Raw genomic sequence first — 55800 nt, forward strand, 5'->3', positions numbered from 1 at the left:
CCGACAACTGCCGCATGCTCTATGGCGATGCCCAGCCCATGGCCGGGGAGATCATCCAGCACTTGAAGACAATGGGATAAAACATTCTCAAAATAGTTTAAAAGTAACAAACAAAGTACAATTCTATAATTCAGCCCACCGGAACCCCGTTCATGAAACGTATCGACGACCTGCTGATCTGGGTCTCAATTGCAACCTGCCTGGCACTCTGGTTGTGGTCGCTCATGGCGGGGCCGGTGACGGCTCATGCTTTTCTTGCGTTGGCCATTCTGCTGCTGACCACCACCGCACTATCCCTCCGCGAGCGGCGCAACTGGCAAACACGCCAAAAAGCGCACTTCCAGGACCTGAACAATGTCATGTCGGAATATCAAGTCCTTTCCGACGAAGCCATGGCCCACGCCGAGCTGCAATTCACGTCGCTGGAAACGGAAATGCGCGAAGCCAGGGAAGTCATCCGCGCTTCCGTGAACCGGATTTCCGGAAGCCTGACGGGCCTTGAATCGCAGTCGTCCAATCAACGGCAGGTACTGCGTTCGCTGATCGAGCAGATGCTGGAGGTCACCGACTCCGGCGCCCGGGATCACGAGGAAGTCAGCCTGCAGCGCTTCTTCGACGAAACCAACACCCTGATCACCGAATTCACCAGCAAGATGACGCACCTGAAGGAGACCAGCCAGGGCATCGCCAGCAGCTTCGACCAGATGCAGGCGCAGGTTACCCGGATTTCCGGCTCGCTCAACGACATCGCCGGCATTACCAAGCAGACCGACCTGCTGGCCCTCAACGCCGCAATCGAAGCCGCCCGTGCCGGCGAGGCCGGCCGCGGGTTTGCCGTGGTCGCCGACGAAGTCCGCAACCTGGCGGCGCGAACCGGCGAATTCAACGTCGACATTCGCAACGGGCTGAGCGAAATTCTCGACTCGCTGCGCGAGGTCGGCAACCGGATCAGCGACACGGCGAACATCGACATGAGCATTGCCGACAAATCGCGTGCCATGCTCAACGAACTGGGCGGCGAATTGCTGGAACTGACCGCCAAGGCACGCGAGCATTCGGCGCACATCACCGCGGTGACCGAACAGATGCACGGCCTCACCCAGGAAGGCGTGATGGCCATGCAGTTCGAGGATATCGTCAGCCAGATGATGGAACGCGTCGGCCAGCGCACGACAAACGTCGGCGAATACATGCACGCCTTCCTGGCCTTGCACCAGGACAACGAAAGCGATGGCCTGCAGCGCTTCCGAAAGCGCAGCCAGAAGCTGGTCGAACTGCTGGTCAATTCGCACGTCAAGAGCGATGCCCTGCGCTCGAGCAGCTCGGCCAGCAACGCCAAATCGAACAACGACGGGGAAATCGAGCTGTTCTGACCGTCCGGGCCAGCGCCACGCCGGCCCGCTGCTATCCGGAAGTCAAAGCCCGCGCAGGAACTCCGCCACGGCCCGTGCCTCGTCAACACTCAGGCGCTTGGCGATATCCTGCATCTGGGCGTTGTCGTTGGTCCGCTTGCGCTCCTCGAAGAGGCTCAGCTGGGTTTCGATGTACAGCGTGTGCTGCCCGGCGATACGGGGCAATTTGTCCGAACCGGCACCGTTCTCGCCGTGGCAATCGCGGCACGGCACCAGACCGTTGTCCGGGTTGCCCTGCCTATATAGCCGCTCGCCCACCGCCCGCATCTCGCCATAGGCCGACTTGCCGCGGCTCGGCTGCTGGTTGCTGAAGAAATGCGCCGCCGCCCGCATGTCGTCGTCGCTCATATCGGAGACCACCTTGCGCATGTCGTTGCTGTCGCGCTCACCCGACTTGAAGTTGCGCAACTGCTTAAGCAGGTAGGCCTCGTTCTGCCCGGCCAGCTTGGGATAGAGCGGGCTGGAACTGTCGCCGGTCGCACCGTGGCAGAGAAAACACTTGCCCATGACCTGCTCCTCGCCGCGCTGCATCAGCACCGGGTCCTCGGCTGCCTGCGCCGGCAGGACGCAAGCGGCCAGCAGCCAGGCCAGGAGGCGCATCAGGACTTGCCCGTGCTGCCGAAACCGCCCTCGCCGCGATGGCTGGCATCGAAATCGTCGACGATGTTGAAGCCCACCTGCAGCACCGGCACGACGATCAGCTGCGCAATGCGGTCGAGCGGATTGAGGGTGAATGCGGCATGGCCGCGATTCCACACCGAGACCATCAACTCGCCCTGGTAGTCGCTGTCGATCAGGCCAACCAGGTTGCCGAGCACGATGCCGTGCTTGTGGCCCAGGCCGGAGCGCGGCAGGATCATCGCGGCCAGGCCCGGATCGGCCAGGTGAATCGCCATGCCGGTCGGCACCAGCGTCGTCTGGCCCGGTTCGACATGCAGCGGCGCCGCGATGCAGGCGCGCAGATCGAGGCCGGCCGAGCCCGGGGTCGCGTAGTGCGGCGGGTTGTCGCGCAGGCGGTTGTCGAGAATCTTGACGTCGATACGGTGCATTACATTTTTCCTGTTAACAATTGGGCGACATGCGCCACCAGTTGGCGGGCAAGCACGGATTTGGGAGCCGGCGTCAGCGGGTGGGTACCGTGGTCGTCGAACAGCACCAGCCGGTTGTCGTCGCCGCCGAAGCCGTCCTGGATCAGGTTGCCGGCGATCAGCGGGATATTCTTCTTGCGCCGCTTGGTCTGCGCATACTCTTCCAGATTGCGGCTTTCCGCGGCGAAACCGACGCAGAACGGGCCGTTCTTCAGAGCGGCGACTTCGGCCAGGATATCCGGATTCTCGACCAGTTCGATCGGCGGAATGCCGCCGGTGTCCTTCTTCAGCTTGTGCTCGGCCGCGTTGGCCACGCGGTAGTCGGCCACCGCCGCGACGCCGATGAAGACATCCGCCCCGGCGGCGCGTTCCATCACCGCGGCATGCATGTCGAGGGCGCTCCTGACATTGATCCGTTCGACACCCTGCGGCGCCGCCAGGCCGACCGGCCCGGAGACCAGCGTCACGTCGGCGCCGGCCTGCCGCGCGGCACGGGCCAAGGCATAGCCCATGCGGCCGGACGACAGGTTGGTGATGCCGCGCACCGGATCGATGGCTTCGAAGGTCGGCCCGGCGGTGATCAAGACCTTGCGCCCGGCCAATACCTTGGGCGCGAAGAAGGCGATCACCGCTTCGACGATTTCGTCCGGCTCGAGCATTCGGCCGGCACCGACCTCGCCGCAGGCCTGCTCGCCGCTGGCCGGACCGAGCATCTGCACGCCGTCGGCCTGAAGCTGAGTCACATTGCGTTGCGTCGCCGGGTTTTCCCACATCTGGCGGTTCATCGCCGGCGCCACCAGCAAGGGACAGTCGCGCGCCAGGACCATGGTGGCCAGCAGATCGTCGGCCATGCCGTGAACGATGCGGGCCAGGAAATCGGCCGACGCCGGGGCAACCACGATCAGATCGGCGGCACGCGACAGGTCGATATGCGCCATGGCATTCGGCATGCGCGCATCCCACTGGTCGAGATAGACCGGCTTGCCGGACAGTGCCTGGAAGGTGGTCGCCGTGACGAAATGCGTCGCCCCCTCGGTCATCGCCACCTGGACTTCGGCCCCATGCTTGCCCAGCAGGCGAACCAGTTCGGCCGCCTTGTAGGCGGCGATGCCGCCGGTCACGCCGAGGACGATGCGCTTACCCTGTAATTCCATTGTCTTACCATTAGAATTGGACTCCGCACATTCTACCCTTGGAAAGAAAATGGCGATCACCGACTGGCCGGAAGGCGAACGACCGCGCGAAAGACTGCTCGCCCACGGCCCGGCGGCGCTGTCCGATGCCGAACTGCTGGCCATCTATTTACGCGTCGGGGTGCGCGGCAAAAGCGCCGTCGATCTGGCGCGCGACCTGCTGAACCGTTTCGACGGCCGGCTCGGCATCCTGGTCGAAGCCTCGCTGGACGAACTGGCCAGCGTGTCCGGCATCGGCATGGCCAAGGCCGCCCAGCTGAAGGCCAGCTTCGAACTGGCCCGCCGCGCGCTGTCGCAGGAAATGGGCAACCGCGACAACTTCACATCGCCGGGCAAGGTCCGCGACTGGCTGCGCCTGAAGCTCGCCCACCGCCCGCAGGAAATCTTCATGGCCCTGTGGCTGGATGCCCAGAACCGCCTGCTCAAAGCCGAGGAATTGTTTGCCGGTTCGCTGACCCAGACTTCCGTCTACCCGAGGGAAGTCGTCAAGGCCGCGCTATTTCATAATGCAGCCGCCGTCATCCTGGCGCATAATCACCCCTCCGGTGTCGCCGAACCCTCCAGGGCCGACGAGATGCTCACCCGCTCGTTGAAAGACGCCCTGGCCATGGTCGATGTCAAAGTCCTCGACCATTTCATCGTCGCCGGAACCACCCCGCCGCTGTCGTTCGCCGAGCGCGGCCTGTTATGAAAATGCAGAAACCCCTTGATCCCATTCGGGACTTTTGGTTATACTCACGGGCTTTCTTCTAGCGAATTCTGGAGCACCATCATGGCGCGAGTCTGCCAAGTAACGGGTAAAGCCCCGATGGTTGGGAACAACGTATCCCACGCCAACAACAAAACGAAGCGCCGCTTCCTGCCGAACCTGCAGTATCGTCGTTTCTGGGTCGAAACTGAAAACCGCTTCGTGCGTCTGCGCGTTTCCAACGCCGGCCTGCGCATCATCGACAAGAAGGGCATCGAAGTCGTTCTGGCCGATCTGCGTGCCCGCGGCGAAGTCTGATTAAGGAAGGATACGAAAAATGGCTAAAGGCGGTCGCGAAAAGATCAAGCTGGAATCCACAGCTGGTACCGGACACTTCTATACCACCTCCAAGAACAAGCGCACGACGCCTGAAAAACTGGAGTTCATGAAGTACGATCCGAAGGCCCGTAAGCACGTTGCTTACAAGGAAGTGAAGCTGAAGTAATTCAGCCGACTCCGGCATTCGACAAACCCGCCTTTCGGCGGGTTTTGTTTTTTTCAGTTCCGGAACTTGCTCCGGAAGAGCAAAGCGGCATACACCACGATGCCGGCAAAAATCACCACCGACCAGTTGGCCATCGACAGGCCGAGGAACTCCCAGTCCCGGCTGGTGCAGAAACCAGTGGCCAGGAACAGGGACGGCATCTGCATGCCCAGCCAATCGACCAGGCTCTCGATGGCGTTCGGGTCGGTAAAGCTGCATTCCGGCGCCAGATGCGGATAAGCCTGCATCCAGGTCTGATAGGCCGCCACACCGAAACCCAGCCCCGCCAGGCCGACCGTCAGCGCCGACCAGAGCAGGCGCCCGGCTGGAAGCGCCCAACCGGCCAAGCCGATACAACCGATGACGATATAGAGCAGGCGCTGAAAAATGCAGAGGGGACATGGCGCCAGGCGCAACAGGTTCTGCAACTCCATTCCGACCGCGACCAGGCCAATACAACCGATCCCCAATGTCGCGAACCAAGCCCTGACGGGCACTTTTGACCAAATCATCCACAAGCTTCCCAATAGTTACCAGCGGACATTCTAAGCCAGGCCAAGGCGTATTCATCCCTCTTCGATAACGCGGACATTGCCCGGGCAGGCTGGACCAGGACCCGGCTGACCGTTAAGATTGGCGGATGAATACACGCATCCTCCTTGTCGAAGACGACGAACGGCTGGCAGAACTGACCGCCGAATACCTCACCAAGAACGACCTGCAGGTCGCCGTCGAGCCGCGCGGCGACGTCGCCGAAACGCGCATCCTGGCGGAACAGCCCGACCTGGTCATTCTCGACGTCATGCTCCCAGGCAAGGATGGTTTCGAAGTCTGTCGCGCCGTGCGCTCGCAGTACCGGGGCGTAATCCTGATGCTGACCGCCCGCGACGAGGACTTCGACCAGATTCTCGGCCTCGAGATGGGCGCCGACGACTACATCGCCAAACCGGTTCAGCCCCGCGTCCTGCTCGCCCGCATCAAGGCCCTGCTTCGCCGGCTGCCGGCGGCCGGCGAGACGCCCGCCGGCGAAGCCGACAACATGGTCTTCGGCCAGTTCCGGATCAGCCAGGCCACGCGCACCGCAACGCTGGCCGGCCAGTCGATCGACCTGACCACCGCCGAGTTCGACCTGCTGTGGCTGCTCGCCACGCACGCCGGCAACGTGCTGTCGCGCGACGACCTGCTGCAGGAACTGCGCGGGATCGGCTTCGACGGCCTGGACCGCTCCATCGATGCCCGCATCTCGCGGCTGCGCAAGAAGTTGAACGACGACCCGGAGAATCCGACCCGCATCAAGACCGTGCGCGGCAAGGGCTACCTGTTCAGCAAGCATGACTGGAACTGACACGCCGGCCGACGACAAGCCGGCCAAGGAACAAAACCAGGGGCTCGCCCGCTCGCTGTTCCGCGTCTCGCTGCCGCGCTGGCGGGGCAGCCGCTACAGCCTGTCGCGGCTGTTCTTCAATTTCTACCTGCTGGCCATGGGCTCCTTCGTGGCCATCGCCTTCACGGCCGATTTCGTCATCTCCACCGCCCAGCGCGGCATTACCGACGACTACGCCCGCCGCTTCATGCGCGGCACGATCACGCTGATCGAGGATGAGCTGTTCCGGCACCCCCGCCGCGAATGGCAAAAGAAGGTCGGCGAAATCGACGAGAAATTCTCCTACAACCTGGGCATCGTCGAACGCATCTCGCTCGACCGCACCCTGACGCCATTCCAGGTCAACAAGCTGGACGCCGGCGACATCGCCATCGACCACGACGGCGACATCATGTACCACCGCCTGGGAACATCCAGCCTCGTCCTGGTGGTCGGACCGCTCGCCTCCGGCCGGAACCCCGAACTGGCCGACCGCCTGCCGCTGGAACTTCGCCTCCGCCTCCTGACCTGGAGCCTGATCGGCGTCATTTTCGCGATCGCCCTGTGGTTCTGGATTCGCCCGGTCTGGCGCGATCTCGAAACCCTGCGCCAGACGGCCCGCGACCTGGGCGACGGCCATTTTGACGCCCGTTCGCCGGCCGCCAAGACCCAATTGTTCGCACCGCTCTCCGACACGATGAACAGCATGGCCGATCGCATTCGCCAGCTGCTGGCCACCCATAGGGAACTCTCCTGCGGCATCTCGCACGAACTGCGCACGCCCATCGCCCGCATGCGTTTTGCGCTGGAAATGCTCACCGAGACAGAGGAAAAGGAAGAGCGGGAACGCCTCTGGGCGATGATGGAGGCCGACCTCGACGAACTCGACCAGCTGATCGACACCAGCCTGACCTATGCCCGCTTCGAACGCGAGGCGCCGGAACCCCATTTCGCCAGCGTCAAGTTCAACGAGTGGCTGGCGGACGAAGTCGATTCCGTCCGCCTGCTCGGCCGCCAGCTTGAGGTTGCCGTGGATATCGCCGGACTACCCGACGACCTGCACGTCGACCTCGACCGCAAGGCCATGCCCTACGCCCTGCGCAACCTGCTGCGCAATGCCTTCAAATACGCCAGCAAGCGCATCTCGGTCAATGCCGAGCTGAGCGGCGACGAGATACGCATCCATGTCGACGACGACGGGATAGGCATCCCTCCCGAAGAACGCGAACACATCTTCTCCGCCTTCACGCGGCTTGATCGTTCGCGCGACCGCTCGACAGGGGGTTACGGCCTCGGCCTGGCCATTGCCCGCCGGGTACTCGAGTTGCATGGCGGGAACGCAACCGCCGATGCCTCGCCGCTTGGCGGCGCACGCTTCACGCTGAGCTGGAAAGCCCACCAGTAGGCCGTCTCCGGGCGGTTACAAAGCGTCACAGAAGATCAAAACCCGTTACCTCGACACAACGCTGGCGCAACAGACGACTGGCGCACGCCTCTCTAGAATGCGAGGCATGTCAGAAAACAAAGCCCGCCAAGAGGATGACGAGGAAATGATCAAAATGAATATCAAACAGTTTATCGAAGCGACCCGCCAGTACCTGTTCGCGCTGGTTCCCGCCCAACCCGCACTGGCCACGATTCCGCTCAAGAAAGCCCGTTGATGGCCTTTGCGGATCACCTGCCGATCAGCGAGTCGCTCGGCGTCTTCGTCGGTATCGCCGGTTACGACTGGCTCGCCGAAGGCCAGGCCGAACCGCTGAAGGCAGCCATCGCCGCCATCGCCGCCGGCGGCATCATCGCCATCGCCCGCGCGCTGCTGAAACACCGCAACAAACGCTGAACCGATTACCCTCCTCTCGAATACCCCCCGATTCGAGACCTCCCTGTTACCCCGCCTTCGTGGCGGGGTCTTTTTTTATCGGGTGCCGGCAGGCAATCAGAACTCCAGGCGCAGCGCCAGCCAATGGACGCGGTCGGCCAGGCGATTGATGGTCCGCCCCTGCTGCTGTTCGTTGATCATCTGCGAGACATAGGCGACCTCGCCACCCAGCTGTCCCAGGCGGAATCCCTTGGCCAGGCGCCAGTCGATCCGCTCGCTGGCATCGATCGGCACATTGTCGTTTCTCCGCCAGCGCATGGGAGATGCGCGGAAATACATGATCGACGCCGTGACATCGTAGGGCAGGCGCTGAACCAGCATCGCCGTCTGGGAATGCGTTGGCGCCGAATCACGCGTCTGGTTGATGATCTTCGGTCCGTTATTGAAGTCGTCCGCAACGCGGGATATGTCCGTGTAGTCCGCCGAAATGGTTACCAGCGCGTTGCCGTACATCAGCCGCGTCGCCTCGAAAGGACGCCAGTTCAATTGGTATTCGTAGCCCTGGATGCGAACATTGGCCAGATTGACCGCGCTGTCGGCCCGGCCGTTCGGATAGACCGCATAGTTGACGGCGTTCATCCGCAACGACTGAATCTCCCGGTCATCCGGGCTGCTGGCTGGCAGCGCCAGGGGCAGAATCTGAATGTAGTTGGGAATCCGTTCGCTGAATATCCGGACATCGGCCATTGCCCGATACTCCTTCAGCTCGGCCAGGTAGCCCAGTTCCAGCGTATCGATCTGCTCCGGCTTCACGCCTTGCGCATGAAAAAGAACGTCGGCGAGGCCGGTGTTGCCGACATCCCGCCTCTCCGAATGGCCCGAGGTCTCGTACAGACTGGGATTCCGATGCGCGCGCGAGGCGACCAGGCGCAAGGTATGCCCCGGCATGACGTGGAAGCTGGCGCTAATGCGCGGGTCGAACATCGCCCCGCTAATGCTGTCATGCTCGTAGCTCGCCCCCACGTTGAAAATCAGGGGATCGGCAGCCCGGTACTCCAGATTCCCGAAGACCCGATAGGCGAACCTGCTTTTCCAGCCATCCGAGCTGAATTGCTCGTAAGACTGCACGGCGGTGGACTTCAGGCCCGTGCCCCACATCATGCGCAAGTCCTTGCGCGGCGACAGCAGGTGCTCGAGTTCGAGTTCGTGCTGCTGCGAACGCCCGCCGGGATCGATCATCGGGAAGAAGGTTACCGACGCCGGCACCGCCAGATTGGTCGTGAAATTGATCCGTGTGCGGTACGGCGACTGCGCCCGGTCATCGCGATAACCGTAGCGCAGCTTGATCTCTTCAGTCGCCGACACGATGCGGCGCCACAGAATGCCGAAAGCCGCCGACGATTGCTCCATGTTGCGAACCGGATCGTTGGCATTGGCAGGACGCCCGAACTGTGACATGTCGCGGGCAAAGGTACCCGTCAGTTGCAGTTCATCCCGATCATTCAGCGGGATATCCGCCCGCAGGTCGAACAATTGCGACTGGCGGCTATCCGGAGAATAGGTCCATCTGCCGCTGTAGAAGCCGTACTGGAATCCGTCGTCCTGGAAGGAACGCGCGGTGAAGCGCAGGTTCGCCTCGCCGACACTGCCGCCCCAGCGCAAGATTTCGTCACGGATGCCGTTGTTGCCATGATTGGCCGACACCATCCAGCCCTTGGTCAGCGCCGGGTCCATGGTGATGATGTTGACCACCCCCATGAAGGCGTTCGAACCATAGGAAACGGTATTCGAGCCGCGAATGACCTCGATGCGCTCGATGTTCTCGAGGGCAACCGGCAACAGGTTCCAGTTAACACCCGACTTGAACAGCGGCGAATACTGCGAGCGCCCGTCGACCAGCACCTGCACGCGCGGCCCGTACTCCTCGCTGGAGAGCCCGTAGCTCAGCCCGTGATAGGCCACGATGGCGGAATCCTGATTGTGCGAGGTGACCTGGAACCCCGGCACCAGGCGCAGCAGATCCTCCACCGTGCGCATGCCGGACGCACGGATCATCTCCTGATCGATGACCGTGACCGACGCCGGTGTTTCGGACAGCTGCTGCGGCAGACGGCTGACCGACGCGACGACGGGCAGGCTGGAAAAGAAGACGTCTTCCTCCGCAGCCGCCGGACATGACGCCAACGCCCCGAGCAGCGCGGACAGGCATGCGGAACGAGAAAAGGGAAAGCGAGTCGTTGTATTCACGGCATCCATTCGACGGGCGGCCTGCAACATACCCCAAGAACTCGCAGGGTCGTTCTGCCTAATTATTGATTCAAAACCCTGAGACGGGAGGCGATTTTAACAAAAACTGACATCTGGCGACCTAGGGAAAAGACTAGGTAAGCCCTTGTTATGCCGAATTAATAAGGCGTACTTCGCGCTGCGGGAAGGGGATGGCGATGCCGTTTTCCTTGAACGCCCGCCAGATGGCGAAATTGACGTCGGACACGATATTGCCCTTGCCCTCTTCGGGGTCGCTGATCCAGAACCCGAGCTCGAGATTGATCGCGCTGTCGGCGAACTGGGTCAGGAAAACCTTGGGCGGCGGGTCGCTCAAAGCCCGCGGATGGGACTGTGCCGCCTCTGCCATCAGACGGCAGGCGAGGTCGAGGTCGCTGTCGTAGGCGACGCCGACGCTGGTCGCCAGACGGATGCGGGTATTGGAATAGGTCTGGTTCTGGACGATCGACCCGATCAGCGTTTCGTTGGGCACGATGAATTCGGTGCCGCCGGGATGCTTGAGCACCGTATAACGCGTGGTGATCTGCGTCACCTCGCCGCTGTCGCTGCCGACCTGGACGATATTGCCGATGCGGATGGAGCGGTCGAGCAGGATGATGAAGCCGGAAACGTAGTTGCTGGCGATCTTCTGCAGGCCGAAACCGAGGCCGACGCCGAGCGCCCCGGTGAATACCGACAGGGCGGTCATGTCGATGCCGACCAGCGCCAGGCTGGTCAGGATGGCGACCACCGTCAACACGGCCTTGGCGACGCGAACGCCGACGATACGCAGGTTCACATCCAGCGACTGGATGCGCATCAGCTTCGCCTCGATCAGGCCGGCGACCCAGAGCGCGAAGACGACCGTCAGGAAAACGGTGGCAATGCCGCGCAGGACGGTCCACAGGTCGATTTGCTGCTTGCCGACATGAAACTGCACGCTCTCCATCGCCTCGATGACGAAGGGTGCCAGATCGGTGATGTACAGCGCCAGCCACCCCCACACCGTGGCGGCGATGATGCGCTCCCAGGCCGTCAGCCAGGTGGCGCGCGGAAAGGCCTGGCGCAGCACGAAGATGACGCCGCGCACCAGGGCCATGGAGCCGAGCAGCGGCATTGCCAGCTTGAGCAGGTTGAGATGCATGAAGGAGCCGAGGGTGCTCAGCGCAACCCCGGTCAGCAGCATGCCGGTCAGCGGGAAAGCCAGGCGGGCGCCGACATCGGTCAGGCGTCCCTCGCCTTCCGTATGGCGGCTCCGCCACCAGCGCGCGATCAGCAATGCCGAACCGATGCAGGCGAGCAGTGTGACGACCTGCCAGACGAAGCTCGGGTCGCGGACATCGGCGAGCAGGTCGTTGATCAGGCGCAGCGCCTGGCTTTTTTCGCTCATGCCTTGCGCTCCAGTGCGGCGGCAAAGAAGCCGTCGGTATTGTGCTTGTGCGGCAACAGGCGCAGCAATTCACCCTCGTAGGCGATGCCCTGCTTGGCGAGCAGGCCGGAGGCCGGCAACAGGGAGAAATCGGGATGTTTTTCGAGGAAGGCCGCGACGATGGCATCGTTCTCGGCCGTCAGCAGGCTGCAGGTGGCATAGACCAGCCGGCCGCCCGGGCGCACCAGGGTCGCCGCCGCATCGAGAATCGAGGCCTGCTTGGCTGTCAGTTCGGCCACCGAGGTCTCGCTCTGCCGCCACTTCAAGTCCGGATTGCGGCGCAGGGTGCCGAGCCCCGAACAGGGGGCATCGACCAGCACGCGGTCGGCCTTGCCGGCCAGGCGCTTGATCTTCTGGTCGCGCTCGTGCTCGATGCGGCCCGGATGGACGTTGGACAGGCCCGAGCGGGCCAGGCGCGGCTTGAGGTTGGCCAGGCGCTTGTCGGACACATCGAAGGCGTAGAGCCGGCCGGTGTTGCGCATCAGGGCGCCGAGCAGCAGCGTCTTGCCGCCGGCGCCGGCGCAGAAATCGACCACCATCTCGCCGCGCTTCGGTTCCAGCAGGAAACCGAGTAGCTGGCTGCCCTCGTCCTGAACCTCGAAGGCGCCTTCCAGAAACAGCGGGTGCCTGGCCAGCGCCGGCTTGTCGCGCAGGCGAATGGCCAGCGGCGACAAGTCGCCCGGCAGCGCGGCAATGCCGTCGGTCGCCAGTTTTTCCAGCACCGTCTCGCGGTCCGCCTTCAGCGTATTGACGCGCAGGTCGAGCGGGGCCGACTGGTTGATGGCACGCGCCAGCGCCAACACCTCGTCGGCGCCGAACTGCGCGAACAGGCGCTCGTACAGCCAGTCGGGCAGGTCGCAACGCACGGCCGGCGGCAGGTCGGCCTCGGGCATCGCCTTGGCGGCGGCCAGCCATTCTTCCTCGTTGGCCTTGAGCACCGGCGCCAGTTCGCGCTGGCTCCAGCCGCGCACCAGGGCCAGCGTGGCGAGCAGGCGGCGGCGGTCGGAAAGCTGCCCGGCGCAACGCGCCTCGACACTCCGCCCGCGGCGCAGCACGGCAAAAACGGTTTCGGCCACGAAGGCCCGATCGGCATGGCCGAGCTGACGATGCTCCCGGAAATAGCGCGAAACCACGGCATCGGCCGGGTGATCGAAGCGCAGCAACTGGCCGAGAACGGCTTCGGCGTGGGCAAAAAGGGCTGGGGTGAAGCGGGCTTTCATGGCGTTCCTAATTCGGTGGCGATCTGTTCGAAAACGTCGCCTTTCTTGTCGGTAAAACGTATTTTAACCGGCAAACGATGATGATCGAGCGCCAGCCAGATTTCGGTGACGCTGTCGGTCATGGCGCGCAGGTGCAGGGTGCGGAAGCGGCCGGCCGGCGTCTCGACCTCCTCCTCGCCCAGCGAATCGAGGGCATAGCGCTCGTATTTCTTGCCGGTGACCACGCCGACCGAGGCGCCGGACTCCGGCTGACGAAGGTAGGCGAGGTGATAATTGAGCGACAGGATGTCCTGCGTGCCCGGCGCCACCGGCCGCACCTGGCCATCGCGCGACAGCTGGACCTGCGCGGCAGGCCAGTCGAAATCGGCGTTCTCGTTGGCATCCTTGCCGTTTTTCCTGGTCACGTAGCGCTCGGGCTGCAAGCCGCCGGCCACCAGCTTGCCGTGGCTTTCGTTCTCGAAGCGCAGCGTCTTGAACAGGGCCACCAGGCCGCTGGTTTCGGTCATGCCGTAGAGATGGTAATGGCCGTCCTCGGTGAATTCCCAGCGGTGCTCGGCGCGACCGACCGGGAAGCCTTGGCTGCCCATCAGGATGGCGAAGCGGATGACGCCGCTGGCCGGCAGCAGGGGCTTGACCGGCTCCGCCGGCGGGGTGGCCGGTTTCTCCGTCACCACGTCCGCCGGGAGCGGAACATCCGGCTTGGCGGGCGCCGGCGGAACGGCCGGCGCCGCCGGGCTCGGCCTGGCGCTGGCCAGCGGCACCGGCTTGCCCTTGGGCTTGGGCTTCGCTACCGGTTTCGGTGCGGCAGGCGGCGGCACCGAGGGCGGTGGCTGCAGTTCGGCGCGCAGGGCGACGGGTTCTTCCGTCGCGCCGCCGAACAGTTCGACATCGGTCCCGAACAGGGCGGCGGCATGGATACCCAGCGAAGCCGCCAGCGCCAGGACGATGGCGATCGGCATGGCTGCCTAGCGCAGCACCGGCGAGATGAAGGCGCCGCCGTCGGACAGATCGGCGGCGATGCGGACCCGGCCGCCGTCGAGGCTCAGCCGGCCCTCGGCAAACCAGCGCACGGCCTGCGGGTAGATCAGGTGCTCCTGGCGCAGGATGCGGGCCGACAGGGCGTCTTCGTCATCGCTGTCGAGCACCGGAACGGCCGCCTGGACGATGACCGGACCGTGATCGAGCGTCGGCGTCACGAAATGCACGGTGCAGCCGTGGATGCGTACCCCCTCTTCCAACGCCCGCCGGTGCGTGTGCAAACCGGGGAAGGACGGCAGCAGCGAGGGGTGGATGTTCATCAGCCGGCCCTCGTAATGGCGCACGAAACCTTCGCTGAGGATGCGCATGAAGCCGGCGAGGACGACCAGGTCCGGCGCGAAGCCGTCGATGCACTCGGCCAGGGCGGCGTCGAAGGCCTCGCGGCCGGCGAAGGCCTTGTGGTCGATGTAATGGGTGGCGATACCGGCCTTCGCCGCCGTCTCCAGCCCCTTGGCATCGAGCCGGTTGCTGATCACGGCAGCGATGTTGACAGGCAGATCGCCGGCGTCGCGGGCGGCGATCAAGGCCTCCATGTTGCTGCCGCGACCGGAAATCAGGATGACGATATTCTTCATTTCAAAAAACTCACCGGGAGGAAAATGGTGCTGACCGCGGTCTGGGTCAGCCGGGAAAGGCCGCGGCCGTTGCGGTCGGCGACGATCTTGGCCATGAAGTCGAGCAGGCCCATGACCCGCCCGAACTCGCGCTCGAAGGACAGGTTGCGGTTGGCCGGGTCGAGCTCGTTGGAAAGCAGGAACAACTCGCCGGCGGCGTTGCGGTCGCGGCCGAGTTTCCACACGGCGACGTCCATGTTGCGCGCCGAGTTGTAGAGCTTCGTTTCATTGAGGCTGTCGAGGATGTAGAACTCCTCCTTGTGCTCGTAGGCGGCGTCGACCATGGTCAGCAAGCCGAATACCAGCGCCGCGACGCGGTCGCCGGCATAGGCCTCGGTGAAGGCCAGCGACGCGGCCTGGCCCTCGCGCAAGCCGCCCAGCTCCGGCCAACGCTGGGTGTGGCGATGGCGCAGGCGATCCAGTGCCGCCTCGCGGCTGGGCTGGCCGGCTTTCCGCCACTCTTTCGGATTGCGCCTGTAGAGCTTGTCGGCAATCAGCATCAGGCTATCGACCACCTCGGCGCGATTGGTATCGGCAATGCGATCCACCTCGGTCTTGGCCAGGTATTTGACGTCGACCGTCGTGTCGGTACGACCGTCCTTGCCCAGCCGGGTCGAGCAGGCCGCCGCCAGGATCAGGGCCAGCAGGACGGCCAGGCCGCGCATCAGGCTTCCTTGCTCTTCAGATAGCCCCAGCCGATGGGGATCAGGGAGGAAACGATGATGCCGACAATGATCAACGACAGGTTGGCCTTGACCCACGGGATGTTGCCCAGCCAGTAACCAGCCATGCACAGCGACACCACCCAACCCAGCGCGCCGATCAGGTTGAACAGCGTGAAGCGGGCGTAGCTCATGGCGCCGATGCCGGCGACGAAAGGCGCGAAGGTCCGGAACAGCGGCAGGAAGCGGGAAATGATCAGGGTCTTGCCGCCGTGTTTTTCGTAAAAGGCGTGCGTCTTGACCAGCGCGTCGCGGTTGAAGAAGCGGGAGTTCTCCCAGTGGAAGACCTTGGGCCCGAGAAAGCGCCCGATCTGGTAATTGAGCGTATTGCCGAGCACCGCCGCGACGATGAGCACCGCCATCAGGGTGAACACGTCCATCCCGCCCTCGCCCAGGGCGGCCAGCGCGCCGGCCACGAAGAGCAGCGAATCGCCGGGCAGGAAGGGCGTCACGACAAAGCCGGTCTCGGCGAAGACGATGAAGAACAGGATGCCGTAGATCCACAGTCCGTACTGCTGAACCAGGACGGCCAGGTGCTTGTCGAGATGCAGGACGATGTCGATGAATTGAGTCAGGAATTCCATGCGGTCGGAACAATGATGGCGGGTGGCGCATTTTACCCCAAGCCACCCCGCCAACCGCGAAGCGGTGCCCTCCTGCTCGCAGCCTTGCAGGCATTGGCGCCACGCCACAGGCATGCGCATAATCCGTACTGCCCAAACGGTCCGCAACCGGCCAAAAACACGCCCATTTCAGCCAACGATCATGCGCCACCCAGCCGTACTGCTGATTCTTTCCCTTGTCGCCACACCATCCTTGGCCAAGGTCATCGAATTCGAGCAAATTCAGTCATACCCGGTACACCAACGACCAGGCAGCAAGCTGCTCGCCGCCCTGAACAACACCTCGCCCATCCGCGAAAACGGCCGGATTTATCACGGCAATACGGCTTGGGACATACGCTGGAGCTTCCGCTGGGACCGCAATGCCTCGGGCCTGTGCCAGATACTCGATGTGACGACGAAGCTGTCGGTCACCATCACCTTGCCCGACCTCAAATCAGGCACGGCAGCCAGCCAGGCCGAATTCCAGAAATACCTGCGCGCCCTGCAATTCCACGAGGAAGGGCACAAGAAAATCGCCCAGGAAGCGGCAGCCGCAGCCGACCGAGCGCTCAGCACGCTACCGCCAATGGCCAGTTGCCGTGCGCTGGCCGACGAGGCGCAACGCCAGGGCAGCGCCATCCTCGACAACGCCCGAAAAGCCGGCTATGACTACGACGCCACCACGCGGCACGGCCACACGCAAGGGGCTTGCCTCGACTGCTGATTCGCCCCTGGGAATAGCCGCCGCACCGGGCATTCTGGGATAATTCGCCGATGCCGACCATCGCCCGCCTCCCCGACCTCCTGATCAGCCAGATTGCGGCTGGCGAAGTGGTCGAAAGACCCGCTTCCGTCCTCAAGGAACTTCTCGAAAACAGCCTGGATGCCGGCAGCAAGGCCATTCAGGTCCATCTGGAGGAAGGCGGCGTCAAGCTGATCCGCATCACCGACGACGGTTGCGGCATCGCCAGGGACGAGCTGGCGCTGGCCCTGACCCGGCATGCGACCTCCAAGATTACCAGCCTCGACGACCTGGAACGGGTCGGCACCCTGGGTTTTCGCGGCGAGGCGCTGGCCTCGGTGGCCTCGGTCGCCCGCCTCAGCCTGACCAGCCGGGAACGCGGCGCCGGCCACGCCTGGAAGCTGCGCGGCGAAACGGATGCCGTGCCGGAACCGGCGGCGCTGATGGCCGGCACCGTGGTCGAGATGCGCGACCTGTATTACAACACCCCGGCCCGGCGCAAGTTCCTGAAGTCCGAAAGCACCGAGTTCGCGCACTGCGCCGACGCCGTTCGCCGCCTGGCCCTGACCCGGCCGGACGTGGCGATCAGCCTGACCCACAACGGTCGCAGCCTGTTCCAGCTGGCCCCGGCCGATGCCGGGCGGCGCATCGCCGACATCCTCGGCGACGGGTTCATCGGTGCTGCCCGCCCCATCGACGCAGCCGCCGGCCCGCTGACGCTGACCGGCTTCGCCATCGACCCGACCCGCGCCACCGATGCCAAGGACGGCCAGACCGTCTTCGTCAACGGCCGTTTCGTGCGCGACAAGATCATCGGCCACGCCCTGCGCGAGGCCTATCGCGACGTGCTGCACGGCAGCCGCCAGCCGGCCGTCTGCCTGTTCCTGAACATCGACCCGGCGCTGGTGGACGTCAACGTGCATCCGGCCAAGACCGAAGTCCGCTTCCGCGACTCGCGCGCCGTGCATCAGTTCGTCTTCCATGCCGTGCAACGCGTGCTGGCGGCGCCTGTTCAGGCCGCGACGGCGCCGTCGCTGGCCCCCGCCCCCGCCTACGACGCCCCGCCGGCCGCGGTGACAACGCCGATGCCGCGCCCGGCCTGGACGCCGCCATCGGCATCGCCCGACGCCACACCGCGCCAGGCCAGCCTCGGCGTCGCCGAACCGGCCGCCGCTGCCTACCTGGCCTTTGCCCGCGCCGCACAAGGCGTCGGCCAGGCAACGACCGCACGCCCTGAAGCGGCGCCACAATTCCAGCCGGCCAGCGGCCTGCCCGAGGACGGACCGCCGCTCGGCTACGCGCTGGCGCAACTGCACGGCATCTACGTCCTGGCCCAGAATGCCCGCGGCCTGATCCTGATCGACATGCACGCCGCGCATGAGCGCATCCTGTACGAAAAGCTGAAAGCGGCCTTCGACAACCGCCAGATCGCCACCCAGAACCTGCTGATCCCGGCCGTCTTCTCGGCCGACCCGCTCGACATCGCGGCCGTCGACGAACATGCCGAGGCGCTGCGCGACCTCGGTTTCGACATCGCCCCGCTCGGCCCCAACCAGCTCGGCGTGCGCAGCGTGCCGGCCCTGCTGCAGTCCGGCGATCCGGCCGCCCTGGCGCGCTCGCTGATCGGCGAATTGCGCGAACACGGCATCACCCAGCTGGCGACCGCCCGCCGCAACGAACTGCTGGCCACCATGGCCTGCCACGGCGCCGTGCGCGCCCGCCGTCAGCTCACCGTCCCCGAAATGAACGCCCTGCTCCGCCAGATGGAGGAAACCGAGCGTGCCGGCCAGTGCAACCACGGCCGCCCGACCTGGACGGAACTGACGCTCGATCAGCTCGACAGGCTCTTCCTGCGCGGCCAGTAAGCGCCGCGCCCCTGCGAAAAATAGAAGTTGATATATTTATTACTTTAGTTATAGTGGAGCGTATCCTAAAAACAACCGTTCACTGAACGCGCCCGGCCCGAGGAGAACGCCATGACCATCGCCAAAAAAATTGCCATTCTGGTGCTGCTGGGGGTTCTCGCCCTCGCCCTGCAAGGCAGCTTCGCCCTGTGGCAACTCGCCAAGATCAACGATGGCGTCGTTGAGACCGAGGAAAACCTGCTGCCCAGCATCGTCACCCTGGACAAGGCGCAGATCGCCTTTCTGCGTGCCCGCCCCCCGCTGCTCTCGCACCTGCTGGAAAACGACCCGGCCAAGAAGACGGGATTCGAACAGCGATTCGATGAGCGCATGAGCCAGATGCACCAGGAACTGAAGGGCTACGGAAAGCTGATCATCGACGAGAAGGACAAGGCGCTGTACGACGCCGACCTGAAGCTGGCGGAGCAGTTTGAAGCCGGTGCGCGCAAGGTCCTGGCGGTGTCGCGCGACGGGCATCGCGACGAGGCGAACCGGCTGCTGGGTGACCTGCGGCCCGCCATCGACGGCCTAAGCAAGGCGCTGGGCGACCACGCAGTCTACAACGAGGAACTGGCCAGCCAGCATGCCAAGGAGACGGCGGCGGACTATCGCGCGTCACGCAGCGTGGTGATTGCGCTGATCGTTGGCAGCGCCTGTGCGCTCGGCATCATCGGCTTCCTGACCCTGCGCCAGATCAGGCAGTCGCTGGACAGCATGGTCGGGCTGTTCGGCCGGGTGCAGAAGGAGCTGGATTTCACACTGCGCCTGGAAGCCAACGGCAAGGACGAAGTTTCCCAGGCCGGCCGTGCCTTCAATGAATTGCTGAACGGCCTGCAAACCAACCTGCAGCAGCTCTCCAGCCATGCCGGGGACGTGCACCAGGCGGCCAGCCGCGTCTCCAACGCGGCCCACGAAATGTCGCTGGCCTCGGGCCAGCAAAGCGAATCGGCGGCAGCCATGGCGGCGGCGATCGAAGAACTCACCGTCAGCGTCAGCCATGTCGCCGACCGCGCCGGCGAGACGCGCAACCTGTCGGCCGAGGCAGGACGCCTGGCCAACGAGGGCGAAGGGGTTATCGACGAGACCGTCAATGTGATCAACAGCATCGCCAGCACCGTGGGCGACGCCTCCAGCCAGATCGTCAATCTGGAGCAGCAGAGCGAAAAGATCAGCAACGTCGTCTCGGTCATCAAGGAAATCGCCGACCAGACCAACCTGCTGGCCCTGAACGCCGCCATCGAAGCCGCGCGCGCCGGCGAACAGGGACGCGGCTTCGCCGTGGTGGCCGACGAGGTGCGCAAACTGGCCGAGCGCACCGGCAAGTCCACCCAGGAAATCACCAGCACCATCCAGGACATGCAGAGCGGCGCGCTGGCAGCGGTCAACAGCATCCAGAGCGTCGAAAGCACGGTCAAGGAAGGGGTGGAACAAGCCTCCCAGGCCAGCACGGCGATGCAGAAAATCGGCGACGGCTCGCAGCAGACGCTGGCGATGGTGGGCGACATCACCGAATCGATGCGCGAGCAGAGCACGGCCAGCACGGCCATTGCCCAGCAGGTGGAGCGCATCGCCCAGATGACGGAAGAAAACAGCGCCGCCGCCGAGGAAACCTCGGAAAACGCCCAGCAGCTGGCGATGCTGGCGCAACAGATGCAGGGCATCGTGGCGGCCTACCGGGTCTGACCCGGCAAGGGCAGGCCCGGCCGAAGGGGGCGCCCGGGCCGGGCGCTGCGGCGAGGCGCGGGGCGCTTCCCGGCCGCCCGCCCCGGCGTGTTAGCATTCGCCGCCATGACTTCCCGCCGCCATCCTCCCGCCATCCTGATCATGGGCCCGACCGCCTCGGGCAAGACAGCCGTCTCGATGGCGCTGGCCGACCGTTTTCCGGTCGAGCTGATCAGCGTCGATTCGGCGCAGGTCTTCATCGACATGGATGTCGGCACGGCCAAGCCGGACCGCGCGACGCTGGCCCGCTACCCGCATCGCCTGATCGACCTGATAACGCCGGAGGAGCGCTACTCGGCCGCCCGTTTTCGCCATGACGCGCTCGCCGCGATGGCCGACATCACCGCGGCCGGCAAGGTCCCGCTGCTGGTCGGCGGCACCATGCTCTACTTCAAGACCTTGCTCCACGGGCTGGCCGAACTGCCGCAGGCCGATGCCGCCTTGCGTGCCGCCATCGACGCCGACGCGTCGATCCACGGCTGGCCGGCGATGCATGCCAGGCTCGCCGCCATCGACCCGGAAACGGCGGCCCGCCTGCACCCGACCGACAGCCAGCGCCTGCAGCGTGCCCTCGAAATCTGCACCCTGAGCGGCCGCAAGATGTCGGAGCTGCTCGCCGAAAGCGAAAGTCAGCAACCGCCCTACGAGTTTCTGTCCATCGGCCTGCTGCCGTCCGAGCGCAGCGTGCTGCACGAGCGCATCGCGCAGCGCTTCGACGACATGCTGCGCGCCGGGCTGGATGAAGAAGTTCGCCGGCTGCGCGAAAAATACGAACTCGACCTCGGGCTGCCGTCGATGCGCTGCGTCGGCTACCGCCAGGTCTGGGAAGCGCAGGACGGCCTGATGCCCGCCAACGAGATGCGCGACCGCGGCGTCTTCGCCACCCGGCAACTGGCCAAGCGGCAGATCACCTGGCTGACCAACTCCTTCGCAGCCGAGCACTTCGACTGCCTCGATCCTGCGATGCCCGAACGCATCGCCGCACGCACCGACGCCTTCCTCAGTTCCTGAGCAACACCTTCAGATCGTCAGCCAATCCTTCGAGCTGGCCGACGATCTCCAGCGAGGCATCCTGGGTGCCGACGACGCGCAGCATGAACTCGTTGGCCATGCTGCTGATCATTTCCTCCTGGCGCTCCATCAGGCCGAGATGGATGTAGGCCTTGGTCAGCGTTTCCTGGAACTCGATCATGACCTGCGTCAGCTCGAAACAGTTGCGCCGGTAATTGTTCTGCACGCCGTCGAGCGTCGCGTACAGCCTCGGCAGCGCACCCTCGATGCCGGCCCGCCGCTGGCTGGCGAGCACCTCGGTCTCGATGGCTCGCAAGCGGGCATCGGCGCCCTCGGCCAGCAAGGCCCCGTTGTCGCGGATGCGGCCGCAACGGTCCGGGTCGTCCAGCGGCATGTTGTTGACCAGCAAGGTCACGCCGCCGTAGTTGAAGACGCAGCGCGACTTGAACTGGAAGATCCGCCCGCTGTCCCGGACATGGTTGAGCACCGAAACCTCCAGCGGCAGGTTGCGCCCGTTGGCGCTGAGCGTCAGCACCGCGTCGCCCATGCGCATCTGGAGCGCCGACTGCAGATCGTACTGGCGCATGGCGTCGAGCAAGGCAAGCGTCAGCTCCTCCAGCGAGTCGCAGGCGAAGGATTTGCTGAGGAACTGCAGCACGACGCCCAGTTCGCCCATGCTGACCATGGCCGTCATCGCCGTGCGCTGGGCATAGCCCGCCTGCTCGCGGAGCGCCTTTTTCTCGGCCAGAATCCGGCCTGCGACGTGGATCTTGCTCAACAATTCGGCCGGCTCGAAGGGTTTCTGGATGAAGTCCTCGCCGCCCGCCTCGTAGCCGAGCAGGCGCGTTTCCAGGTCGTCGCTGGCGGAAACGAAAACCACCGGGATGTCCTGCGTATCCCAGTCGTCCTTGAGATGGCGACACAAGGCGAAACCGTCCATCACCGGCATCGTCACGTCGAGCAGGAAAAGATCCGGGCGCGACGCGGGCAAGGCCTCGAGGCAAGCCGCCGCCGACGCAAAAGTGTGCACCAGGCAGACGCCATCCAGTGTCGCGCTCAGCACCTCAAGCATCAGGGGGTCATCGTCGACAACAAATACACGCAGATCGGTATCCATCTCGCCCTCCTTACAGTCGAACGTCATTATTGCACATTTGCCACAATTGCAATATGCGATTCGAAAATAAGCTGCCGTTCGGCGATCAGTTCGAACCGAAGGGGAGAAAATCCGGCAGGCGCTGTAGCGGTTCGCCGCATCCGGCGCAGGGGAGATCAGGCTCGAAAGCGGACTGGCAGGCGTGCTCCGGCGGCAGGCCATCGCGCTTGAGCGGCGCGACCCGGACGAAGACGACGCCGGCCCGCAGCATGCCCAGGTATTCCGCCACGGCGTGCGACACATCGATGACCCGCTGGCGGTGGCGGGCATGCATCCGGTCGTTGACCTTGACGATGGCGCAGCGGTCGTTGTCGACCCGGCGCACGGCAACCAGCGAGCCGAGGGGAAAACGGTTGCTGGCGGCGGTGAATTCCTGGCGGTCGAAACGCTCGCCGGTCGACGTCCGGCGGCCCTGGAAAGCCTTGCCGTAGAAACTGGCCTGGCCATGCAGGCCCGGACCTTCGCCGTCGATGATGTCGGCCGGCCCGAAATCGCTGGCCGGCAAGGCGGCCGGCTTGCGTACCGCCTTCTTGGCCTGCCGGGCTGCCGCCGGCTTGGCCGATTGCTTCTTGCCCGCCGCCCACACGGCCGACGGGGCTTGGCACAACAGCAGGCTGCAGGTGAAAGCCGCAGCCCACCGCGTGATGTCAGAGCACCACGGTCTGCGCTTCGTCACCCTGGCGCGCCCGAATGACACCGATGTTGTACACCGCTTCGCCCTGCGCCTTCAGCTCGGCCATGGCGGCTTCCGCGTCGGCGGCCGCGACGACGACGACCAGGCCGATGCCGCAGTTGAAGGTGCGGTGCATTTCCTTCTCGTCCACGTTGCCTTCCTTCTGCATCCAGTCGAACAGCTTGGGACGCGGCCAGGCGGCCTTCTGGATTTCGGCGACGGTGTTTTCCGGCAGCACGCGCGGCACGTTTTCGAGCAGGCCGCCACCGGTGATGTGGGCCATGCCCTTGATCGCCACCTTTTCCAGGGTCGCCAGCACCTGCTTGACGTAGATGCGGGTCGGCGCCATGACCACGTCGGCCAGGGTACGGTCGCCGTCGAACGGGGCGTTCATGTCGGGATTGGAGCGCTCGATGATCTTGCGGACCAGCGAGTAGCCGTTGGAATGGGCGCCGGACGAGGCCAGACCGAGGACGACGTCGCCCGGCTGGATGTTCTTGCCGTCGATGGCCTTGGACTTCTCGACGACGCCGACGGCGAAGCCGGCCAGGTCGTATTCGCCGGCCGGGTACATGCCCGGCATCTCGGCGGTCTCGCCGCCGATCAGCGCGCAGCCGGCCAGTTCGCAGCCCTTGGCGATGCCGCCGACGACGGATGCGGCGGTATCGACATCGAGCTTGCCGCAGGCGAAGTAGTCGAGGAAGAACAGCGACTCGGCGCCGAGCACCAGGATGTCGTTGACGCTCATGGCGACCAGATCCTGGCCGACCGTGTCGTGGCGGTTCAGCTCGAAGGCCAGCTTGAGCTTGGTGCCGACGCCGTCGGTGCCGGAGACCAGCACCGGCTCCTTGTAGCGCTTGGGCACTTCGAACAGCGCGCCGAAGCCGCCGATGCCGCCCAGCACGCCGTCGCGCAGGGTCTTCCTGGCCAGCGGCTTGATGCGGTCGACGAGGGCGTCACCGGCATCGATATCGACGCCGGCATCACGGTAGGAGAGGGAGGTATTCTGGGTCATGGTCGTTCCGGGCCAGGCGCGGCGGGTGCCGCTTGAATAAAAAGGCGATTTTACCCGAATCCTACCGTCTTCCTAATTGCTTCCATCGATGCTTGCGATGCCAGCCGCCACCCGAAACCGGGCAATCGCTTGCGTGATCACGAGCGCGACAGGCTCCCCCCAGCAGAAACCGGCCGGTTCCCCTTCACCCATATTGCGCCGCCCACGGAAATATCGACTTACCCATACTTTGCAAAAAAACCGCAGCTGTTTGTGTTTATGCCGAATACACATGTCTTTCGCCTAATTGATATTCATATGATTTCTGGATAAAGTGCTGCCGCTCTGCACAGTACCGTACAGAGATATCCAATTTACGAGGGAGTGATAAATGATGCTGAAAAAAATGGCGTTGGCGTGCGCGGTAACAGCGTTGATTACCGGTTGTGCATCGGTACCGATGGAAAGCAAGGAAGCCTCAAACAAGGCGAAGCTCTTTGAAGTACCGTCGCAAGGCAAAGCTGGCGTGTATGTGTATCGCGGAAGCGGCGTTGGCGCTGCGCTTAAAAAAGACATTCTGATCGACGGCAAGTGCCTGGGCGAAACCGCACCAAACGTTTTTTTCTATGATGAAGTAGCCGGCAATCAGGAGCACACCATCGCTACCGAGTCCGAGTTCTCCCCCAACGAGATCAAGCTCGCCATGCAGAGCGGCCTTAACTACTTCATTCGACAGTACATCAAAATGGGCGCTTTTGTTGGCGGTGCAGACTTGGAAGTCGTCAGCGAAACCGACGGAAAAAATGCAATCCGCGACTTGGAAATGGCCAAAAAAGGCACCTGCGGAGATTAAGGCATCCTGTTACGGTACTAAGCAGACAAACCACGGTAGTTGCTTAGTACCGTTACGACAACGGGAGTGTGCGGATGCTTGCGACCAGGAGCGATTAATCAACGCCTGTTTGCGGCAACTCCAAACTTTTCGCTTGAAGCCAGGACCGACAGGGGCACCGCGTAAACACTCCTGCATGCAGCGGCTGCAATCCCACCTGCAACGCAGCGATCAATATCGATCAAACCCCAGGCGTCTTGGCAATCGCCGAATGCGCCGTTAGCGAGCCGGCATGGCATATGGCCGGCCGCTCCTTGCATTATCATTTGCCTCATCATGAACATCCTGATCGTCGACGACGAACCCGCCATTTCCGACACGCTGGCCTACACGCTGCGGGCCGACGGGTTTGCGGTCGATAGCTGCACGCTGGGCGGGGCGGCGCTGGCCCGGCTGGCGGCCGGCGGCATCGACCTGGTGGTGCTCGATGTCGGCCTGCCGGACATGACCGGTTTCGACGTCTGCCGGGCGCTGCGGCGGACTTCCGACGTTCCGGTGCTGTTCCTGACCGCCCGCTCCGACGAGGTGGACCGCATCGTCGGCCTCGAACTGGGCGGCGACGACTACGTGCCCAAGCCTTTCAGCCCGCGCGAGGTGGCCTCGCGGATTCGCGCCATCCTGCGCCGCCTGCATCCGGAACCGCGGCTGCCAAGCGCCACGGAAACGCCAGCCCCCTCGCGTTTCGCCATCGACCGCGACGGCCTGCGCGTCGCCTTCCACGGCACCTGGCTCAATCTCACCCGCTACGAATACCTGCTGCTGGCGCTGCTGCTCGAACGCCCGGGGCGCATCCTGAGCCGCCAGCAGATCATGGAAAGCGTCTGGCAGGATGGCGGCGAAAGCCTGGAACGCACCGTCGACACGCACGTCAAGACCCTGCGCGGCAAGCTGCGCGCCGTGCGCGACGAAGAGACCGTCCTCACCCATCGTGGCCTCGGCTACAGCCTCACGGCGGATTGAACGCCGCCCCCGCACAGGATTCGCCATGATCGTCGAACGCATTTTCATCAGCCGCCAAGCCGGCGGCACGCAAGTGACATGCGAAAGCATCCGGGTCGAACGCGACATGGGCATCGTCGGCGACCGCCATTTCGGCCGCAACGACTGGGCCGGCCAGAACCTGACGCTGGTCGAGGCCGAGGAAATCGCCGCTTTCTGCGCCGAAACCGGGCGCCCGGACAACCTGGCGATCACCCGCCGCAACCTGGTCACCCGGGGCGTTCGCCTCAACGACCTGGTCGGCAAGACCTTCACCATCGGCAGCGCGACGCTGCGCGGCGTCGAAACCTGCGAACCCTGCGGCGACCTCGGGCGCGCCCTGGCCGACGACAGGCTGTCGGCGGCCGCCGTCGTCAAGCGCTGGGTGGGTCGCGGCGGTCTGCGGGCGACGGTCGTCGTCGACGGCGAGATCGGCGTCGGCGCCGCGATCTCGGTCGCCGCCTGAGCGCCCATGAACATCTCCATCCGCCTCTTCTTCGGTTATTTCCTGATCGTCGGCCTGGCGGCGTGGTTCGTCCTCAACACCGTCAATCGCGAGACCGAGCCGGGCATCCGCCAGGCCACCGAGGAAACGCTGGTCGACACCGCCCATGTGCTGGCCGAGATGGCGGCGCTGGAACTGTCCGCCGGCCGCATCGCGCACGGCCCCTTCGCCGACGCGGTACGCGCCGCCATCCGGCGCAGCCCGCGGGCCGACATCTCCGGCGTGCACAAGGAAAGCATCGACTTCCGCATCGTCGTCACCGACCCCCGCGGCATCGTCGTCTACGACTCGAAGCAGGCCGCCCTGGGCGAGGATTTCTCGCAATGGCGCGACATCGCCCGCGTCCTGCGCGGCGAATACGGCGCCCGCCAGACGCGTGAAGATCCGTACGACCCGACCTCCACCGTCATGCACGTCGCCGCCCCCATCGTCTGGCAGGGGGAGCTGATCGGCGCGCTGTCACTGGCCAAGCCGATGGCTTCGGTGGCCCCCTATGCCGAGCGCGCCGCCCGCCGGGTCAAGGAATCCGGCCTGCTGCTGCTCGCCGCCAGCGCCGCCATCGGCCTCTTCTTCACCGGCTGGCTGGGCTGGTCCATCCACCGCCTGCGCACCTATGCCCGGGCGGTCAGCGAAGGGCGCAAGGCGGAAGTGCCCACCGGCGGCGGCCGGCAGCTTTCCGAACTGGCCGGGGCGCTGGCCGCGATGCGCGAAAAGCTCGAAGGCAAGCAGTACGTCGAACGCTACGTGCAGAACCTGGCGCACGAGATGAAAAGCCCTCTCACCGCCGTCATCGGCGCCGCCGAAATCCTCGAGGGCGACCCGCCGGAAACCGACCGCCACCGTTTCGCCGCGAGCATCGCCGAGCAGTCGCGCCGCCTGCAGGCGATCATCGAGCGCATGCTGCTGCTCGCCCGGGTCGAGCAGTTACAGTCGCCGGAAGGCCTCCGCCTGCTGGCGCCGGACGAACTCCTGGCGCAGTGCATCGCCCTCCGCCGGCAGGCGCTGAACGGCCGCCGCCTGACCTGCGCCACGCAATTCACCGGCCAAGCCAGGATACGCGGCGACGCCTTCCTGCTGCAGCAAGCCGTGCTCAACCTGCTCGACAACGCCATCGAATTTTCGCCGGAAGGCGGGCAGATCGACATCTCGGCCAGCGACGCCGACGGCACAGTGAGCCTGAGCATCCGCGACCACGGCGACGGCGCGCCCGACTACGCGCTGCCGCAACTGTTCGCGCGTTTCTATTCGCTGCCCCGCCCGGCCACCGGCCGCAAGAGCACCGGCCTCGGGCTGGCCCTGGTGCGCGAAGTGGCGCGCCTGCACGGCGGCGATGCCCATTTCGAGAACCACCCGCAGGGTGGCGGCCTGGCCACGCTGCGCCTGCCAGCCGCCTGACCCGGCGCCGCCTTCGGCCCGCCGCTACTTCCTGCCCGACTGCTTGATGGCGTACATGCGGAGATCGGCCACTTCCAGAAGATGTTCTGGCTCGATCCCGTCTTCCGGCACGCTGGCGCAGCCGATGCTGGCCTTCAACGGATAGGGCTGGTTTTCGAAGACGAACGGCTGGGCGATCTCGGCATGGATTCGTCGAATGGCCGCATCCAGGCCATCCGGGTTTTCGAGCGGGCTCAATATGATGCCGAACTCGTCGCCGCCGAGCCTGGCGGCCGTATCGGTATTCCGGGTCGCTTTTTTCAGGCGATCCGAGAAGGCCACGATCACCGCGTCGCCGATCCGGTGGCCATGTGCGTCGTTGATCTGCTTCAAGCCGTCCATGTCGATCATCAGCACGCCCGACCGGCGCCGCTCCCTGTCCACGCGGGCAACGACATTGCGCAGGCGGTCCATGAACAGCGCCCGATTGGCCAGGCCGGTCATCGCGTCGCGCGTTGCCTTGATGAAGAGACTGTCGCTGTCGTACTTGGCCGAAAAATACATGGCCGCAGCCACCACTTCCGAAAGCATGCCCAGCAAGCTCATATCGGCGGCACCGAACTTGTCGGGACTGACCGACATGGCCTTGAGGACGCCGACCGTCACCCCGTCGTGCTTGAGCGGCATGACGATCATGGCGCGCAGGCCGACCTTCATGCAGGCCTCGCGATCGACCCGCGGATCGATGTCGGCATCGGCACAGGAGAGCATTTCGCCGGTCGCCACGCACGCCCCGGAGAGACTGCCGCCCATGCTCAGCCGAAGCCCCAGCTGGCCGTTGCAGATGCCCGCCGTGGCCCGGTAAACCATTTCGCCGTCTTCGGCCAGTTCGATCGCGGCGCCATCGGCATCGATCAGGGGCAGAGTCTGCTCGACGACGTACTGCATGACCCCGCCCAAATCCAGGCCGAGCTTGGCAATCTCGGTCTGGATACCGATTACCTGGATCAACTTCGCTTGTGTCGGCATCATCCTCTCCCCGATCGCCATGGCGCGCGAAGGTGCGCGGAGGCCATCCCATTTCGCCGTCGTTTTCCTCAATTTACTGAAGCGACGACGCCCGATCAAGCCCGAGCCATGGCCGGCTGCGCCCCGCATGCCGGCGGGATGGCGGTTCAGGCGCCGGAATGCCCCGCCAGGCAGGCAAGGCGGCGGGCAGGACAGGGCGCCGCCGGGCAATCCGGGCATCCTCGTCGCCTGCTCTGCTAAAATCGCGGGTTCGAATTTTTGGCACCGGGTGGTGCCTGTCCCGTGGAGAAAACGCAATGTACCAGTCCCCCCTGCTTCAGGACCTGCACGACCGTGGCCTGATCGCCCAGTTGACCGACGCCGCGACGCTCGACCAACTGCTCGGCAAGGAGACGGTCACGCTGTATTGCGGCTTCGACCCGACGGCGGACAGCCTGCACCTCGGCCACCTGGTGCCGGTGCTCATCCTCAAGCGCTTCCAGGAAGCCGGGCACAAGCCCATCGCGCTGGTCGGCGGCGCCACCGGCATGATCGGCGACCCGAGCTTCAAGGCCACCGAGCGCAAGCTGAACACGCCGGACGTGATCGCCTCGTGGGTCGGCAAGATCCGCGACCAGGTGGCGCCCTTCCTCAGCTTCGAAGGCGCCAACCCGGCCATCATGGCCAACAACTACGACTGGTTCAGCGGCATGAACTGCCTGGAGTTCCTGCGCGACATCGGCAAGCACTTCTCGGTCAATGCCATGATCAAGAAGGAATCGGTGCAGCAGCGCCTGGTCCGCGAAGACCAGGGCATTTCCTACACCGAATTCTCGTACAGCCTGCTCCAGGGCTACGACTTCGCCGAACTGTACAAGCGCCACGGCTGCATCCTGCAGGTCGGCGGCTCGGACCAGTGGGGCAACATCGTCGCCGGCACCGACCTCACCCGCCGCCTGCACCACACCCAGGCCTACGGCCTGACCGTGCCGCTGATCACCAAGGCCGACGGCACCAAGTTCGGCAAGACCGAATCCGGCGCCGTCTGGCTCGACCCGAAGAAGACCTCGCCCTACGCCTTCTACCAGTTCTGGCTGAACACCTCGGACGCCGACGTCTACAAGTTCCTCAAGTTCTTCACCTTCCTGCCGCTCGCCCGCATCAACGACATCGAAGCCACCGACAAGGCCAGCGGCGGCAAGCCGGAAGCCCAGCGCATCCTGGCCGAGGAGGCCACCCGCCTGGTGCACGGCGAAGTCGCGCTGATGGCCGCCCGGCGCATCACCGAAGCGCTGTTCTCCGGCCAGCTCGCCGACCTGACCGAAAGCGACCTCGAACAGCTGGCCCAGGACGGCATGCCCGGCGTCGCGCTCGATGCCGCCAACGGCAGCCTGATCGACGCGCTGGTCGCCGCCGGCCTGGCCAAGTCGAAATCGGAAGCCCGCAGCTTCATCCAGGGCGGCAGCGTCGCCATCAACGGCGCCAAGGCCGAGGCCCTGGACCACCAGATCGCCGGCGACGAGCGTCTCTACGGCCGCTTCACCATCCTGCGCCGCGGCAAGAAGAACTACGGCCTGGTCAGCTGGCAGTAAGCTGCCGCACGAAGCCCGAACAGGGCGTTCAAACAAAAACCCCGGCGCCTCCTTGCGGAGGGCCGGGGTTCGTTTTTGGGACGTTCCCGCTCAGTGGCAGGCTTGGCTCGCCTGGTCCGGGGCTTCGACGACCCGGACTTCGCTGGCCGGATAGAGGTCATGGGCCAGGTCGATCCATTCCTCGACCAGCTCGCCTTTTTCCTTGACGCCATCGACCAGCTGAAACCAGCTGCCATTGGGGGGTTTCACTTCGATCGCAACGGACATTTCCCACCCCGCCTTTCGAAATTGTTGGTATGGCTTGCATGCTAGCGAAGCCCGGAAAAATCGTCTGTGAGAAAAGTCACGGGGACGATTTCATGACGAAAATGCACCGCCGCCACCTCGAAAAAATAACTAGACGACCGGTCTAATTCATGCCAGACTGCCTCCCATGAACACGCGTCACGACAACACCCGCCAGCACATTCTCGAAACCGGCCATCGCATCATCGCGGGCAAGGGTTTCGCGAGCGTCGGGCTGAATGAAATCCTGACCACGGCCGGCGTGCCCAAGGGCTCGTTCTATCATTACTTCGCCTCCAAGGAACAATACGGGCAGTCGCTGCTGGAGGAGTATTTCGACCACTACCTGGCCGACCTCGACACCCTGTTCGCCGCCGAAGCGGCTTCCGGCCACGAGCGCCTGATGGGCTACTGGCAGCGCTGGCAGGGCAAGCAGGCCGACGCCTGCGCCGAGCAGAAATGCCTGGTCGTCAAGCTGGCCGGCGAAGTGGCCGACCTTTCCGACGCCATGCGCATCACCCTGCGCGACGGCACCGAGCAGATCGTCAAGCGCATCGCCCGCGTCATCGAAAGGGGCGTTGCCGACGGCTCGATCCCGCCGCTCGACCCGCACATGACGGCCCAGACGCTTTACCAGATGTGGCTCGGCGCCAGCCTGCTCGGCAAGCTGCACCGCGATACCGCCGCGCTGGAGAACGCCATGGCCTTCACCCGCCAATTACTCACACGCTAACGCCCCCAAGCCCGAACGGTCGCCGCGGCGGCCATTTTTTGAACCCGATCACTAGACGACCGGTCTATTTAACCCACCCCCAGAGGAGCACCGCATGACCACCCTGTTCGATCCGATCCAGATGGGCGACATCGCCCTCGCCAACCGCATCGTGATGGCCCCGCTGACGCGCAACCGCGCCATCGAAGGCAACAAGCCCGGCCCGCTCACTGTCGAGTACTACCGCCAGCGCGCCTCGGCCGGCCTGATCATCGCCGAGGCCAGCCCGATCAGCCCGACCGCCCAGGGCTACCTCGATACCCCGGGCATCTGGTCGGCCGAGCAGGTCGCCGCCTGGCAGGCCGTGACCGCCGCCGTCCATGGCGAAGGCGGCAAGATCGTGCTGCAGCTCTGGCACGTCGGCCGCATCTCGCACACCTCGCTGCTGCCGGCCGGCGAAACGCCGGTGTCGTCGACCGACAAGGCCGCCGAGGCGGCCACCTTCACCCGCGACGGCTTCATCCCCGTTTCCAGGCCGCGCGCCCTGCGCGACGACGAAATCCCGACGCTGATCGAGGACTACCGCAAGGCCGCCCGCAACGCCATCGCCGCCGGCTTCGACGGCGTCGAGATCCACGCCGCCAACACCTACCTGATCGAGCAGTTCCTGCGCGACAGCATCAACGACCGCAGCGGCCCGTACGGCGGCAGCATCGCCAACCGCGCCCGCCTGCTGCTCGAGATCACGCGCGCCATTGCCGACGAGATCGGCGCCGGCCGCACCGGCATCCGCCTCAGCCCGCTGACCACCTTCACCGCCCCGCTCGACAGCAATCCGCAGGCGCTCTACGGCTACGTCGTCGACCAGCTCGCCCCGCTCGGCCTTGCCTACCTGCACATGATCGAGGGCGACACCGGCCGCACCCGCACCCCGGATGGCACCACGGTCGACTACGCCGCGCTGCGTCGCGCCTTCGGCGGCCCCTGGATGATCAACAACTGTTACAGCCGCGATCTGGGGCTGCCGGCGGTGGCCGACGCGCAGGCCGACCTGGTCGCCTTCGGCCGCAGCTTCATCAGCAACCCCGACCTCGTCCGCCGCCTGCGCGACGGCGCGCCATTGAACGAATTGCGCGCCGACAAGCTCTACGGTGGAGGCGCCGAAGGCTATACCGACTACCCCGCACTGGCCGTCTAAAAACGACAAACCCCAGGCCGCGCCCCGGAAAACCCGGGCGCGGCCAACCGAGAACTGCATGAACTCCTACCGCCGCTGGCTGCCCGCCATCGCCCTCACCGTCCTTTCCCTGACCTGGGGCTACACCTGGGTGCTCGCCAAGCAGGGCCTGGCCTACGCTCCGCCCTTTGCCTTCGCCGCCGAGCGTTGCGTCGGCGGCGCACTGGCCTTGCTTATCGCCCTCAAGCTGACCGGCCGACGACTGACGCTGGCCGCCCCCGTCCAGACCATCGGCATCGGCCTGACCCAGGTAGCCGGCTTCATGATCTTCCAGACCTGGGCGCTGGTCGAAGGCGGCCCGGGCAAAACGGCCGTGCTCATCTTCACCATGCCGATCTGGACCCTGCTGCTGGCCTGGCCGCTGCTCGGCGAGCGGGTGCGCGGCAAGCAGTGGCTGGCGGCGGCCAGCACGCTGACCGGCCTGCTGCTCATCATCGAGCCGTGGGACATGCACGCCAGCCTGTTCAGCAAGTTCCTCGGCCTGATGGCCGCCCTGTGCTGGGCCAGCGGCACCATCCTGATCAAGCGCCTGCGCGCCGTGACGCCGGTCGACCTGCTGACCCTCACCGCCTGGCAGATGATCCTCGGCGCCGTGCCGCTGATCCTGATCGCCCTCGTCGTGCCCGAACCGGCCACCCACTGGACGCCCGCCTACGCCGGCATCCTGCTCTTCATGTCGGTGTGCAGCACGGCGATGTGCTGGTGGCTGTGGATCTACATCCTCGACCGCGTACCGGCCTGGGAGGCCAGCCTGTCGGTGCTCGGCACGCCGGTCGTCGCCATCCTGTCGTCGCGGCTGACCTTCGGCGAATCGTTCAAGGGCACCGAGATCGCCGGCATCCTGCTCATCGGCGGCGGCCTCGCCCTGCTCTCGCTGCTCGGCTGGGCGGCCAGCCGGCGCAATCCGGCGCTCAGCGCACAGAAGGAAAGCGCATGAACCCGCTCGCCGATCTCAAGCTCTCGATGCTCGACCTCGTCGCCGTCCGCGAAGGCGGCACGGTGGCCGACGCGCTGGCCATCTCGCTGCGCACTGCCCGCCATGTCGAGGCGCTCGGCTACACCCGCTACTGGCTGGCCGAACACCACAACATGCCGGGCGTCGCCAGCTCGGCCACCGCCGTGCTGGTCGGCCACATCGCCGGCAACACGCAGCGCATCCGCGTCGGCTCGGGCGGCATCATGCTGCCCAACCACGCCCCGCTGGTCGTCGCCGAAGCCTTCGGCACGCTGGCCGAACTCTACCCCGGCCGCATCGACCTCGGCCTCGGCCGCGCCCCCGGCACCGACGCAGTGACCATGCGCGCCCTGCGCCGCGACCGCATCGAAAGCGAAGCCGACTTCCCGCGCGACGTCGCCGAACTGCAGCGCCTGCTCGGCCCGCGCCTGCCCGACCAGCAGGTCGTCGCCGTGCCCGGCGCCGGCACCGACGTGCCCATCTGGCTGCTCGGCTCCAGCCTGTTCTCGGCCCGTCTGGCGGCCGAACGCGGCCTGCCCTACGCCTTCGCCTCGCACTTCGCGCCGGCCCTGCTGCTGCAGGCCATCGAGCTGTACCGGCGCAACTTCAAGCCGTCGGCCAAGCTGGCCCAGCCGTACGTGATCATCGGCGTGCCGGTCATCGCCGCGCCGACCGACGACGAAGCGGCCTATCTCGCCACCAGCACCTTCCAGCGCGTGCTCGGCATCCTGCGCGGCGACCGCCGCCCGCTGCCGCCCCCGGTCGCCGGCTACGTCGAATCGCTGCACCCGCAGGAACGCGCCGGCATCGCCGATTTCCTCGGCGCCGCCGTGATCGGCAGCCCGGACACCGTGCGCGACGGCCTGCGCGACCTGCACGCCGCTACCGGCGCCGACGAAATGATGTTCGTCAGCGACGTCTTCGACCCCGAGCTGCGCCTGCGCTCGCTGGACATCGCCACCCGCGCCTGCTGGCCGGCCTGAAAGCAGGCCGCCCGATGCCCGAAGCCCCGGACGCCCAACACCGCCGCGCCGTCATGCTGCTCTCCGTCGCCGCCTTCGCCAGCGCGGCGGCGGCCCGCCTGTGCGACCCGCTGCTGCCCGACCTCGCCCGCAGCTTCGCGACCACCCCGAGCGCCGCCGCCTCGGTCATCTCCTCGTTCGCCATCGCCTACGGCCTGACCCAGGCCCTGTTTGGCCCGCTTGGCGACCGCCTCGGCAAGTACCGGCTGATCGCCCTGACCACCCTGCTCAGCACGCTCGGCGCCCTCGGCTCGGCCCTCGCCTGGTCGCTCGACGCGCTAGTCGTTGCGCGCATCCTGCTCGGCGCCACGGCCGCCGGCATCATCCCGCTGGCCATGGCCTGGATCGGCGACACCGTGCATTACGAGCAACGGCAGGCGACGCTGGCCCGCTTCATGGGCGGGCAGATCCTCGGCGCCATCGGCGGCCAGTTCATCGGCGGCCTCTTCGCCGACACCCTCGGCTGGCGCTGGGCCTTCGCCTTCCTGGCCTCGCTGTACCTGGTCATCGGCGCCATCGTCCTGCTCGAATCGCGGGCCAATCCGAGCACCCATCACCGCCATGCCGACACGCCGCGCCAGGGTATCGTCGGGCAGGCGGCGCAGGTTTTCGCCCAACCGTGGGCGCGGGTCATCCTGAGCATCGTCTTCCTCGAAGGCATGCTGGTCTTCGGTGCGCTGGCCTTCGTGCCCTCCTACCTGCACGAGCGCTTCGGCCTCAGCCTGACCATGGCCGGCGCCGCCATGGCCTTCTTCGGCATCGGCGGCCTGACCTACATCCTCGCCGCCCGGCATTTCGTCCGCCGCCTCGGCGAAGTCGGGCTGGCCACCGGCGGCGGCATCCTCATCGCCCTCGGCTGGGTGATGCTGGCCCAGGGTGAAAGCTGGCTGTGGGCGCTGCCCGCCAGCTATTTCGTCGGCCTCGGTTTCTACATGCTGCACAACACCCTGCAGACCAACGCTACCCAGATGGCCCCCGCCGTGCGCGGTACCGCCGTCTCGCTGTTCGCCTCCAGCTTCTTCCTCGGCCAGTCGCTGGGCGTCATGCTCGCCGCGAGCATCCTGAGCGCATCAGGCATCGTTCCCATGCTGCTGATCGCCGCCGTCGGCACGCCGCTGGTCGGGGGCACGCTGGCCTGGCTGCTGGCGAGGCATCACCGCAAGCAGCCGGCCTGACGCCACCTCGCCTGAAAATTTCAGCCCGGGCGGGAGAAATGCCGATAATACGCAGCATCGTCCGCAATCCAAGCGGCTAGCGAAACAAGGGAACAAGGCGATGGGCAAACCCGCGAAACAACCGATCTGGCTGGCCGAACCGGAAGGGCAAGATTACCCGGCCGCCGCCTCCTACCTGAGCCTGATCTTCGATCCGCAGCTGGTGGCGACGCAGGTCGCGGCGCTCCAGAAGGCGGCCATGACCTCGTTCAAGGCAAAGGACATCTTTCGCGCTTCCCAACTCCCCCTGCTCGGGATCAGCAACGCGCACGTCGAGAAGAACCACGCCAAGATCGAGACCGGCACACCGCTTTCGCCGCTATTGCTGGTCAGGTATCCGACACACGGCAAAGTCATCGTCGCCGACGGCTACCACCGCATGTGCGCGGTCTATACCTACGACGAAGATGCGCTGATTCCGTGCAAAATTGTGTGATCGCAACACGAACGCCCCGCCGCAACGAAGCCAAAGCCCATGCAGCAATATCTGTCCCCAAGCCAATACATCGACTTTGAAAACCGGGAGCTTCTTGCCGTTGCCCGCAGCCTGGCGCAGGCAGCCATCTCCGAACACGACCTGGTGCGCCGATGCTTTGAGTTCGTGCGCGACGAAGTGCGCCACAGCGCCGATTACAAGCTCAACCCGATAACCTGCAAGGCATCCGACGCGCTACGCCACCGGACCGGCTATTGCTACGCGAAGAGCCATCTGCTGGCGGCCCTGCTGAGAGCCAATGGCGTTCCCGCCGGCCTCTGCTATCAACGCCTTTCGGTCGGCGAAAGCGGCGCCCCGTACTGCCTGCACGGGCTCAATGCCGTATTTCTCAAGGAACTCGGATGGTTTCGCATCGATGCGCGGGGGAACAAGCCCGGGGTCAATGCACAGTTTTCTCCTCCGCACGAGGCGCTGGCTTTCCCCATCAAGGATAGCCAGGAACGCGACTTGCCGGAAATCTGGCCCGAACCGCTCGCCATCGTCGTCGATGCCCTCGAGCGCTATCGGACCTACGACGAGGTTCTTGCCAACCTGCCGGACATCGCGCTCGCGCTCTGAAACTCTTGCCAAGCCCGGGCCAGCCCCGCTTCACCCCCGCTTCACAATCCTTCACCGGGACTTCCGAACCCGTTCACAGCCGCCGCCCACACTGACTCCCAATTCAACCCAGGGAGCCAGAAATGGACAAGAAACTGCTCTTCAAGATGGCGGCGATATTCTTCATGTCGCTGGTGTTATTGGTGCCGCTCGGCCTGATCGAGGGCCAGATCCGCGAGCGTAGCCAGCGCCAGAACGAGGTCCAGGCGAGCATCGCCAACAGCGCGGCCGGCGAGCAGGTGCTGGTGGCGCCGGTGATCGCCGTCTCGTACCGCGAACAGGTCGATGTCGCCATGCCCAAGGAGGGCAACCCGGAACAGACCACGGTGCGTACCCGCATCGTCGAGCGCACCCTGCTCCTGCCGCCGGAAAAGCTGGACATGATCGGCGAGACCGCGGTGGAGACGCGCAACCGGGGCATCTACCAGGCGCGGCTGTTCCGCCTCGGGCTCGGCACCAGCGGGCGCTTCGTGCTCAAGCCGCTGGCCGAACTGCCGAGCGGCGGGCGTATCGTGTCGGCCCGCGCCCGGCTGCTGCTCGGCATCGCCGACCCGCGTGGGGTCAATAACGATCCGCAAGTCACGATCAACGGCAAGGTGCATCGCTTCGCCTCGGCGAGCGGCAAGAACGAGCCGGCTGCGGCCAGCGACGGTACGCCCACCCAGGGATTGCCGGCCAACCGGCTGGCCATTGACCTCGGCCCGCTCGACCTGCAGCGCGAGAGCCGCTTTGACTTCAGCTTCCCGCTGCAACTGACCGGCACCACCCGCCTGGCGATTGCGCCGACCGGCGAGGCCAACCATATCGAGCTGAAATCGGCCTGGCCGCACCCCAACTTCGGCGGCCGCTTCCTGCCCACGGCGCGCACCGTTGGCAAGGACGGCTTTGCCGCCCACTGGGACATCTCGCACCTGGCGCGCAATTTCGAGGCAACGCAGAAGCCGGGCAGCGGCGAGGTGCTGAGCATCGATTTCGTCGACCCGGTGAATGTCTATCTGCAGTCGGAGCGCGCCGTGAAGTACGGCGTGCTGTTCATCGTGCTGACCTTCGCCGGCTTCTTCCTGACCGAGATCCTGCGCCGGGCGCCGATCCACCCCATGCAATACCTGCTGGTCGGGCTGGCGCTGGCCATTTTCTTCCTGCTCCTCATCGCGCTCTCCGAACACCTCAGTTTCGTGCTCGCCTACGGCCTGTCGGCGGCGGCCTGCATCGGGCTGATCGCCTTCTACCTCGCCGGGGCGCTGGGCGGCATGCGCCAGGGCTTCGCTTTCGGCACCGGGCTGACCGGCCTGTACGGCGTGCTCTACGGCGTGCTGCTCTCCGAGGACAACTCGCTGCTCATGGGCAGCCTGCTGCTCTTCCTCGCCCTCGGCGCCACCATGCTCGCCACCCGCCGCGTCGACTGGTATCGCCTGAGCGGCCAGATCGGCGGCCCGGAACAGGCATGAGCGCCGCCGCCCGACTGGCAGGCTGGCTGCTGCCGCCGCTGCTGTTGCTCCACGCCTGGCACCTCAAGCATCCGCTGCTGTACTGGCTGCGCGACTGGGAAACCAGCCTGCTGCTCGGCGCCGCGCTGGCCGGCCTGTTGTGGCGGCGGCACCTGCCGCGCCGCATGGCCTGGGTGCTGCTCGCGGTGCTGGCCGTGACCCTGTGGCGCGAAGCCGAGTACCGCGCCCAGCGCGACGCGGTACTCGACGCCGGCGAAGCCATGCAGGCGGTCGGCCGGCATTTCGTCGTCGGCTATACCGACTTTGAGGAGGTAAAGCTGCTCGCCGCGCGCGGCCTGATCGGCGGCATCTACCTTGCCCGACGCAACCTGCGCGGCCGCGAGCTGACCGACGTGGCGGCCGAGATCGAAGCCCTGCAGGCCATCCGCCGACGCGCCGAACTGCCGCCGCTGATCGTCGCCGGCGACCAGGAAGGCGGGCCGGTGTCGCACCTGTCGCCGCTGCTCGAGGCCATGCCGCCGCTGGCCAGCCTGGCCGGCCGGGGAGATGCGGCGGCATATCGCTACGGCTTGCAGCAGGCGGCCGGACTGGCTGCGCTCGGCGTCAATCTCAACTTCGGCCCGGTGGTCGACCTGCGGCCGCCCGGCGCCGACAATCCGCACGACCGCCTGACCCGCCTCGGCGCCCGCGCCATTGCCGACGACCCGGCCACCGTCAGCGCCGTGGCCGGCGGCTATATCGACGGCCTCAACGCAGGCGGCGTGCGGGCCACGATCAAGCACTTCCCCGGCCTCGCCCGGGTACGTGCCGACACCCACCTGTTCGCCGCCCGCCTCGACGACGCGCCGGCCGAGCTGGCCGCCGACTGGCAGCCCTTCCGCACGCTCGCCGGCCACCCCGGCACGGCGATGATGCTCGGCCACGTCGTGCTGGCCGCCATCGACCCGGAGCGTGCCGCCTCGCACTCCGCCGCCGTGGTCGACGGCCTGCTGCGCGGCGACTGGGGCTACGACGGCGTGCTGGTCACCGACGACCTCAACATGGGCGCCGTGTTCGATCTCGGCATCGGCCGGGTGGCCGCCGAGGCGCTCGCCGCCGGCGTCGACCTGGTGCTGGTGTCCTACGATCCGCGCCAGGCCTACCGGGCCATCCACGCTGCGGCGCACGCCTTGCAGCGGGGCGGAATCAGCCGCCACCGGCTACGGGACAGCGCCCGACGCCTGGACGAATTCGCCGTTCGAACGCCATCGCCTGCGCTCCGGACGAGCAATGCTAAACTCATCGAAACGGGGCCGTTGCGCATGCAGGAGGCCCCGGCCGATTCCTGATCCGCAACCATGAACCCGCCCGGTGACCGCATGAAGCAGATCCCCTTGTCCGGCACGCCGCTGCTGACCGGCACAGACCCTGAGACGAAGCGGCGCGAGATTCTCGCCTGCTTCCACGCCACCTTCGACCGCTACGAGCAGCTGTTCGAGGTGCTGCGCGGCGACGAGGCCTACTACCGCAAGCCGATCGCGCTGCGCCACCCGCTGATCTTCTATCTCGGCCATACGGCGACCTTCTTCATCAACAAGCTGCTGCTCGCCGGCCTGCTCGAACAGCGCATCAACCCCAATTTTGAGTCGATGTTCGCCATCGGCGTCGACGAGATGAGCTGGGACGACCTCAACGACGTGCGCTACGACTGGCCCGGCGTGGAGGCCGTGCGCGACTACCGCCGGCAGGCCCGGGCCACCATCGCCCGGGTGATCGAGAGCGTGCCGCTGAGCCTGCCCATCGGCTGGGACGATCCGCTGTGGATCGTGCTGATGGGCATCGAGCACGAGCGCATCCACCTCGAAACCTCGTCGGTACTGATCCGCCAGCACGAACTCAAATACGTGCAGCCGCACCCGGCGTGGACGCCATGCCGCGAAAGCGATGCGGCGCCGGCCAATGCGCTGGTCGACATCCCGGCCGCCAGCTTCCGCCTCGGCCGCGACCGCAGCGAGCCGCTGATCTACGGCTGGGACAACGAGTTCGGCCGGCACACGGCGACCACCGCCGCCTTCCAGGCCAGCCGCCACCTGGTCAGCAACGGCGAATTCCTCGCCTTCGTCGAGGCCGGCGGCTATGCCGACGAGTCGCTGTGGCAGGCGGAAGGCGCGGCATGGAAGGAGTTCGCCCATGCCCGCCACCCGACTTTCTGGGTGCGCGCCGGGGTGCAGTGGAAGCTGCGCCTGATGCTCGAGGAAGTGCCGATACCGTGGGACTGGCCGGTGGAAACCAACTACCACGAGGCCAAGGCCTTCTGCCGCTGGAAGGCCCGCGAGACCGGCCAGCCGGTGCGTCTGCCCAGCGAGGACGAATGGCAAGCCCTGCGCCACTTCGCCGGCGTCCACGACCTGCCCGGCGACACCGCGCCTGCGGCCAACAGCGAACTGCGCCACTGGGCGTCGAGCTGCCCGGTGACGCGCTTCGCCCACGGGCCGCTGTTCGACGTCGTCGGCAACGTCTGGCAATGGCTGGAAACGCCGACCTACCCGTTCGATGGCTTCGCCGTGCACCCGATCTACGACGACTTCACGACGCCGACCTTCGACGACCGCCACAACCTGATCAAGGGCGGCTCGTGGATTTCCTGCGGCAACCAGGCCGCGCCGCTGTCGCGCTACGCCTTCCGCCGGCATTTCTTCCAGCACGCCGGCTTCCGCTACGTGGTGGCCGGCGCGCCGCCCGCCCAGCCGACCTCGCATTACGAAACCGACCGCCTGGTCTCGGAATACATCGAGTTCCACTACGGCGACGAATATTTCGGCGTCGCCAACTTCCCGCGCACCCTGGCCCACATGGCCATCGCCGCGATGGGCGACCGGCCGGCCGGCAAGGCGCTCGACCTCGGCTGCGCCACCGGCCGGGCGAGCTTCGAGCTGGCCCGCCATTTCGACCGCGTCACCGGCCTCGACTTCTCGGCCCGCTTCATCGGCATCGGCAGCCAGCTGGCCGAACAGGGCACGCTGCGCTACACGCTGGCCGAGGAAGGCGAGCTGGTCGCCTACAAGGAATGCTCGCTGGCCGGACTGGGCCTCGCCGAACTGGCGCCCAAGGTCGAGTTCTTCCAGGGCGACGCCTGCAACCTGAAGCCGATCTTCGGCGGCTACGACCTGATCCTCGCCGCCAACCTGATCGACCGCCTGTACAGCCCGGCGAAATTCCTGGAAAACGTGCATCAGCGCCTGAACACGGGCGGCCTGCTGATGCTCGCCTCGCCCTACACCTGGCTGGAGGAGCACACCAAGCGCGCCGAATGGATCGGCGGCTTCAAGAAGGACGGCGAGAACTTCACTACGCTCGATGGCCTGAAAGCCCTGCTCGGTCGGCATTTCCGGCTGGTCGGCGGCCCCCTGGCGGTGCCCTTCGTGATCCGCGAGACGAAACGCAAATTCCAGCACACGCTGTCCGAAGTCACGCTCTGGGAGCGCATCTGAGTCGGCATTCGGCGTGAGGGGGGAACGGCCCAATGCTAAAATCCGCAACCACCCACTCGCCAACCGATTTCGCTCGATGCGCCAGCTCACTCTCGACCTGCTGCCGGAAAGTCCGCCCTCGCTGGACAATTTCGTCCCCGGCGCCAACGCCGAGACGGTCGCCGCGCTGACCGAATGGCTGGCCGGCAGTCGTCCGGACACATCGTTCTGCCTCTACGGCGAAGCCGGCTGCGGTCGCTCGCACCTGTTGCTGGCGAGCGGCTTCGCCTATGTCGACACGGCGCTCAATCCGTCGCTGACCGGGGTCGGCGCCAGCGAAGCGCTGGCCGTGGATAACGTCGACCAGCTCGATGCCGACGGGCAGATCGCCCTCTTCGCGCTGTTCAACCAGATGAAGATGGACGGCGGCCTGCTGCTCACCGCCGCGCCCCAGCCCCCGGCGCACCTGGCGCTGCGCGAGGACCTGCGCACCCGCCTCGGTTCCGGCCTGATCTACCGCCTGCAACCGCTGTCCGACGCCGAAAAGGCGGCGGCCATCGCCACCCTGGCCAGGGAGCGGGCGCTCAAGCTGTCGCCGGAGACGATCGGCTACCTGCTGCGCCACGTCTCGCGCGACATGCGCACGCTGGCCATGCTGGTCGTCGCCCTCGACCAATACACCCTCGAACAAAAACGCCCGGTCACGCTGCCCCTGCTGCGCGAACTGCTTTCCCTGGAACACGACGCATGAACCTCGCCCTTTTCGACCTCGACAACACCCTTCTCGCCGGCGACTCCGATTTCGAGTGGGCGCAATTCCTGATTTCCAAGGGCGTCGTCGACCGCGAACTGCAGGAAGCGAAGAACATCCGGTTCTACGAGCAGTACAAGGCCGGCACGCTCGACATCTACGAATTCCTCGCCTTCCAGCTCGCCCCGCTGGCCCGCCACGGCCGCGCCGAACTCGACGCCTGGCACCGCGAATACGTCGACCGCCACATCCGCCCGATCATGACCGTCAAGGCCCGCACCCTGGTCCTCGAACACCTGGCCGCCGGCGACCTGTGCGCCATCGTCACCGCCACCAACAGTTTCGTCACCGGGCCGATCGCCCGCGAATTCGGCATCCCGCACCTGATCGGCACCATCCCGGAAGTCGACGTGCAAACCGGCGCCTTCACCGGCCAGCCGACCGGCACGCCATCCTTCCAGGGCGGCAAGATCACCCGCGTCGACAGCTGGCTGGAATCGCTGGGCCTGTGGTGGGGCGCCTTCGACAACAGCTATTTCTACAGCGACTCGCACAACGACCTGCCGCTGATGCAGAAGGTGAAGACCCCGATCGCCGTCGATCCCGACGACAAGCTGCGCGCCCATGCCGCGGCCAGCGGCTGGGCCGTCCTGAGCCTGCGCTGAGACCATGCTGCGCATCCCTTTCCTGAGCCCGGAAGCGCCTTACGCGACCATCGCGCTGGCGCTGCTGCTGATGGTCATCCTCCGTCCGCTCAGGGCGATGCGCCCGTCGCTGATCAACACCAGCGTCTTCTTCCTCGCCTGCCTGATCGGCGACCTGCTGGCCGGGCTGGTTTCCGGCGGCTCGACCAGCCGGACAGCAGCCGGCTGGCTGCGTCAGCTGGCGGTCTTCGGCGAAGGCCTGGCGGTCATCCGCTTCGCCGGCCTGGCCTTCTTCAATGTCGCCCTGCCCCGCGTCAACCTGCGGATTTCGGGCATCCTCGGCGACATCCTGGTCATCGTCGGCTACGTCGGCTGGGCCTTCTTCCGCCTCAACCTCGCCGGCGTCGAACTCAGCCACCTGTTCGCCACCTCGGCCATCCTCACCGCCGTGCTGGCCATTTCGATGCAGGACACGCTGGGCAACCTGCTCGGCGGCGTCGCCCTGCAGATGGACAATTCGCTGGAAATCGGCGACTGGATACGCATCGACGACCTGTCCGGCCAGGTCACCGACATCCAGTGGCGCTTCACCGCCCTGCTCACCCGCAATGGCGAAAAGGTCGTCGTACCCAACAGCCAGCTGATGAAGGGGCGCTACTACGTGCTCTGCGACAAGCACCAGAGCCTGCCCGGCTGGCGCCGCAGCATCGGCTTCAACGTCGATCTCGCCATCCCGCCCGGCAAGATCATCGACCTGGTCCAGACCGACATCGCCGACGCCAACATCCCCAACATCGCGCTCCAGCCCGCGCCGAATTGCGTGCTGATGGATTTCGGCCCCGGCTACGCCCATTACGTGCTGCGCTACTGGCTGCTCAACCCGAAGCTCGACGACCCGACGGACTCCGACGTCCGGGTGCACATCCTGGCCACCCTGCAGCGCAACGGCGTTCGCCTGGCCACCGACGACCACACCATCCACCTCGTCGAGGAAGGCGCCAAGCATCGCAAGGAAGTGGAAAGCCGCGAGCTGCTGCGCCGCCTGCAGGCGATCGACGGCATCGAGTTGTTCACCCGCCTCTCCGACACCGAAAAACGCCACCTCGCCGAACACCTGGTCAAGGCGCCGTTCGCCCGTGGCGACATCATTACCCGCCAGGGAGCCATCGCCCACTGGCTGTACATCATGGTCAGCGGCGAGGCCGAAGCCTGGTGGCAGCCGCCGGAAGGCGCCCGCCGCCTGCTCGAAACGCGCGGCCCGGGCAGCGTCTTCGGCGAAATCGGCCTGATGACCGGCGCGCCGCGCCGGGCCACCGTGGTCGCCAGCACCAACGTCGAGGCCTACCGCCTGGACAAGGCCGGCTTCCAGTCCATCATCGAGCAACGCCCGGAGCTGGCCGACATGCTGTCGAGCATCCTCGAACGCCGCCTGCAGCGCTTCGCCGAACTCGAACAGGGCTACACCCAGGGGCAGAACGAACTGGTCCGCAACACCCCGGGCAGCGCCGATATCGGCCGCAAGATTCGCGACTTCTTCGGACTCAATTGACGGCGCCTCGGCAAAATCCGTGAATAATCACCGACTTCCGGTAAAATCCCATCTTTTTGCAGCGCCTGCGCGCCGCCTGAACGGTAATACGTGATCCGCAAACTCATTTCCCGCGTCTTCAGCGGCAAGAAACCTACCGCCAACCGCCACGAACCGGCCGTCATCCCCGTCGCCAAGCACGGCATCACCCGCGACCGCATCAGCAGCGGCAGCCGGCGCGTCTGCGAGACGCTGCAGGGCCACGGCCACAAGGCCTACGTCGTCGGCGGCGCCGTGCGCGACCTGCTGATCGGCGCCGAGCCCAAGGACTTCGACGTCGCCACCGACGCCACGCCCGAGGAAGTGCGCCGCTACTTCCGCCGCTCGCGCATCATCGGCCGCCGCTTCCAGATCGTACACGTCATGATGGGCCAGGAAACGCTGGAGGTGACCACCTTCCGCGGCGCCCTCGGCGACGATGCGAAGAAGGACGAGCACGGCCGCGTGCTGCACGACAACGTCTTCGGCTCGCAGGCCGAGGATGCCGCCCGCCGCGACTTCACCGCCAACGCGCTGTACTACGACCCAGCCACCGAGGCGGTGATCGACTACCACCACGGCGTCGGCGATCTCAAGCAGCAGACGCTGCGCATGATCGGCGAGCCGCGCGCCCGCTACCGCGAAGACCCGGTGCGCATGCTGCGCGCCGTCCGCCTCGCCGCCAAGCTCGGCCTCTCCATTGACCCGGAAGCGCGCAAGCCGATCCGCGAAATGGCCGAACTGCTCGAAAACGTGCCGCCGGCCCGCCTGTTCGACGAAATGCTCAAGCTGCTGACCTCGGGCCACTCGGTCAAGTGCCTGACCCAGCTGCGCGACGAGGGCCTGCACCACGGCCTGCTGCCGCTGCTCGACGTCATCCTCGAACAGCCGCTCGGCGAAAAGTTCGTCATGCTGTCGCTGGCCAATACCGACGAGCGCGTACGGCGCGGCAAGGGCACCTCGCCCGGCTTCCTGTTCGCCACCCTGCTCTGGCACGAGGTGCTGGCGCACTGGGAAAAGCTCAAGGCCAAGGGCGAGCCGAAGATTCCGGCACTGTACACGGCGATGGACTCCGTCCTCGACGTGCAGGGCGAAAAGCTCGCCATCACCCGCCGCATCGCCGGCGACATCAAGGACATCTGGGCCCTGCAGCCGCGCTTCGAACAGCGCGCCGGCAAGCGCCCCTACGCCCTGCTCGAACAGCCGCGCTTCCGCGCCGGCTACGACTTCCTGGTGCTGCGCGCCCAGGCCGGCGAACTCGACATGGAAATCGCCGACTGGTGGACGCGCTTCCAGAACGCCGAGGGCGACAAGCGCGCCGACATGCTGCTGCCGGAACAGGCCGGCGACAAGAAGAAGCGCCGTCGCCGCAAGAAACCGGCCGGCGGCTCCGGCCCCGCCGCCAGCGCATGAACACCGCCTACGTCGCGCTCGGGGCCAACCTCGGCGACCCGGCCAGCACGGTGCGCGCGGCCTTCGCCGCGCTGGCCAACCTGCCGGACAGCCGCATCGTCCATAGCTCCTCGCTGTACCGGACGGCGCCCGTCGGCATCGCCGACCAGCCGGAATTCGTCAATGCCGTGGCCGAGCTCGAAACCGGCCTGGCGCCCGAAGCCCTGCTCGACGCCCTGCTCGAGATCGAACAGCGCTTCGGCCGCATCCGCGCCGAGCGCAACGGCCCGCGCACGCTGGACCTCGACCTGCTGCTCTACAACGACCAGTACCTCGACCTGCCGCGCCTGACCCTGCCGCACCCGCGCCTGCACCTGAGGGCCTTCGTGCTCCAGCCGCTGGCCGAAATCGCCCCCGACCTGAAAATCCCCGGGCGCGGCACCGTCGCCGCCTGGCTGCCGGCCGTCGCCAACCAGGGCATCGTCAAGCTGTGAACCTGTTAGGCCTGCACATCCCCGTGCTGTGGCAGACGGTGATTCTGCTGGCCTTGTCGAACGTCTTCATGACCTTCGCCTGGTACTCGCATCTCAAGAACCTCAACGACCGGCCGTGGTGGATCGCCGCGCTTCTTTCCTGGGGCATTGCGCTGTTCGAGTATCTCCTCCAGGTGCCGGCCAACCGCATCGGCAATACCGAGCTCGACCTCGGCCAGCTCAAGATCCTGCAGGAAGTCATCACCCTCGCCGTGTTCGTGCCCTTCGTCGTCTTTTACATGAATCAGCCGCTCAAGCTTGACTACCTGTGGGCGGCTCTGTGTATCCTAGGCGCCGTCTACTTCGTCTTCAGGACCTGAATGTCTACTCAAGTCGTCACCCGCCGCCTGACCCAGGGCGATCTCGCCAAGCTCTACGCAGCCGGCGAGAAGGTCGTCATGTTCACCGCCTACGACGCCAGCTTCGCGCGCCTGCTCGACGGTGCCGGCGTCGAGTCCCTGCTCATCGGCGACTCGCTGGGCAACGTGATCCAGGGCCATGACACCACGCTACCGGTCACTGTGGCCGACATCGCGTATCACACCGCCGCCGTCAAGCGCGGCTCGGACCGCGCCTTCATCATCGCCGACATGCCTTTCGGCAGCTACCAGGAATCGCCGGAACAGGCTTTCCGCAACGCCGCCGCGCTGATGGCCGCCGGCGCCCAGATGGTCAAGCTGGAAGGCGGCGGCGACATGGCGAAGACCGTCAAATTCCTGGTCGACCGCGGCATTCCCGTCTGCGGCCACCTCGGCCTGACACCGCAGTCGGTGCACGTCATGGGCGGCTACAAGGTGCAGGGCAAGGGCGAAGCCGCCGCCCAGCGCCTGCGGGACGATGCGCTGGCATTGCAGGAAGCCGGGGCGACGATGATCGTCCTCGAAGCCATTCCCGCCGTGCTCGCCGCCGAAGTCACGGCCATGCTGCACATCATCACCATCGGCATCGGCGCCGGCAAGAACTGCTCGGGCCAGGTGCTGGTCGTGCATGACGCCTTCGACATCCCGCCCGGCAAGAAAGCCAAGTTCGTCCGCAACTTCATGGACGGCGCCAGCTCCGTGCATGACGCCGCCTGTCGTGCCGTGGCCGCCGTCAAGGGTGGCAGCTACCCCGGCCCGGAACACACCTACGCGGCCTGATCCGGAACGGCCGGGCGCCAGACCCGGCCTTCCCACGCAAGAGACTCCAACCATGCACATCCATTCCGCCATCGCCGACCTGCGTTCGGCCTTGAAGAACCGCGGCCGCATCGTCTTCGTGCCGACCATGGGCAACCTCCACGCCGGCCACATCAGCCTGATGGAGCAGGCCCGCGCCCACGGCGACACGGTGGTCGCCTCGATCTTCGTCAACCGCCTGCAATTCGGCCCGAACGAGGATTTCGACAAGTACCCGCGAACGTTTGCCGACGACTGCGCCAAGCTGGCCGCCGCCGGCGTCGACGTGCTGTTCGCGCCGACCGAGGCCGATCTCTACCCCGAGCCGCAGGAATATGTCGTCGAACCGCCGGCCATCCAGAACGTGCTCGACGGCGAGTTCCGCCCCGGCCACTTCCGCGGCGTCGCCACCGTGGTCACCAAGCTGTTCAACATCGTCCGGCCGGATGCCGCGCTGTTCGGCAAGAAGGACTACCAGCAGCTGATGGTCATCCGCAACATGACCCGCCAGCTGGCCATGCCGATCGCCATCGTCGGCGGCGAAACGGTCCGCGCTGCCGACGGGCTGGCGCTATCGTCGCGCAACGGCTACCTGAGCGAAACCGAACGCGCCGAGGCGCCGCGCCTGTATCGCCTGCTCAACGAAATCCGCGATGCGATCCGCCAGGGCGAGGCCGATACGCTCAAACTGGAAGAAAAGGCGATTGCCGAGCTCAATGCCGCCGGCTGGAAAACCGACTATGTTGCGATCCGGCAACAGGCCGACCTGGCTATGCCGAAAGGCGTAAACGCCCCACTGGTGGTGCTTGCCGCCAGCCGCCTGGGAACGACGCGACTCATTGATAACATTGAGATTTGACCCGGCAGCAAAATCCATAATTACAGCCCGTTGACAGAGGGGATATTGTCGCTACAATGCGCTTCCCCCAACCTTCTGGATGAGTGAAACCATGCAGAGAACAATGCTGAAATCCAAGCTGCACCGCGTGACTGCAACCCACGCCGACCTGCACTACGAGGGTTCCTGCGCCATCGATGAAGACCTGCTCGAGGCAGCCAACATCAAGGAATACGAACAGATCGACATCTGGAACGTAAATAACGGCGAGCGTTTCACGACCTATGCCATCCGCGCCGAACGCGGATCGGGCGTCATCTCGGTCAACGGCTCGGCTGCCCGCCGCGCCGCCCCGGGCGACATCCTGATCATCGCCACTTTCGCCGTGTACAACGAAGTCGAGCTGGCCAAGCATGAACCCGACCTGATCTACGTCGATTCGCAGAATCGCATCGTGCGTCGCGGGCACAAGATTCCGGTCCAGGCCGCCGCCTGATCGCGAATTAATTCACGCCCCGAAAAAACCCGCCGCATGGCGGGTTTTTCTTTTCTGTACAATGCCCTGCAAAAATTCACACACCAAAGTTGGAGACAAACAATGGGCGTTGTTTTCGCAAAGACCCAGAAAGGGCATGACGAAATCGCCACGAAGGCCGGAGGGCTGTCGCCGCGCGTGCGACGAATCCTGATCTTCGTCGATGGGAAGCGTTCGGTCGAGGAGCTGCGCGGCATGATCCTCGCCGACGACCTGCAGCACACGCTGGGCATGCTCGAGGAAGAAGGCTACATCGAGTTCCACGACCTGAAGGGAGTGCCGCCGGCTGCCGCTTCGCCGCTTCCGGCCAAGCTGCCTTCGATCACGGCCTTCGGCGACCTGCCGGCCGAGCCGGACCCGGTTCGCCTGCAGATGGCGCGCAATTTCATGACCAACACGCTCAATGCCTTCGTCGGTTCGCTGGGCACCAGCGGCCTGCTCGACCGCATCGACAAGAGCGGCGGGCACCAGGAACTGCGCAACCTGTACGACGAGTGGTATCACGCCATCGTGATGTCGCGCGACGGCAAGCGCGAAGCCGAGTCGCTGCGCAGCAAGCTGCTCAACGTCATCTAGCCCGGGGCAGCCAGCCCAAAAAGAAAGGCAGCCGAGGCTGCCTTTCCGTGTTTGCTCAGCCTTCCGCCGTATCGGCGGCCTTCGGCTTGCGCGGGCGCGCCGGTCGCTTGGCCTTGGCAGGCTTGGCGTCGCCGGCGGCTGCCTCGGCGGGCGGTGCGGATTCGACGACGGCTTCGGCGACCTCCGACGACGCGCTCTTGCGCGGACGACGGCCGCCGCGGCTCGGCTTGCTTTCCGCCTCGGGCGCAGCGGCCTCGGCTGCGGGCGTCACCTCGGCTGCCGGAGCGGCCTCGACAACGCTCGCCACTTCCTTGCCCCGACCGCCGCGACCGCGCCGCGCATCGCGACGCGGCTTGGTGTCGGCGGCATCGCCCGCCGCTGCCGCGACGGCGGCCGGCGCCGCTTCGACGACCGGCTCGGGCTCGGCCACGGGAGCCGTTTCAGCCACTGCTTCGCTGGCCGGCACGCGTTCGCGATCCCGGCCGTTGCGCCCGCGGCGACCGCCACGGCGGCGCTGGCTGCTTGAGGCCTCGGACTCCGCTGCCGCCATCTCGCCTGGCGCGGCAAGCGGTTCGCCAACAACGGCGACCGCCGCCTCGGCGACAACCGCCTCGACCGGCGCTTCGCCCTCGACGACCAGCGCCGGCCGTGACGGCGCACGGAAGACGAAAGCCCCCTTGTCGTCGCGGCCGAAGCCGAGCAGGCCGCGGCTCGCCGCCTCTTCCAGCAGGTTGCCGAAGCTGCGGAAACCGTAATAGCTTTCGTTGAAACCCGGGTTGCGGCGCTTGACCACTTCCTTGAGCACGGAGGCCCAGATGCGTTCGCTCTCGCCGCGATCGGCAATGAGATCGCCAAAGGTGGTGGAAACGATATCGACGGCCTTGGCCTTGCGCTCCTCCTGCTTCTCGCTGCGGCGGGCTTCCTCTTCCGGCGAACGCTTCTCGCGCTCGCGGCGCTGGCCGCCCCGATGCGCCTCGCGGTCGCGGACCAGGTCGTCGTAATAGATGAATTCGTCGCAGTTGGTGATCAGCAGGTCGGAACAGCTCTGCTTGACGCCGACGCCGATCACTTTCTTGGCGTTCTCGCGCAGCTTGGAAACGAGCGGCGAGAAATCGGAATCGCCGGAAATGATCACGAAGGTGTCGACGTGCGACTTGGTGTAGCACAGGTCGAGGGCATCGACGACCATGCGGATGTCGGCCGAGTTCTTGCCCGACTGGCGGACGTGCGGGATTTCGATCAGTTCGAAATTGGCCTCGTGCATCGCGGCCTTGAAGCCCTTGTAGCGCTCCCAGTCGCAATAGGCCTTCTTGACGACGATGCTGCCCTTGGCGAGCAGGCGCTCGAGAACGGGGCGGATATCGAATTTTTCGTACTGTGCGTCGCGCACGCCGAGGGCGATGTTCTCGAAGTCACAGAAGAGCGCCATGCTGGCGGTGTCGTTGGATGCGGCCATGAAATGCTTTCAGCTGTAGGAGGCCGGAGTATACCGCCTCGCCACGCCGCCGGCTGCGTGGAAGCCCCTTCCACGATGCGGGACAAGAGCCCATGCCGATGGCAAGCATCGGGCGTATGATGAAGTTGCTGCAACGCAGCACCCGCAGCGTCGCAGCAAGCCGGCGGAGAACCGGCACCGTCTCAGGGGTTTCGCATGAACAGCATGCTCACCATCGACGGCAACGAAGCCGTCGCCAACGTGGCCTACCGCGTTTCCAAAGTGATCGCCATTTATCCGATCACGCCCTCGTCCGGCATGGGCGAACTGTCCGACGAATGGGCCGCCCAGGGCCGCAGGAACCTGTGGGGCACCGTCCCCGCCGTCGTCGAGCTGCAATCCGAAGGCGGCGCCGCCGGGGCCGTCCATGGCGCGCTGCAGGCCGGCGCCCTGGCCACCACCTTCACGGCGTCGCAAGGCCTGCTGCTGATGATCCCCAACATGTACAAGATCGCCGGCGAACTGACGCCGACCGTATTCCATGTCGCCGCCCGCGCCGTCGCCACGCATGCGCTGTCCATCTTCGGCGACCATTCCGACGCGATGGCGACGCGCGGCACCGGCTTCGCGCTGCTCGCCTCGAACTCGGTGCAGGAAGCACAGGACATGGCGGCCATTGCCTCGGCCGCGACGCTGGCCGGGCGCATCCCGGTGCTGCATTTCTTCGACGGCTTCCGCACCTCGCACGAAGTCGCCAAGATCGCGCCGCTGGCCGACGATACCCTCAAGGCCCTGTTCGACCCGGCGCAGATCGACGCCCAGCGCCGCCGCGCCCTGTCGCCGGAACACCCGGTGCTGCGGGGCACGGCACAGAACCCGGACACCTTCTTCCAGTGCCGCGAGGCGCAGAACCCGTGGTTCGATGCCTTCCCCGGCATCGTGCAGCGGATCATGGAGCGCTTCGCCGGGCTGACCGGGCGCGCCTACCGGCTGTTCGATTATGCCGGCGCGCCGGATGCCGGGCGCGTCATCGTGATGATGGGCTCCGGCGCCGAAACCGTGCAGGAAACCGTGGACGACCTGAATCTCCGCGGCGAGAAGGTCGGCCTGCTCAAGGTCCGCCTGTATCGGCCGTGGGCGCCGGCAGCACTGCTCGCCGCCCTGCCCCCGACCGTGCGCACCGTCGCCGTGCTCGACCGCTGCAAGGAAGCCGGCGCCGACGGCGAACCGCTGTTCAAGGACGTACTGGTCGCGCTGGCCGAGGACGCGGCAGGCGCGACGCCCCGCTTCCCCGCCATGCCGCGCGTGATCGGCGGCCGCTACGGGCTGGGCTCCAAGGAATTCACGCCGGCCATGGTCGTTTCCGTTTTCGCCGCCTGCGCCGAGGCATCGCCGCAGCGCCGCTTCACGGTCGGCATCCGCGACGATGTCACCCGGCTGTCGCTGCCCTTCGATCCCAGCTTCCGCACCGCGGCCGCCGGCGCCCATTTCGCCGCCGTCTTCTACGGCCTCGGTTCGGATGGCACGGTGTCGGCGAACAAGAATTCGATCAAGATCATCGGCGACGAAACCGCTCTCCATGCCCAGGGCTATTTCGTCTACGACTCCAAGAAGTCCGGTGCGATGACCGTGTCGCACCTGCGCTTCGGCCCGCAGCCGATCCGCTCGGCCTACCTGACCGGCGACGGCGATGCGCGCTTCGTCGCCTGCCACCAGCCGCACTTTCTCGACAGCCACGACCTGCTGGCGCACGCCGCGCCGGAAGCCGTCTTCCTGCTCAACACCGAGGTGCCGCCCGAGCAGGCCTGGCATCGCCTGCCGGCACGCGTCCAGCGGCAGATGATCGCCAGGAACATCCGCTTCTACGTCATCGACGCCTACCGGGTGGCGCATGAAGCCGACATGGGCCGACGCATCAACACCGTGATGCAGACCTGTTTCTTCGCCATTTCCGGCATCCTGCCCCGGGAGCAGGCCATCGCCGCGATCAAGCGCGCCGTCGACAAGACCTACGGCCGCAAGGGCCGGCGCATCGCCGAATTCAACTACCGCGCCATCGACCGGACGCTGGCCTGCCTGCATCGCGTGGCGCTTCCCGAAACGGCCTCGGCCCTTGAGCCGCCCAGCCCGCCGACGGCCGCCGACGACTTCGTCCGGCGCGTCACCTTGCCGCTGATCGCCGGCCATGGCGACCGGCTGCCCGTTTCGCTGTTCCCGGTCGATGGCACCTGGCCGACCGGTACGGCGCGCCATGAAAAGCGCAACCTGGCGCTGGAAATTCCGGTCTGGGACGAAAAACTGTGCACGCAATGTGGCAAGTGCGTCTTCGTCTGCCCGCATTCGGCGATCCGCGCCAAGGTTTTCACGCCAGCCCAGGCCGCCGGCGCGCCGCCCACCTTCAAGCACGCGCCGGCGCGCAGCAAGGACTACCCGGCCGGCACGCAGATGAGCTACCAGGTGGCGCCCGAGGACTGCACCGGCTGCACGCTGTGCGTCGAGGCCTGCCCGATCCGCGACAAGTCGGACATCTCGCACAAGGCCCTCGACATGGCCGCCCAGCCGCCCCTGCGCGCCGCCGAGGCGGCGAACTGGGAGTTCTTCCTGACCCTGCCCGACCTCGAGCGGCAGCACGCCAAGCGCACCGCCCTGCCCGGGGCCATGCTGCTGCAGCCGCTGTTCGAGTTCTCCGGCGCCTGCGTCGGCTGCGGCGAGACCCCGTACATCCGGCTGGCCACGCAGCTGTTCGGCGACCGCATGCTGGTCGCCAACGCCACCGGCTGTTCGTCGATCTACGGCGGCAACCTGCCGACCACGCCGTATGGCAAGGATGCCGACGGTCGCGGCCCGGCCTGGAGCAATTCTCTCTTCGAAGACAACGCCGAGTTCGGCCTCGGCATGCGCCTGGCCACCGACCAGCTGGCCGACGCGGCGCGCACGCAGCTGCAGGCCCTGGCGGCGCAACTCGATCCGGCGCTGGTCAGCGGGCTGCTCGAAGCGGAGCAGCGCAGCGACGCCGGCATCCAGGCGCAGCGCGAACGGGTGGCCGAGCTGCTCGCCGCGCTGCAGGCCATCGCCACGTCCGAAGCGGCCCAGCTGGCGGCGCTGGCGGAATACCTGGTCCGGCGCAGCGTGTGGATCGTCGGCGGCGACGGCTGGGCCTACGATATCGGCTTCGGCGGCCTCGACCACGTGCTGGCCTCGGGGCAGGACGTCAATATCCTGGTCCTCGACACCGAGGTCTATTCCAACACCGGCGGCCAGAATTCCAAGGCCACGCCGCTCGGCGCCGTCGCCAAGTTCGCCGCCGGCGGCAAGCCGAACCGCAAGAAGGACCTGGCGCGCATCGCCATGGACTACGAAAACGTCTTCGTCGCCCAGGTCGCCTACGGCGCCAAGGATGTGCATACGCTGAAGGCCTTCCTCGACGCCGAAAGCTATCCCGGCGTCTCGATCATCATCGCCTACAGCCCGTGCATCGCGCATGGCGTCGATCTGTCCTGCAACCTGCGCCAGCAGGATCTGGCGGTCAAGTCCGGCCACTGGCCCCTGCTCCGCTACGACCCGCGCCGGCGCGAACAGGGCCTCAACCCGCTGACCGTGGATAGTGCCGCGCCGTCGATCCCTTATCGCGACTTCGCCCGGCACGAGGCCCGCTTCACGGTGCTGGAGCGCTTGCGCCCGGAAGCGGCCGGACGCTTGATGGATGAAGCCGAAACGGCGGCCCGCCACCGCCATCGGGAATACACCGACCTCGCCGCACTGGCCCTGCCCGGCGCCGAAACGCCTGCCGCAGAGGAGAACAGCAATGCCTGACCTGAGCACCCGCTACCTCGGCCTGTCCCTGAAGAACCCGATCGTCCCGTCATCCACCCCGCTCACCCGCGACGCCGATGCGCCGCTCCACCTCGAAGACGCGGGCGCCGCCGCCATCGTCATGCACTCGCTGTTCGAGGAGGATGTGCGCAACGACGAAAGGATGATCGAGCGCTTCCTGATCCATCCCGAATCCTTCGGCGAAGCGAGCGGCCACTTGCCCGGCCGCCGCGACTACGAAAGCAAGCTCGACCGCTACCTGGCACAGGTCGGCTACCTCAAGGAACGCCTGGAGATTCCCGTCGTCGCCAGCCTGAACGGCGATTCGCTGTCCGGCTGGGTGGGACTCGGCCGCGAACTGGAGGCGGCCGGCGCCGACGCGCTGGAGCTCAATGCCTGGCACCTGCCGGGAACGGTGTTCGAGACCGCCGGCGGGATCGAAGATCGCTACATCGCCTTGCTCACCGAGTTGAAGGCCGCCGTCCGGATACCCGTCTGCCTCAAGCTGTCCCCCTTCTTCTCGGCCCTGCCCAATTTCGTCCGCCGCGCCGAAAAGGCCGGGGCCGCCGGCGTCTCGCTGTTCAACCGCTTCT

The 55800-nt window shown here is 66.0% G+C and carries 55 protein-coding genes (1 of these 55 only partly in view); 38 read left to right on the plus strand and 17 right to left on the minus strand.

The features are described 5' to 3' along the window. The first annotated feature begins 152 nt into the window (after positions 1 to 152). Positions 153 to 1373, plus strand: coding sequence for a methyl-accepting chemotaxis protein (locus Q0P59_RS11655; RefSeq protein ID WP_295006635.1), 1221 nt, complete (start codon positions 153 to 155; stop codon positions 1371 to 1373). Positions 1374 to 1415: 42 nt separating this feature from the next. Here the strand turns inward: Q0P59_RS11655 and Q0P59_RS11660 are convergent, their stop codons facing one another. The 3 genes from Q0P59_RS11660 to coaBC are packed head-to-tail and all read right to left on the minus strand — an operon-like array spanning position 1416 to position 3654. Beyond that, positions 1416 to 2012 carry a c-type cytochrome gene (locus Q0P59_RS11660; RefSeq protein WP_295006636.1) on the minus strand — a complete coding sequence of 199 codons (597 nt, stop codon included), beginning with the start codon at positions 2010 to 2012 and terminating at the stop codon, positions 1416 to 1418. Next, positions 2012 to 2461, minus strand: a complete 450-nt coding sequence (dut, locus tag Q0P59_RS11665) for a dUTP diphosphatase (RefSeq protein WP_295006637.1) — start codon at positions 2459 to 2461, stop codon at positions 2012 to 2014. Before dut ends, Q0P59_RS11660 begins: the two co-directional genes overlap by 1 nt. Beyond that, a complete protein-coding gene (coaBC, locus tag Q0P59_RS11670) occupies positions 2461 to 3654 on the minus strand; it encodes a bifunctional phosphopantothenoylcysteine decarboxylase/phosphopantothenate--cysteine ligase CoaBC (RefSeq protein WP_295006638.1) in 1194 nt (397 codons plus the stop codon). Before coaBC ends, dut begins: the two co-directional genes overlap by 1 nt. A gap of 49 nt (positions 3655 to 3703) precedes the next feature. Here coaBC and radC point away from each other — a divergent pair, with 49 nt between their 5' ends. The 3 genes from radC (at position 3704) to rpmG (ending at position 4886) form a co-directional block, all read left to right on the plus strand. Continuing rightward, positions 3704 to 4384, plus strand: a complete 681-nt coding sequence (gene radC, locus Q0P59_RS11675; protein ID WP_295006639.1) for a DNA repair protein RadC — start codon at positions 3704 to 3706, stop codon at positions 4382 to 4384. Positions 4385 to 4465: 81 nt separating this feature from the next. Then, the gene (gene rpmB, locus Q0P59_RS11680; RefSeq protein WP_150429468.1) at positions 4466 to 4699 is read left to right on the plus strand and encodes a 50S ribosomal protein L28; all 234 of its coding nucleotides are present in this window, start codon (positions 4466 to 4468) and stop codon (positions 4697 to 4699) included. Between the two features lie 19 nt (positions 4700 to 4718). Beyond that, entirely contained in the window at positions 4719 to 4886 is a 168-nt protein-coding gene (rpmG, locus tag Q0P59_RS11685) for a 50S ribosomal protein L33 (RefSeq protein WP_011288870.1), read from the plus strand. A gap of 53 nt (positions 4887 to 4939) precedes the next feature. On the opposite strand, the gene Q0P59_RS11690 is transcribed toward rpmG, so the two are convergent. Then, positions 4940 to 5437, minus strand: a complete 498-nt coding sequence (locus Q0P59_RS11690; RefSeq protein WP_295006695.1) for a disulfide bond formation protein B — start codon at positions 5435 to 5437, stop codon at positions 4940 to 4942. 128 nt (positions 5438 to 5565) lie between these two features. Here Q0P59_RS11690 and Q0P59_RS11695 point away from each other — a divergent pair, with 128 nt between their 5' ends. The 3 genes from Q0P59_RS11695 to Q0P59_RS11705 all read left to right on the plus strand — a co-directional run bounded on the left by Q0P59_RS11695 (position 5566) and on the right by Q0P59_RS11705 (position 8128). After that, the gene (locus tag Q0P59_RS11695; RefSeq protein ID WP_295006640.1) at positions 5566 to 6270 is read left to right on the plus strand and encodes a winged helix-turn-helix domain-containing protein; all 705 of its coding nucleotides are present in this window, start codon (positions 5566 to 5568) and stop codon (positions 6268 to 6270) included. Continuing rightward, positions 6257 to 7693, plus strand: coding sequence for an ATP-binding protein (locus Q0P59_RS11700; RefSeq protein WP_295006641.1), 1437 nt, complete (start codon positions 6257 to 6259; stop codon positions 7691 to 7693). Before Q0P59_RS11695 ends, Q0P59_RS11700 begins: the two co-directional genes overlap by 14 nt. Positions 7694 to 7948: 255 nt before the next feature. Then, positions 7949 to 8128 carry a hypothetical protein gene (locus Q0P59_RS11705; protein ID WP_150429464.1) on the plus strand — a complete coding sequence of 60 codons (180 nt, stop codon included), beginning with the start codon at positions 7949 to 7951 and terminating at the stop codon, positions 8126 to 8128. 96 nt (positions 8129 to 8224) lie between these two features. On the opposite strand, the gene Q0P59_RS11710 is transcribed toward Q0P59_RS11705, so the two are convergent. The 7 genes from Q0P59_RS11710 to Q0P59_RS11740 all read right to left on the minus strand — a co-directional run bounded on the left by Q0P59_RS11710 (position 8225) and on the right by Q0P59_RS11740 (position 15979). Then, positions 8225 to 10384: a TonB-dependent receptor gene (locus Q0P59_RS11710; protein WP_295006642.1), complete on the minus strand. Its 2160-nt coding sequence runs from the start codon at positions 10382 to 10384 to the stop codon at positions 8225 to 8227. 118 nt (positions 10385 to 10502) lie between these two features. Beyond that, positions 10503 to 11762, minus strand: a complete 1260-nt coding sequence (locus Q0P59_RS11715) for a mechanosensitive ion channel domain-containing protein (RefSeq protein ID WP_295006643.1) — start codon at positions 11760 to 11762, stop codon at positions 10503 to 10505. Continuing rightward, the gene (locus Q0P59_RS11720) at positions 11759 to 13021 is read right to left on the minus strand and encodes an RsmB/NOP family class I SAM-dependent RNA methyltransferase (protein WP_295006644.1); all 1263 of its coding nucleotides are present in this window, start codon (positions 13019 to 13021) and stop codon (positions 11759 to 11761) included. Before Q0P59_RS11720 ends, Q0P59_RS11715 begins: the two co-directional genes overlap by 4 nt. Beyond that, positions 13018 to 13980, minus strand: a complete 963-nt coding sequence (locus Q0P59_RS11725) for a DUF3108 domain-containing protein (RefSeq protein ID WP_295006645.1) — start codon at positions 13978 to 13980, stop codon at positions 13018 to 13020. Before Q0P59_RS11725 ends, Q0P59_RS11720 begins: the two co-directional genes overlap by 4 nt. A 6-nt stretch (positions 13981 to 13986) precedes the next feature. After that, complete coding sequence (gene purN, locus Q0P59_RS11730; protein ID WP_295006646.1) at positions 13987 to 14634, minus strand: phosphoribosylglycinamide formyltransferase; 648 nt, start codon at positions 14632 to 14634, stop codon at positions 13987 to 13989. Next, complete coding sequence (locus tag Q0P59_RS11735; protein WP_295006647.1) at positions 14631 to 15338, minus strand: hypothetical protein; 708 nt, start codon at positions 15336 to 15338, stop codon at positions 14631 to 14633. Before Q0P59_RS11735 ends, purN begins: the two co-directional genes overlap by 4 nt. Then, positions 15338 to 15979, minus strand: a complete 642-nt coding sequence (locus Q0P59_RS11740) for a DedA family protein (protein WP_295006648.1) — start codon at positions 15977 to 15979, stop codon at positions 15338 to 15340. The genes Q0P59_RS11735 and Q0P59_RS11740 overlap by 1 nt, the downstream gene beginning before the upstream one ends. Before the next feature lie 181 nt (positions 15980 to 16160). Here Q0P59_RS11740 and Q0P59_RS11745 point away from each other — a divergent pair, with 181 nt between their 5' ends. The 4 genes from Q0P59_RS11745 (at position 16161) to miaA (ending at position 21379) form a co-directional block, all read left to right on the plus strand. Beyond that, positions 16161 to 16724 carry a DUF922 domain-containing protein gene (locus tag Q0P59_RS11745; RefSeq protein ID WP_295006649.1) on the plus strand — a complete coding sequence of 188 codons (564 nt, stop codon included), beginning with the start codon at positions 16161 to 16163 and terminating at the stop codon, positions 16722 to 16724. Between the two features lie 50 nt (positions 16725 to 16774). After that, positions 16775 to 18607, plus strand: coding sequence for a DNA mismatch repair endonuclease MutL (gene mutL, locus Q0P59_RS11750; protein WP_295006650.1), 1833 nt, complete (start codon positions 16775 to 16777; stop codon positions 18605 to 18607). A gap of 111 nt (positions 18608 to 18718) precedes the next feature. After that, on the plus strand, positions 18719 to 20329 hold the full coding sequence (locus Q0P59_RS11755; RefSeq protein WP_295006651.1) for a HAMP domain-containing methyl-accepting chemotaxis protein: 1611 nt from the start codon (positions 18719 to 18721) through the stop codon (positions 20327 to 20329). A 105-nt stretch (positions 20330 to 20434) separates the two neighbouring features. Continuing rightward, positions 20435 to 21379 carry a tRNA (adenosine(37)-N6)-dimethylallyltransferase MiaA gene (gene miaA / locus Q0P59_RS11760; RefSeq protein ID WP_295006652.1) on the plus strand — a complete coding sequence of 315 codons (945 nt, stop codon included), beginning with the start codon at positions 20435 to 20437 and terminating at the stop codon, positions 21377 to 21379. Here the strand turns inward: miaA and Q0P59_RS11765 are convergent. The 3 genes from Q0P59_RS11765 to purM form a co-directional block, all read right to left on the minus strand. Then, complete coding sequence (locus Q0P59_RS11765) at positions 21369 to 22496, minus strand: response regulator (RefSeq protein ID WP_295006653.1); 1128 nt, start codon at positions 22494 to 22496, stop codon at positions 21369 to 21371. The genes miaA and Q0P59_RS11765 overlap by 11 nt on opposite strands. Positions 22497 to 22581: 85 nt before the next feature. Further along, the gene (locus Q0P59_RS11770; protein WP_295006654.1) at positions 22582 to 23142 is read right to left on the minus strand and encodes a septal ring lytic transglycosylase RlpA family protein; all 561 of its coding nucleotides are present in this window, start codon (positions 23140 to 23142) and stop codon (positions 22582 to 22584) included. A gap of 40 nt (positions 23143 to 23182) precedes the next feature. After that, positions 23183 to 24223, minus strand: coding sequence for a phosphoribosylformylglycinamidine cyclo-ligase (gene purM, locus Q0P59_RS11775; RefSeq protein ID WP_295006655.1), 1041 nt, complete (start codon positions 24221 to 24223; stop codon positions 23183 to 23185). A gap of 370 nt (positions 24224 to 24593) precedes the next feature. On the opposite strand from purM, the gene Q0P59_RS11780 reads away from it, so the two are divergent. From Q0P59_RS11780 to creC, 4 genes are all read left to right on the plus strand, one after another. Beyond that, positions 24594 to 25055: a DUF2846 domain-containing protein gene (locus Q0P59_RS11780; RefSeq protein ID WP_295006656.1), complete on the plus strand. Its 462-nt coding sequence runs from the start codon at positions 24594 to 24596 to the stop codon at positions 25053 to 25055. A gap of 315 nt (positions 25056 to 25370) precedes the next feature. Further along, entirely contained in the window at positions 25371 to 26054 is a 684-nt protein-coding gene (gene creB / locus Q0P59_RS11785) for a two-component system response regulator CreB (protein ID WP_295006657.1), read from the plus strand. A 25-nt stretch (positions 26055 to 26079) separates the two neighbouring features. After that, entirely contained in the window at positions 26080 to 26538 is a 459-nt protein-coding gene (locus tag Q0P59_RS11790; RefSeq protein ID WP_295006658.1) for an MOSC domain-containing protein, read from the plus strand. Positions 26539 to 26544: 6 nt separating this feature from the next. Continuing rightward, positions 26545 to 27972: a two-component system sensor histidine kinase CreC gene (creC, locus tag Q0P59_RS11795; protein ID WP_295006659.1), complete on the plus strand. Its 1428-nt coding sequence runs from the start codon at positions 26545 to 26547 to the stop codon at positions 27970 to 27972. 24 nt (positions 27973 to 27996) lie between these two features. On the opposite strand, the gene Q0P59_RS11800 is transcribed toward creC, so the two are convergent. After that, positions 27997 to 28980, minus strand: a complete 984-nt coding sequence (locus Q0P59_RS11800; RefSeq protein WP_295006660.1) for a sensor domain-containing diguanylate cyclase — start codon at positions 28978 to 28980, stop codon at positions 27997 to 27999. A gap of 296 nt (positions 28981 to 29276) precedes the next feature. On the opposite strand from Q0P59_RS11800, the gene tyrS reads away from it, so the two are divergent. After that, positions 29277 to 30551, plus strand: a complete 1275-nt coding sequence (gene tyrS, locus Q0P59_RS11805; protein ID WP_295006661.1) for a tyrosine--tRNA ligase — start codon at positions 29277 to 29279, stop codon at positions 30549 to 30551. A 90-nt stretch (positions 30552 to 30641) separates the two neighbouring features. On the opposite strand, the gene Q0P59_RS11810 is transcribed toward tyrS, so the two are convergent. Next, on the minus strand, positions 30642 to 30818 hold the full coding sequence (locus tag Q0P59_RS11810; protein ID WP_295006662.1) for a hypothetical protein: 177 nt from the start codon (positions 30816 to 30818) through the stop codon (positions 30642 to 30644). A 166-nt stretch (positions 30819 to 30984) separates the two neighbouring features. Between Q0P59_RS11810 and Q0P59_RS11815 the strand changes: the two genes are divergently transcribed. From Q0P59_RS11815 to Q0P59_RS11910, 20 genes are all read left to right on the plus strand, one after another. Continuing rightward, positions 30985 to 31569, plus strand: coding sequence for a TetR/AcrR family transcriptional regulator (locus Q0P59_RS11815; RefSeq protein WP_295006663.1), 585 nt, complete (start codon positions 30985 to 30987; stop codon positions 31567 to 31569). A 94-nt stretch (positions 31570 to 31663) separates the two neighbouring features. Further along, complete coding sequence (locus tag Q0P59_RS11820) at positions 31664 to 32746, plus strand: alkene reductase (RefSeq protein WP_295006664.1); 1083 nt, start codon at positions 31664 to 31666, stop codon at positions 32744 to 32746. A gap of 58 nt (positions 32747 to 32804) precedes the next feature. Then, positions 32805 to 33722: an EamA family transporter gene (locus tag Q0P59_RS11825; protein ID WP_295006665.1), complete on the plus strand. Its 918-nt coding sequence runs from the start codon at positions 32805 to 32807 to the stop codon at positions 33720 to 33722. Then, a complete protein-coding gene (locus Q0P59_RS11830) occupies positions 33719 to 34723 on the plus strand; it encodes an LLM class flavin-dependent oxidoreductase (RefSeq protein WP_295006666.1) in 1005 nt (334 codons plus the stop codon). Before Q0P59_RS11825 ends, Q0P59_RS11830 begins: the two co-directional genes overlap by 4 nt. 14 nt (positions 34724 to 34737) lie before the next feature. Next, positions 34738 to 35937, plus strand: a complete 1200-nt coding sequence (locus tag Q0P59_RS11835; RefSeq protein ID WP_295006667.1) for an MFS transporter — start codon at positions 34738 to 34740, stop codon at positions 35935 to 35937. 100 nt (positions 35938 to 36037) lie between these two features. Then, positions 36038 to 36412, plus strand: coding sequence for a hypothetical protein (locus tag Q0P59_RS11840; protein WP_295006668.1), 375 nt, complete (start codon positions 36038 to 36040; stop codon positions 36410 to 36412). Between the two features lie 39 nt (positions 36413 to 36451). Beyond that, a complete protein-coding gene (locus Q0P59_RS11845; protein WP_295006669.1) occupies positions 36452 to 37030 on the plus strand; it encodes a transglutaminase family protein in 579 nt (192 codons plus the stop codon). Between the two features lie 122 nt (positions 37031 to 37152). Next, on the plus strand, positions 37153 to 38517 hold the full coding sequence (creD, locus tag Q0P59_RS11850; RefSeq protein WP_295006670.1) for a cell envelope integrity protein CreD: 1365 nt from the start codon (positions 37153 to 37155) through the stop codon (positions 38515 to 38517). Continuing rightward, positions 38514 to 39845, plus strand: a complete 1332-nt coding sequence (locus Q0P59_RS11855) for a glycoside hydrolase family 3 N-terminal domain-containing protein (protein WP_295006671.1) — start codon at positions 38514 to 38516, stop codon at positions 39843 to 39845. The genes creD and Q0P59_RS11855 overlap by 4 nt, the downstream gene beginning before the upstream one ends. 9 nt (positions 39846 to 39854) lie before the next feature. After that, positions 39855 to 41987, plus strand: a complete 2133-nt coding sequence (gene ovoA / locus Q0P59_RS11860) for a 5-histidylcysteine sulfoxide synthase (protein ID WP_295006672.1) — start codon at positions 39855 to 39857, stop codon at positions 41985 to 41987. 76 nt (positions 41988 to 42063) lie between these two features. Continuing rightward, positions 42064 to 42717 (plus strand): DnaA regulatory inactivator Hda, encoded by a 654-nt coding sequence (gene hda, locus Q0P59_RS11865; protein WP_295006673.1) that lies wholly within the window; start codon positions 42064 to 42066, stop codon positions 42715 to 42717. Further along, on the plus strand, positions 42714 to 43382 hold the full coding sequence (locus Q0P59_RS11870) for an HAD family hydrolase (RefSeq protein WP_295006674.1): 669 nt from the start codon (positions 42714 to 42716) through the stop codon (positions 43380 to 43382). The genes hda and Q0P59_RS11870 overlap by 4 nt, the downstream gene beginning before the upstream one ends. A 4-nt stretch (positions 43383 to 43386) precedes the next feature. Continuing rightward, complete coding sequence (locus Q0P59_RS11875) at positions 43387 to 44910, plus strand: mechanosensitive ion channel family protein (RefSeq protein WP_295006675.1); 1524 nt, start codon at positions 43387 to 43389, stop codon at positions 44908 to 44910. Positions 44911 to 45000: 90 nt separating this feature from the next. Continuing rightward, on the plus strand, positions 45001 to 46341 hold the full coding sequence (gene pcnB / locus Q0P59_RS11880) for a polynucleotide adenylyltransferase PcnB (RefSeq protein ID WP_295006676.1): 1341 nt from the start codon (positions 45001 to 45003) through the stop codon (positions 46339 to 46341). Then, on the plus strand, positions 46338 to 46814 hold the full coding sequence (gene folK / locus Q0P59_RS11885; protein WP_295006677.1) for a 2-amino-4-hydroxy-6-hydroxymethyldihydropteridine diphosphokinase: 477 nt from the start codon (positions 46338 to 46340) through the stop codon (positions 46812 to 46814). Before pcnB ends, folK begins: the two co-directional genes overlap by 4 nt. Next, on the plus strand, positions 46811 to 47173 hold the full coding sequence (locus Q0P59_RS11890) for a DMT family protein (RefSeq protein WP_295006678.1): 363 nt from the start codon (positions 46811 to 46813) through the stop codon (positions 47171 to 47173). The genes folK and Q0P59_RS11890 overlap by 4 nt, the downstream gene beginning before the upstream one ends. Beyond that, positions 47174 to 47992, plus strand: a complete 819-nt coding sequence (gene panB / locus Q0P59_RS11895; protein WP_295006679.1) for a 3-methyl-2-oxobutanoate hydroxymethyltransferase — start codon at positions 47174 to 47176, stop codon at positions 47990 to 47992. Between the two features lie 52 nt (positions 47993 to 48044). Continuing rightward, complete coding sequence (gene panC, locus Q0P59_RS11900; protein WP_295006680.1) at positions 48045 to 48869, plus strand: pantoate--beta-alanine ligase; 825 nt, start codon at positions 48045 to 48047, stop codon at positions 48867 to 48869. A gap of 91 nt (positions 48870 to 48960) precedes the next feature. After that, positions 48961 to 49344, plus strand: a complete 384-nt coding sequence (gene panD / locus Q0P59_RS11905; protein WP_027459146.1) for an aspartate 1-decarboxylase — start codon at positions 48961 to 48963, stop codon at positions 49342 to 49344. Positions 49345 to 49446: 102 nt separating this feature from the next. Then, the gene (locus Q0P59_RS11910) at positions 49447 to 49959 is read left to right on the plus strand and encodes a hypothetical protein (RefSeq protein ID WP_295006681.1); all 513 of its coding nucleotides are present in this window, start codon (positions 49447 to 49449) and stop codon (positions 49957 to 49959) included. A gap of 55 nt (positions 49960 to 50014) precedes the next feature. On the opposite strand, the gene Q0P59_RS11915 is transcribed toward Q0P59_RS11910, so the two are convergent. Further along, complete coding sequence (locus Q0P59_RS11915) at positions 50015 to 51415, minus strand: NYN domain-containing protein (RefSeq protein WP_295006682.1); 1401 nt, start codon at positions 51413 to 51415, stop codon at positions 50015 to 50017. A 195-nt stretch (positions 51416 to 51610) separates the two neighbouring features. On the opposite strand from Q0P59_RS11915, the gene nifJ reads away from it, so the two are divergent. Together nifJ and Q0P59_RS11925 are read left to right on the plus strand one after the other, a co-directional pair. Then, positions 51611 to 55207: a pyruvate:ferredoxin (flavodoxin) oxidoreductase gene (gene nifJ / locus Q0P59_RS11920; RefSeq protein ID WP_295006683.1), complete on the plus strand. Its 3597-nt coding sequence runs from the start codon at positions 51611 to 51613 to the stop codon at positions 55205 to 55207. Then, positions 55200 to 55800, plus strand: partial view of a dihydroorotate dehydrogenase-like protein gene (locus Q0P59_RS11925; protein ID WP_295006684.1) — the 5' portion only. The gene runs 410 nt beyond the window's last position; the window shows 601 of its 1011 coding nt (coding positions 1-601); it begins with the start codon at positions 55200 to 55202; its stop codon lies beyond the right edge, outside the window. Before nifJ ends, Q0P59_RS11925 begins: the two co-directional genes overlap by 8 nt.

The sequence above is a fragment of the uncultured Dechloromonas sp. genome (assembly GCF_945957265.1).
GTDB lineage: Bacteria > Pseudomonadota > Gammaproteobacteria > Burkholderiales > Rhodocyclaceae > Azonexus.

What these genes read in the sequence shown, in the direction of transcription:
- Q0P59_RS11655 (WP_295006635.1), top strand. Translation starts at nt 153, where the DNA reads ATGAAACGTATCGACGACCTGCTGATCTGGGTCTCAATTGCAACCTGC.
- radC (WP_295006639.1), top strand. Translation starts at nt 3,704, where the DNA reads ATGGCGATCACCGACTGGCCGGAAGGCGAACGACCGCGCGAAAGACTG.
- panC (WP_295006680.1), top strand. Translation starts at nt 48,045, where the DNA reads ATGCACATCCATTCCGCCATCGCCGACCTGCGTTCGGCCTTGAAGAAC.
- Q0P59_RS11830 (WP_295006666.1), top strand. Translation starts at nt 33,719, where the DNA reads ATGAACCCGCTCGCCGATCTCAAGCTCTCGATGCTCGACCTCGTCGCC.
- Q0P59_RS11745 (WP_295006649.1), top strand. Translation starts at nt 16,161, where the DNA reads ATGCGCCACCCAGCCGTACTGCTGATTCTTTCCCTTGTCGCCACACCA.
- Q0P59_RS11740 (WP_295006648.1), bottom strand. Translation starts at nt 15,979, where the DNA reads ATGGAATTCCTGACTCAATTCATCGACATCGTCCTGCATCTCGACAAG.
- Q0P59_RS11915 (WP_295006682.1), bottom strand. Translation starts at nt 51,415, where the DNA reads ATGGCCGCATCCAACGACACCGCCAGCATGGCGCTCTTCTGTGACTTC.
- Q0P59_RS11825 (WP_295006665.1), top strand. Translation starts at nt 32,805, where the DNA reads ATGAACTCCTACCGCCGCTGGCTGCCCGCCATCGCCCTCACCGTCCTT.
- purM (WP_295006655.1), bottom strand. Translation starts at nt 24,223, where the DNA reads ATGACCCAGAATACCTCCCTCTCCTACCGTGATGCCGGCGTCGATATC.
- mutL (WP_295006650.1), top strand. Translation starts at nt 16,775, where the DNA reads ATGCCGACCATCGCCCGCCTCCCCGACCTCCTGATCAGCCAGATTGCG.
- Q0P59_RS11820 (WP_295006664.1), top strand. Translation starts at nt 31,664, where the DNA reads ATGACCACCCTGTTCGATCCGATCCAGATGGGCGACATCGCCCTCGCC.
- nifJ (WP_295006683.1), top strand. Translation starts at nt 51,611, where the DNA reads ATGAACAGCATGCTCACCATCGACGGCAACGAAGCCGTCGCCAACGTG.
- Q0P59_RS11855 (WP_295006671.1), top strand. Translation starts at nt 38,514, where the DNA reads ATGAGCGCCGCCGCCCGACTGGCAGGCTGGCTGCTGCCGCCGCTGCTG.
- Q0P59_RS11710 (WP_295006642.1), bottom strand. Translation starts at nt 10,384, where the DNA reads ATGTTGCAGGCCGCCCGTCGAATGGATGCCGTGAATACAACGACTCGC.
- Q0P59_RS11755 (WP_295006651.1), top strand. Translation starts at nt 18,719, where the DNA reads ATGACCATCGCCAAAAAAATTGCCATTCTGGTGCTGCTGGGGGTTCTC.
- Q0P59_RS11815 (WP_295006663.1), top strand. Translation starts at nt 30,985, where the DNA reads ATGAACACGCGTCACGACAACACCCGCCAGCACATTCTCGAAACCGGC.
- Q0P59_RS11705 (WP_150429464.1), top strand. Translation starts at nt 7,949, where the DNA reads ATGGCCTTTGCGGATCACCTGCCGATCAGCGAGTCGCTCGGCGTCTTC.
- Q0P59_RS11765 (WP_295006653.1), bottom strand. Translation starts at nt 22,496, where the DNA reads ATGGATACCGATCTGCGTGTATTTGTTGTCGACGATGACCCCCTGATG.
- Q0P59_RS11875 (WP_295006675.1), top strand. Translation starts at nt 43,387, where the DNA reads ATGCTGCGCATCCCTTTCCTGAGCCCGGAAGCGCCTTACGCGACCATC.
- folK (WP_295006677.1), top strand. Translation starts at nt 46,338, where the DNA reads ATGAACACCGCCTACGTCGCGCTCGGGGCCAACCTCGGCGACCCGGCC.
- Q0P59_RS11700 (WP_295006641.1), top strand. Translation starts at nt 6,257, where the DNA reads ATGACTGGAACTGACACGCCGGCCGACGACAAGCCGGCCAAGGAACAA.
- Q0P59_RS11845 (WP_295006669.1), top strand. Translation starts at nt 36,452, where the DNA reads ATGCAGCAATATCTGTCCCCAAGCCAATACATCGACTTTGAAAACCGG.
- creC (WP_295006659.1), top strand. Translation starts at nt 26,545, where the DNA reads ATGAACATCTCCATCCGCCTCTTCTTCGGTTATTTCCTGATCGTCGGC.
- Q0P59_RS11725 (WP_295006645.1), bottom strand. Translation starts at nt 13,980, where the DNA reads ATGCCGATCGCCATCGTCCTGGCGCTGGCGGCTTCGCTGGGTATCCAT.
- Q0P59_RS11690 (WP_295006695.1), bottom strand. Translation starts at nt 5,437, where the DNA reads ATGATTTGGTCAAAAGTGCCCGTCAGGGCTTGGTTCGCGACATTGGGG.
- creD (WP_295006670.1), top strand. Translation starts at nt 37,153, where the DNA reads ATGGACAAGAAACTGCTCTTCAAGATGGCGGCGATATTCTTCATGTCG.
- Q0P59_RS11835 (WP_295006667.1), top strand. Translation starts at nt 34,738, where the DNA reads ATGCCCGAAGCCCCGGACGCCCAACACCGCCGCGCCGTCATGCTGCTC.
- rpmB (WP_150429468.1), top strand. Translation starts at nt 4,466, where the DNA reads ATGGCGCGAGTCTGCCAAGTAACGGGTAAAGCCCCGATGGTTGGGAAC.
- Q0P59_RS11840 (WP_295006668.1), top strand. Translation starts at nt 36,038, where the DNA reads ATGGGCAAACCCGCGAAACAACCGATCTGGCTGGCCGAACCGGAAGGG.
- creB (WP_295006657.1), top strand. Translation starts at nt 25,371, where the DNA reads ATGAACATCCTGATCGTCGACGACGAACCCGCCATTTCCGACACGCTG.
- Q0P59_RS11870 (WP_295006674.1), top strand. Translation starts at nt 42,714, where the DNA reads ATGAACCTCGCCCTTTTCGACCTCGACAACACCCTTCTCGCCGGCGAC.
- Q0P59_RS11715 (WP_295006643.1), bottom strand. Translation starts at nt 11,762, where the DNA reads ATGAGCGAAAAAAGCCAGGCGCTGCGCCTGATCAACGACCTGCTCGCC.
- Q0P59_RS11790 (WP_295006658.1), top strand. Translation starts at nt 26,080, where the DNA reads ATGATCGTCGAACGCATTTTCATCAGCCGCCAAGCCGGCGGCACGCAA.
- miaA (WP_295006652.1), top strand. Translation starts at nt 20,435, where the DNA reads ATGACTTCCCGCCGCCATCCTCCCGCCATCCTGATCATGGGCCCGACC.
- tyrS (WP_295006661.1), top strand. Translation starts at nt 29,277, where the DNA reads ATGTACCAGTCCCCCCTGCTTCAGGACCTGCACGACCGTGGCCTGATC.
- Q0P59_RS11800 (WP_295006660.1), bottom strand. Translation starts at nt 28,980, where the DNA reads ATGCCGACACAAGCGAAGTTGATCCAGGTAATCGGTATCCAGACCGAG.
- Q0P59_RS11810 (WP_295006662.1), bottom strand. Translation starts at nt 30,818, where the DNA reads ATGTCCGTTGCGATCGAAGTGAAACCCCCCAATGGCAGCTGGTTTCAG.
- ovoA (WP_295006672.1), top strand. Translation starts at nt 39,855, where the DNA reads ATGAACCCGCCCGGTGACCGCATGAAGCAGATCCCCTTGTCCGGCACG.
- Q0P59_RS11720 (WP_295006644.1), bottom strand. Translation starts at nt 13,021, where the DNA reads ATGAAAGCCCGCTTCACCCCAGCCCTTTTTGCCCACGCCGAAGCCGTT.
- Q0P59_RS11780 (WP_295006656.1), top strand. Translation starts at nt 24,594, where the DNA reads ATGATGCTGAAAAAAATGGCGTTGGCGTGCGCGGTAACAGCGTTGATT.
- hda (WP_295006673.1), top strand. Translation starts at nt 42,064, where the DNA reads ATGCGCCAGCTCACTCTCGACCTGCTGCCGGAAAGTCCGCCCTCGCTG.
- rpmG (WP_011288870.1), top strand. Translation starts at nt 4,719, where the DNA reads ATGGCTAAAGGCGGTCGCGAAAAGATCAAGCTGGAATCCACAGCTGGT.
- Q0P59_RS11735 (WP_295006647.1), bottom strand. Translation starts at nt 15,338, where the DNA reads ATGCGCGGCCTGGCCGTCCTGCTGGCCCTGATCCTGGCGGCGGCCTGC.
- coaBC (WP_295006638.1), bottom strand. Translation starts at nt 3,654, where the DNA reads ATGGAATTACAGGGTAAGCGCATCGTCCTCGGCGTGACCGGCGGCATC.
- panB (WP_295006679.1), top strand. Translation starts at nt 47,174, where the DNA reads ATGTCTACTCAAGTCGTCACCCGCCGCCTGACCCAGGGCGATCTCGCC.
- panD (WP_027459146.1), top strand. Translation starts at nt 48,961, where the DNA reads ATGCAGAGAACAATGCTGAAATCCAAGCTGCACCGCGTGACTGCAACC.
- Q0P59_RS11660 (WP_295006636.1), bottom strand. Translation starts at nt 2,012, where the DNA reads ATGCGCCTCCTGGCCTGGCTGCTGGCCGCTTGCGTCCTGCCGGCGCAG.
- Q0P59_RS11695 (WP_295006640.1), top strand. Translation starts at nt 5,566, where the DNA reads ATGAATACACGCATCCTCCTTGTCGAAGACGACGAACGGCTGGCAGAA.
- purN (WP_295006646.1), bottom strand. Translation starts at nt 14,634, where the DNA reads ATGAAGAATATCGTCATCCTGATTTCCGGTCGCGGCAGCAACATGGAG.
- Q0P59_RS11910 (WP_295006681.1), top strand. Translation starts at nt 49,447, where the DNA reads ATGGGCGTTGTTTTCGCAAAGACCCAGAAAGGGCATGACGAAATCGCC.
- dut (WP_295006637.1), bottom strand. Translation starts at nt 2,461, where the DNA reads ATGCACCGTATCGACGTCAAGATTCTCGACAACCGCCTGCGCGACAAC.